The sequence below is a fragment of the Comamonas sp. 4034 genome, from assembly GCF_050434545.1.
GTDB lineage: Bacteria > Pseudomonadota > Gammaproteobacteria > Burkholderiales > Burkholderiaceae_C > Comamonas > Comamonas odontotermitis.
On the sequence record NZ_JBNDIT010000004.1, the window covers coordinates 226,072 to 276,115 of the forward strand.

Genomic DNA, 50,044 nt, shown 5'->3' on the forward strand with positions numbered 1-50,044 from the left:
GCGCACTCACCGGCATGTCCACAACACCATCGACCTGCACCAGGGTCGCTTGCAGGGTGGTGACGGCCACTGCAGGCACCACGCGCTGGCTGACCTTGAGCGCATCAGCCGCGTCGCCATTCTTGTCCTTGGCTGCAATTTCCCACAGCAACTCGCCCTGGCGGCTTTGCGACATATCGGCAGGAGCCGTCACCGTCCACGACACCAGCTTGGCATCTCCTGCGGGGATTTCCACGGTCTGTGGCTCCAGTTGCAGCAAGGTTGCCTTGGGCGTGACGACAACCTGCATCGGCTTGGAGGTTGTGTTGCGCAGGGTAACCTGCGCGTCGTATTTGTCACCATCGCGCACCAGCGGCGGCAGGCCGCTGATGATCTGCAGTTCCTGCGAGGTGCGGATCTGCGTGCTTCCGGTACCGAACAACTCCAACCCGCTGTCGGCCACCGCAACGATCTTGAAGCTGGTGAGTGCATCATTCAGCGGCACATCGACCTCGGCCCGGCCATTGGCGTCCAGAATCACGTCGGGCTTCCACAGCAGCAAGGTGTCGAGCAGTTCGCGGGTCTGGCCGCTGCCGCCGCCGCCACCTGCCGCCACGGCCTTGCGGCCATAGTGGCGCCTGCCGATGATTTCCATCTGCGCCGTCGAAGTCTCCACGCCCCAGGCGCGCTTCTGGTACATGGCGTCGAGCAGCGCCCAGCTGTCATTGCGCTTGAGTTCCAGCAGGGCCTGATCCACCGCCGCCACAGCCACGCTCGCACCAGCCGCTGGCTTGCCATTGGGCAGCTTGGCTTCGATCGTCACCTTGGCAGTATTGCGGATGCGGTAGTTTTCCTTGTCGCTCTTGACCGTGACGGCCAACTGGCGATCGGCAATGCCCACACGGATTTCGGCCGCACCCAAGCGGTACGCAGGCTTGGACAGATCCACCAGCGCCGTCGGCGCCACGTATTCCTTGCCTTCGTACCAGAAGGCCGTCCACCATTCACGCGGCGATTTGAAGCCCCAGGTAAAGAAGCTGTACCAAGGCACATCGCGCAGGCGGCCACGCAAGGCCATCACGCTCACGTACACATTGGGGCCCCAGCCTTCCTGCACCTTCAGGTGAACGGTAGGGTCGTCACCGCGCAAGGTCATCACCTGGCTCTGGATGATGCCTTCGCGCTCCACCGTCACCAGCGCCGTTGCCTCACGGAAGGGCATGCGTACCTGGAAACGGGCGGTATCGCCCACCTTGTACGCTTTCTTTTCAGGCAGCAGATCCATGCGGTCGTTGTCATCGCCGCCAAACCACAGCTCGCCTTGCTTGGTCACCCAGACGGAGGTCGCCGCCTGCGATATGCGGCCCTTGTCGTCCTGCGCTTCTGCAATCAGCTCGACCTCGCCGTTGTCCTTGAGCTGGGTGCTGCAGTCGAGCATGCCTTTGGCGTCGCTCTTGCCGCTGCATACGGTGCCCAGGTCCTGAAAGCTCTCATGGTTTTCGTAGCTGTAGAAGCCCCCCACCATGCGCTTGCGGGTGGAGGTGACGATGCGCGCCACAGCCTTGACCTGCAGCTTGACACCCGAGACCGGTTTGCCCGAAGGTGTCAGTGTCAGCGCCTGGAAGGAGAGCTTCTTGTCCGTCGATGCCCAGTTCTCGGCCTTGATGCCTGCCACCACGGCAGCGGGCCAGATCACGCTGCTGTGGCTCAGGGTCTGTACCTCGCCATTGGGGTCTGAAAAGCTGGCTTCCAGCAGCAGATCCTGCGGTGCTTTCGATGTTGGAATCTTATCGATGACTGCCGTACCCGTGCCGTTCGCATCCAGAGTCAGCGGCAGCTTGTCGGCGATCACCCGGCGATCACTGCTGTAGTCCTCGCTGTCAGCGCCGGGCAGCCTGCCGCTGAGATGAGGACGGCCAAACGAGAAGCTGTCGTAATCCTCAAATCCCGTATAGTGCAAGCCCACTGCAGCCGATACCGTAACGGCCTGACGCGCTGCTGCGCCGCCCGACAGGTACGCCAGTTGCACCTGCGCACCCAGTTTGTCCGGTTGCACGACAGGGGCTGCCACGTTGGGCGTCACACTGCCCTTGAGCACAGGAAGACGGAACTCTTCGACACGGAACGAGCCCGTGCCGAGCTCTTGCGAACCCCATTTGCCCTTTCCACCCTTGAGGCTGATGTTGTAGGTTCCCAGCTTGGCCGATTTGGGAATCTTGAACTCCGAGCTGGCAGACAGGCCACTGCCCGGACGGCTCCATTGCAGCGGCAGCTCAAACTCATCGTTGCTGCCCTGGTGCGTGATCACCACGGTGCCAGGCAGTTGCTCCTTGTCCACCAGACCCAGACCATTCAAGGTCTGGGTACGGATGATGTGCTTCATCGACACGGTCTCGCCCGCGCGCAGCAGGCTGCGGTCGAGGATGGTGTGGGCCACGACATCCTTGAGCGGGCTGGTGTCGGTTTCCAGGTTGTAGCGCCAGCTCTCGATGCCACGCTGCCAGTCGGTCCAGACAAAGGCCATGTCGGGGTTGCCATCGACCGTGGCACGCGCACTCACAAAATAGGCGGAACTGGTGTCGTCCTGCGGCCCCAGGCATTGAACCGAGCGCTGGGTCTGCAGCTTCTCAAAGCGCGCAATGCCATCCTTGTCGGTGGTGGCCATCTCCAGCGTCTTGCCATCGCAGCTGGATACGCGCACCTGTGCGCCCGGCACGGGCTTGCCTTTGTCCAGGCTCGTGACCCAGGCCATCGAGTTCTCCCGACCCAGCTTGAAATGCACACCCAGATTGGTGACCAGGGCCGAGGTGCGCACATACATCACGCGTCTGGCGGCTTCGTAGCCTGTATTCAGCAGCGCATCGCCCAGCATCGGCGAGGCGATCTCGACCACATGGAAACCCGTGGGCAGCGGAATGCCCACCACCTCAAATGGCCGGGGATCCTTGCTGTCGGACTTGGGCAGCGCCAGCTTCTTGCTGCCGCCCTGCCCCTCCAGCAACGAGAGCATGCGAGCCTCCACATCGTCCTTGCTGCCATCTGGCAGGGGCTTGGGCAGTGGCGTTTTCGAATCCTTGGCAGCGTCGGTGCGGCGGACCGATTTCCAGCCGTCGTAATACTGCACCTTGTAGTACCAGCGGATGATGTCCACATCGCTTTGCAACTGCAAGGTACTGACCGTGCCCTTGTCTTCAATGGCAACATTGCTGAGGTTGAGATCCTGCTCCACATTGCGCAAGGTCACCGGCAGGATGGCCGGTCCCTTGTCGCCCTCGGCAAAGCGCTCCACCACGCCAAAAGGTGCGGCAGCGAACTTGGCGAGCGGCGGCATCAACCCGATCTGCACCTTCAGGGGAAAGAGATTGGCGTTGCTCAGCTTGCGGTCGTGCACATCCTTGAAGCCCGAGGGCAGCACGATGCGCAACTGGTCTTTCTCGGCAAACGGGGGCGCAAAATCGACGCGAGAGACTTCGGTGTCGTCGTCGCCGTCTTCCACATCGGGCTTGAGCGGGCCCTTGGAGGTCTCCAGCCGGATGTCCCTGGCCAGCTTGCGGCTGATTGGTGCGCTGAACATCATCGCCAGCGGACGAATCGGCAGGCAGCCCGATTGCGCATTGGCGCGTTCGCAGGTGAATTCCGCAGTGAATGGCGGCCGCACGCGATAGTTGAAGCGGCGTTCACGCTTTTGCAAGACCCCATTGTGCGTACTGACGCCAGGGCCGATCACCAGGCTCATTTCCGCGCCGTCGGGAAGTGCACGCTGGCATTGCAGCGCCACAAAACGCTGCGGGTACCGCGCCAGTTCGTGCTTGCCAAACTCATGCACCATGAAGGCCTGCGACTGCGCAGCGCTGAGCAATTTGACAGGGATGCGCTCACCAATGCCCTTGACGGCGCACCAGCTGCTGCTCTCGACCGTCTTGTCGATCACGTCGGCATTGAACTGCAGGCCAAAATACTGCTGCGTATCCAGATCCTGGTAGCTGCTCGGTGCGTTGCGCACCACCGACGGCCCGCCGGTGCCAAAACGGTACTGTGCTGCACCCTTGACCGGCTCGCCGGCTGCGTCCTTGAGACCCGCGACCTTGTCCACCGTGCAGTTCACACCAGGCGGAAGATCATCGGCCAGATCCAGCACCCATTCCTTGGGTCCTGTCCAGCGGCCAGTGGCCTGGCTGATTACCTGTTTGTTGTCGCAATCGATCTTGACCGGAGCGGTCGCGCGCAGGTCGCCCATGGGCACCACAGGCGCATCGAATTTGACGACGACCTGGCGCACCCGCGCCACCTCACCCTGTGGCGATACCGCCGTGATCGTGGTGGCATGCGCGCCTGCCGCCAGCGCCGCCCATCCCAGGCCAGCCAGCCAGTGTTGTATTCGTTGATTCACAAAGCTCTCCCCTTGGATGGCGAGAGCGTACCAAAATTCCCCCTGGCAACGGGCCTCTTTTCAGGGGGAGCGCTGAACACGATCAATGCGTTGCATTTAGCAACATATATGGCAACATTGCCATCAACAACAAAAAGCCCTGCTATTACATAACAGCAGGGCGCATTCAGCTATCAAAAAATGAGTGCTACTGCGGCTTGAACCCGCTGTCGTGGATGATGCGCTGCCACACCCCGGTATAGGCCTTCTCACGCGCCAGCAATTGCTCGGGCGTCATGTAGCCCACGGACAGGCCCATGGCCACCAACTGCGCATGCACATCGTGCGCGGCCACAGCCTTGGCCACGGCCTGCGAGACTTCGTTCACCATTTCCGCCGGAGTTCCAGCAGGGGCGTACATGCCGTAGTAAGGCATGTCTTCCAGGCCATTGAGGCCCAGCTCGCCAAAGGTGGGCACATCGGGCAGCAGTGCCTGGCGCTTGCCGCCCAGCACGGCCAGCACGCGAATCTTGCCCGCCTTCTGGCTTTCGATGAAATCCTGCACCGAGCCGATGCCAGCCGGAATCTGGTTACCCATCATGTCAGCCAGCATGGGCGCGCTACCACGGTATGGTGCCGATACCAGATCGGTCTGAAAGCGCTTGTTGATGACCTGCACCAGAAACTCAGGCGTGGATGCAGGCGCGGGAATGCCCACGGCGCTTTTTCCGCCCTGCTTCCTGACCCATTGCAGGTACTCGTCAAACGACTTGACGCCCAGACCCGAGGGTACGGCCAATGCATTCACAAAACTGGCAAAGCCCGCCACAGGCACAAAATCCGCATGCGGATCAAAGCCCGGGTTCCTGACGACCTGGGGCAGGATGGAGATCGTGTGGTCGTGCGTGACAAAGAAGGTGGAGCCGTCTGCAGGCGACGCCTTGAGCAGCTGCGCCGCAATCTGACCACCTGCACCGGGCTTGTTCTCCACCACCACCGAAGTGCCCAGGCTGTCCTTCATCTTCTCGGCCAGCAGGCGGGCAATGGCATCGGTTCCGCCACCGGGCGGAAAACCCACCAGCAGACGCACCGGTTTGCCCTTGTTGTAGGCAGCAGCCCAGCCAGGCTGGGCGGACAGGCCTGCGGCGGCTGCGCCTGCAGCCAGCAAGCGCGCAGAGAAGTGGCGGCGATTCAGTGTCATACAGGCTTTCGGGCTTTCAGGCTTTGCAGGTGCAAGCGGAAGTGGCAGTGGGTTCGGGCGCGGTCAACCCAGGCGTGCCTGGTGCTTGGCCAGTTGGGCTCGCACCTGCACAGGCGCGGTACCACCCAGCGTGTTGCGTGCATTCAGCGAACCTTCCAGGCTCAGAGCGTCGAACACATCGGCCTCGATATTGGGATTGAAGGCCTGCAGCTCGGCCAGCGGCAGTTCGGTCAGATCTACGCCCTTTTGCGTGGCCAGCTTGACGGCATGGGCCACGGTTTCGTGTGCGTCGCGGAAAGGCAGGCCCTTCTTGACCAGGTAGTCGGCCAGGTCGGTGGCCGTGGCGTAACCCTTGAGTGCCGCAGCGCGCATGTTGCCTGCATTGACCGTGATGCCACCGTCCTTGGCGCCCGTGACCGGGTTCACCTGGCCGCCGATCATCTCTGCGAAGATGCGCAGCGTGTCCTTCAAGGTGTCCACGGTGTCGAACAGCGGCTCCTTGTCTTCCTGGTTGTCCTTGTTGTAGGCCAGGGGCTGGCCCTTCATCAGGGTGATCAGGCCCATCAGGTGGCCGACCACGCGGCCAGTCTTGCCGCGTGCGAGCTCAGGCACGTCGGGGTTCTTCTTCTGGGGCATGATCGACGAGCCGGTGGTAAAGCGGTCAGCAATGCGGATGAAACCGAAGTTCTGGCTCATCCAGATGATCAGCTCCTCGGACAGGCGCGAGATATGTACCATGCACAGGCTGGCGGCAGCGGTGAATTCGATAGCAAAGTCTCGGTCGCTCACGCCGTCCAGGCTATTCTGGCTCACGCCTTCCATGCCCAGGGTGCGGGCCACGCGCTCGCGGTCCAGCGGGTAGGTGGTACCCGCAAGGGCGGCGCTGCCCAGCGGCAGCACGTTCACGCGCTTGCGCACGTCCAGCATGCGTTCTGCATCACGCTTGAACATTTCCACATAGGCGAGCAGATGGTGGGCAAAGCTCACGGGCTGGGCCACCTGCAGGTGGGTGAAGCCGGGCAGGATCACATCGACATTCTTTCCCGCCACTTCGACCAGCGAACGCTGCAGCTCCATAAGCAGGCCTTCGATCAGATCGATCTCGCCACGCAGCCACAGGCGCACGTCGGTGGCCACCTGGTCGTTGCGGCTGCGGCCGGTGTGCAGCCGCTTGCCAGCATCGCCCACCAGTTGGGTCAGGCGCGCCTCGATGTTCAGGTGCACATCTTCCAGGTCCAGCTTCCAGTCGAAGCTGCCCGCCTCGATCTCGGCGGTGATCTGGGCCATGCCTTTTTGAATGGCTGCAAAATCCTCGGCAGCAATGATCTTTTGGGCCGAGAGCATTTCGGCGTGCGCCAGACTGCCCTGAATGTCGGCCTGCCACATGCGCTTGTCGAAGAACACGCTGGAGGTATAGCGTTTGACCAGATCGCTCATAGGTTCGGAGAACAGGGCCGACCAGGCTTCTGCCTTGGTGTCGAGCTGGTTGTGCGAAGAAGACGAAGCTTGTGGTGTGGACATGGAGTTCGCGATATTCCGGTTAAGCTGCCAGCTGCGCCGCTCTGCGGCACAGACCCAACACGACCCACGCCTACGGGAGAGAAGCGCCTTGCGCATACCCGTTCGCGTCGGTCCTGCCAAAAAACACTGCGCCCGACAGGCAAAAAGCCCGGGGAGCAAAACCTTTTGATTCTATAGAGTCTGCCAGGCCATGCCACCATCATCAACTACTACCGCTGCACGTGATGTCATCGTTGGCACGGCCTATGTATTTGATGCGTGCACGGCCAGCGTGATCGGGCGCACCGTACTGCTGGTCGAAGCGCTTGCCGCCATCGCCGTGGGCTTTATGTCGGCTGGCGTGAGCGAATGGTTCTTCCAGTTGGCGCTGGTCACGGCGGTGATTCTGCCCGCCTGCCTGCTGTGGCTGCTGGTGGCCTGCCAGCAGAAAAAACTGTTGCAGCGCTGCAGCATCCGCGTGCAATACCTGGCAGGTGCCACATGGGGGGCGGTTTGCGGGCTGGCTGCGGCCCTCCTCTACCAGTGGGCGACGATGGCGCCACGCATGCCATGGCTGGCCAGTGCCGCAGCCGGGGGGTTTGTTGCCGCCATGGTGGTGGTGGGCCTGCAATGGCGTGCCCAGGGCCGCACACCGGCGGCAACCACGGCGCGGCTGGCCGAGTTGCAGGCGCGCATCCGCCCGCATTTCCTCTTCAATGCGCTCAACAGCGCCATTTCACTGGTGCAAGACCATCCGCACAAGGCCGAAGCCATGCTGGAAGACCTGAGCGACCTCTTCCGCCACGCCCTCACCGAGCAGCGCGAGGCCTCGACGCTGGCCGAGGAAGTTCAGCTCGCGCAGCGCTATCTCTCGATCGAGCAGGTGCGCTTTGGCGACCGCATGGAGGTGCAATGGAATCTGGATTCGCGCACCGATACGGCCACCGTGCCGCCCCTGTTTCTGCAGCCGCTGGTAGAAAACGCCGTCAAACATGGTATCGAGCCCAGCCATGGCAACGGCCGCATCCGCATTGCCACACGCCGGCGCGGCAGCCGGGTGCATGTACAGATCATCAACACCATGCCGCGCCCGTTTGCGGCACCCCAGCCCGAGCGCCGCCCAGGCACCGGAACGGCCATTGCCAATGTGAAAAAACGCCTGCGCCTGTTGTATGACCTGGAGTGTGACTTTCAAGCCACGATCAAGGATGGCACCTATACAGTGCACATCAGTTTTCCTGCTTAAACAAGTTATGAGCGGCGTCAAACAATCGCCTATCGGCATTGGCAGTGTCTTTCAGTCCGCATAGCATGTCGCCCATGCGAATTCTGATTGTTGATGACGAAGCCCTGGCCCGCAGCCGGATGCGGCGCCTGCTGATAGAGCGTTGCCCTGCCCCGTCTGCCATCCTCGAAGCCGCCAACGCCGCTGAAGCGTTGCGCGCCATCGACAGCGCTGCCAGCATGGGCGCACCGTTTGACGTGGCCTTACTCGACATCCACATGCCTGGTCAGAGCGGGATGGAACTCGCACAGGTACTTCAGTCTTGGCCCCACGCGCCTGCCATCGTATTTGTTACCGCACACACCGAGCATGCGCTGTCGGCATTTGAAGTCAGTGCCATCGACTACCTCACCAAACCCGTACGCCGCGAACGGCTGGATGCAGCGCTACGAAAAGTAGAGCTATTAGCGCAAGCCAGATCTGTCAAAATTGCTAAAAATATCAAGGACAGCAGCGAATCCGCCGCAGACGCTGATGAAACACTGCTGATCACCAACCGTGGCAACACCGAGCGCGTGCGCCTGGCGGAGGTGGTGTATTTCAAATCCGAGTTCAAGTACGTGACCGTGCGTACCTCGGCCCATGAATACCTCTGGTCAGGCAGCCTCAATGAGCTGGAAGAGCGCTACGCCGACCGCTACCTGCGCGTGCACCGCAATGCATTGGTGGTGCCCGATGCCATCCGCAGTCTGGAAAAGGCCAGCGATCCCGACGATGTCGACGGCTGGCAATTGCGCCTCTTTGGCATTGAGGATGTGCTGCGCGTATCGCGCCGTCAACTGCCGCTGGTGCGCGCCCTGCTGGCCAGAAGCCGCTAGCCCTGCGGGCACGGTGGGATAGCCCCGTCGCGGCAGGGCACGCGCAGCTGGGCGACAATACCGGCGATCATCCTCCTTGCATACGCATCGCTGGTGCGCATGTTCGCGGTGTTTCACTGCTATATGTGCATAGGGCTTGCCGGCAACGGCATCCCTGAGACGCATGGGTGTGGATGTCGCTTTTCAGGGCTGGGGCAGACAGCAGTGCGCAAAGTGCACCCTGGGCACTCCACTGGGGCCATGCCCCGGGGAGGCTTGACCCGTGCCAGCCATCCCTTCATTCGTGCCATGCAATCCACTCCCTCAGACGGCAACCGGGCTTCACCCACTTCCACTGCAGCACCCGGCCCGCTGCACCTTTCGCCAGCCACCAATATTCCGCGCGGGGTGGCCTACGCCGCCGTTGCCGGGGCCTGCTGGGGCTCGATGCTGCTGGTGCCCGCGCTGCTGCCGGACTTCAACCCTCTGGCCATCACCAGCGCACGCTTCATGCTGTACGGACTGATGTCGGTCTTCATTCTTGCACCGCTGGTACGCAGGCTGCGGCCACGGGTCACGCGAGCCGATATGGGTGCACTGATGTACCTGGGCCTGACCGGCAGCATTCTGTATCTGGTGCTGATGGCCACCGGCGTGCAGTGGGCAGGCATGGCCATCACCACCCTCATCATCGGCATGGTGCCGCTGGCCATGCCCATCATGAACCGCAAGCAGGCGGGCGCCCTGCCCCTGCGTCGCCTGCTGGGGCCCATGCTGACCGTGTGCGCCGGCATTGTGCTGATCAATGCCCATGAGTTGCTGGCCGCAGACGAGGCCGCACGCCCGGTCTGGCGCGTGCTCGGCGGTGTGGCAGCGGCGTTTGCCGCACTCGTCATCTGGTCTCACTACGCCATTCGCAATGCGCATTACCTGCAATCGGGCCGCTTCACGGCACTGGAATGGTCGTCGATGAGCGGCGTGGCCGTCGGTATCTGGAGCGTGCTGCTGTGGCCCCTGGCGCTGTGGTGGCAGGCCCGCAGCGGTCAGCAGCTGGATGCCGGGCGCTGGCAGATGTTCTGGCTGGTGAACCTGGCGGTCTCCATCCTCGCATCGCTGTTTGGCAACTGGATGTGGAACGCTGCCACGCGATTGCTGCCTATTTCGCTGTCAGGCCAGATGATCGTGTTCGAAACCCTGTTTGCGCTCTCCTACAGCTTCATCTACCTGCAACGCGGCCCCAACTGGCAGGAGCTGACCGCCGCGGCGCTGATGATCGGCGGCGTGTGCTGGGCCGTGCAGCGCCACCAGCCGGAGAATCATTGAATTTCTGGCATCTATCGCTTGATGGATAAGCGCCATAAGCTATCAAAATGAAAGCAAAGGCCTGCTGCATTACGCAGCAGGCCTTTTTGATTCAACGCTCGCCACAGCGCGAAAGCTCCTTCAGTGTGCGTGCCCTTCATGTCCATCGTGCGCCTCGTGGCCGCCATGGCCCTCATGCTGCTCGGTATGGTCGTGGCCGGCATGACCGTGCGAGCCATGGGCCCAGGTGCTCACGGCGCTGACCACCACCATCCCCACCGCCAGCCAGGCGACCTGCTGCACGGTTTGACGAGCGGTCAACTGCCGCTGCAACTGCGGGATCAGATCTGCCAGCGCCACATAGATGAAGCTGCTCGAAGCGATGGCCAGAAAGTACGGCAGAAAGCCATCCAGCGAGCTGACCAGAAAATAGCCCACCACACCGCCCAATGCCGTCACCGCCCCCGCCAGCGACAGCTTGAGCAAGGCCACTCCGCGCTGGCTGCGGTTGTCATTGCCGGCCAATACCACCAGATCACCCATATGGTGCGGCACCTCATGCGCCAGCACCGAGATGGCGGCAACGATGCCCAGGCGCATATCGGCCATGAAGGCGGACGCGATCAGGATGCCGTCGCCAAAACAGTGCACGCTGTCACCCGTCAGCAGCGACCAGCCGCCCGCCGTGTTGTGGTGGTGCGCATGCCCATGGCCTTGCGAGGCCGGAGCATGATCGTGGTGCCCATCACCATGGCTGTGGCCACGCTCCTGGGGCGGCGCGTGGCGGTGTTCATGACCATGGTGCCAAAGCTCGGCCTTGTCCAGCAGAAAGAAGAAGACCAGCCCCAGCAGCAAGGTCACGAACAGCGCCTTGGGGTTGATCTGGCTCTCGAACGCCTCGGGCAGCAAATGCACAAAGGCCGTGGCCAGCAAAGCGCCCGCCGCCAGGCTGAGCAGGTGCTGCGCACCAAAACGACTGTCTTCGCGGCCGATGCCACTGCGCATCAACGCGGCCGCAATCCATACGCTGCCCAGGCCGGCGGCAAGCGTCGCAAGCACGATTGCTATCAAAGTCATTGCAAACTATCCAATAAATAAAAGTGCGAATGGCAAAACTACCGCCAAACCCATTTTGAAGCTGCAAATGGTAGCACCTTATTGCGACTCTGTTGCAATAATAAAAATAACCCTGGCAGAAAAAGGCAAGGCTGTGCAGGCTCAGGCGTTTGCACATCGTTTCCGACCATGACACTCGCCGTACCGACCGCCATGACTCCCAAACCATGTGCGGTACACGGGGCTCTGGTCGAGCTTGTCCTGAGTGGGCTTGCCCGGGTGCAACCAGGCACCCGGGCACTACCCGTCAATGGGCTTTTTCCCAGTTCGGCCCAAAGCCGATTTCTGCCAGCAATGGCACCTTCAGCTCTGCCACACCGGCCATGAGGGCCGGGATCTCGGCCTTGACCCAATCCTGCTCGGCGGCAGGCAGCTCGAAAACCAGTTCGTCATGCACCTGCATGATGACCAGGACACCGGGCTTTTCCACGTCCAGCTTGGCCTGCACCGCCACCATGGCCTTCTTGATCAGATCAGCCGCCGTGCCCTGCATGGGCGCATTGATGGCGGCACGCTCGGCTGCTTTCTTGCGCGGACCATTGCCGCCGTTGATCTCGGGCAGCACCAGACGGCGTCCGAACACGGTTTCCACATAGCCTTGCGCATGCGCCAGCTCCACGGTCTGGTCCATGTAGCGCTTCACGCCAGGGTAGCGCTGGAAGTATTTGTCGATGTAGGCAGCTGCAGCCTTGGTTTCGATGCCCAGGTTCTTGGCAAGACCAAAGCTGCTCATGCCATAGATCAGCCCGAAATTGATGACCTTGGCATAGCGGCGCTGCTCACTGCTGACCTGATCGACCGGCACGCCAAACACCTCGGACGCGGTGGCCCGGTGCACGTCAAGCCCGTCGCGGAACGCGTTGAGCAAGGCCTCGTCACCCGAGAGGTGGGCCATGATGCGCAGCTCGATCTGCGAATAGTCGGCACTGGCAATGAGCTTGCCCTCGGGCGCAACAAAGGCTTCGCGGATGCGGCGCCCTTCGGGGGTGCGCACGGGAATGTTCTGCAGATTCGGGTCGTTGCTGGACAGGCGACCCGTTACCGCCACGGCCTGCGCATAGTGGGTATGCACCCGGCCATCGCTTGGCAAGGCCATCTGGGCCAGCTTGTCGGTATAGGTGCCCTTGAGCTTGGAGAGCGAACGGTGCTCCAGGATCTTGGCGGGCAGCGGATAGTCTTCGGCCAGCTTTTCCAGCACTTCTTCGTCGGTACTGCGCGCGCCGGTGGCGGTTTTCTTGACCACGGGCAAGCCCAGCTTGTCAAAAAAGATCTCGCCCAGCTGCTTGGGGCTGCTCAGGTTGAACTGCTGGCCGGCGATGTCGTAGGCCTCGTTTTCCAGTTGCAGAATGCGCGTGCCCAACTCGTTGCTCTGCCGCGCCAGCTCGCCCGCGTCAATGCTCACGCCATTGCGCTCGATGCGGAACAGCGCTTCGCTGGTCTGCATCTCCAACTCGTAGATGTGCAGCAGGCCGGCGTTGGCCTGGATGCGCGGCCACAGCACCTCGTGCACGTTCAGGGTCTGGTCGGAATCCTCGCAGCTGTACGCAGCCGCCTTGTCGACAGCCACCTGGGCGAAGGGAATCTGACTTTTGCCCTTTCCGCACAGGTCTTCGTAGCTGATGCCGGTGCGCCCTGTGTGACGCAGCGCAAGGCTGGTCAGGTTGTGGGGCCGGTCCGCCTCCAGCACATAGCTTTGCAGCATGGTGTCGTGGGCATAGCCTCGCACCGTGATGCCGTGGTTGGCAAACACATGCTGGTCGTATTTGACGTGCTGGCCCAGCTTCTTCCTGCTGGCATCCTCCAGCCAGGGCTTGAGCTTGGTCAATACCGCATCCAACGGCAGTTGCTCAGGCACATCCAGCCCTTCGTGGCGCAGCGGAATATAGGCGGCCTCGCCAATGGCGACGCTGAAGCTGATGCCCACGATCCGGGCCACCATTTCATCGAGCGAATCGGTTTCGGTATCGATTGCGGTCAGTTCGGCTGCCTGAATTTTGGCGATCCAGGCATCCAGGTCCGTCTCGGTCAGGATCGTGTGGTAGACCACATCGCGTTGCTGGGCGTTGATGGCGATCTCGGTGGTTTCGGCATCGTTGGCATCAAAAAGGCCGCTCTGGGCATTTTCCGTTTTGGACGAAGACGTGCCAGCGGCCGCCGCGCCGAGCGCGCGCGCCAGGCCCTTGAAACCGTATTTTTCGTAGAAAGGTGCAAGCCCTGCACTGTCTGGCTCGGCGAGGGTGATGCCGTCGAGTTGCGGCAAACCCACAATGTGCGCGGCCAGGTCGCAGTCGGTCTTCATGGTCACCAACTGGCGGCTCAGCGCCAACTGGCCCGAGGCGATGGCGTCTCGCAGGTTCTGCCCTGCAACGCCCTTGATGCTGGCGGCATTGGCAATGAGGTTGTCCAGCGAGCCGTGCTCTTCCAGCCACTTGGCGGCCGTCTTGGGGCCGACCTTGGCCACACCGGGCACGTTGTCCACGGTATCGCCCACCAGCGCCTGGTAATCGACCATCAGGGATGGCGGCACCCCGAATTCTGCGATCACGCCTGCCACGTCGCGCTTCTTGCCGTTCATCGTGTCGATGATGGTGACATGCTCATTCACCAGCTGGCTCAGATCCTTGTCGCCGCTGGAGACAATCACCTGGATGCCTTGCGCGGCGGCTGTCTGCGCCAGCGTGGCGATCACATCGTCGGCCTCCACGCCCGGCACGGCCACCACCTTCCAGCCCAGCAGCTTCACCACTTCGTGGATCGGCTCGATCTGGCTGCGCAGGTCGTCCGGCATCGGCGAGCGCGTGGCCTTGTACTCGGTATACAGATGATCCCGGAAGGTCGGGCCGCTCGTGTCGAACACGCAGACGGCATAGTCCGCCTGCACATCCTTGCGCAGGGCCTGCATCATGTTGACCATGCCACGAATGGCGCCCGTTGCCGGGCTGGCAGGGTCGCCGGGCACGGCACGCAGATCGGGCATGGCGTGGTAGGCACGGTACAGGTAGCTGGAACCGTCCACCAGCACTAAAGTAGGAGGATTACTCATATTGACATTGTGCCCGCTACGCAAAGGCCGGGTGACAAATTACAATCCTGTTATGCGCGCTATAACCACTTCTTTGATCGCCTCTGCACTGGCCCTGGTGCTGGCAACGGCCCATGCCCAGACACCGCCTCCTGCCCAAGAGCCCGCCCCTGCGGCCGCCAACCAGAGCGAATCCGGGAAAAAGACCGAGTCCAACGACAAATACAACCAGAAGGCCGAGTACATCCACGTCGAAGACGCTGGCAGCCGCATTGACGAAGTGCGTATTGGGGGCCAGACGCAAAGCATCCATGTGCAACCCAAGGTAGGCAACATGCCGGCTTACGAGGTCAAGCCCACGGATGGTGCCCGCAGCCGTCCCGATGGCTTTGGCGACACGCAAAACAAGAAGCGCGTCTGGAACATCGGCAATTTCTGAGTGCCGCACTGCATCAAATCAGGCACCTGACCCAGACTTGCGATAATCAGCCCCTTGTGACTTGCCGCCCCTGGCGGCAAGCAGCACAGCCAGCCAGGCAACGGCGCCGGCTGGCTTTGTTTTTGTTGTGCCCCCTTTCATCGCCTTCTCTCTGACCCGACATGGCTGTTTTCACCGAAGTATCCGACAAGGCTGCCAAAGCCCTGCTCAAACGCGTGCCCCTGGGCGAATTCGTGTCGCTGCGCGGCATTGAAGGCGGCATTGAAAACACCAATTACTTCCTGACCACCAGCGAAGGCGAGTACGTGCTGACGCTGTTCGAACGCCTGCGCGCCGACCAGCTGCCGTTCTACCTGTACCTGATGAAGCACCTGGCACAAGCCGGTATTCCGGTGCCCGATCCACAGGCCGAAAGCAAGACCGGCGACATTCTGCTGCAGGTGGAAGGCAAGCCCGCCGCCATCGTCAACAAGCTGCGTGGCAAGAGCCAGCTGGCGCCGCAGGCGGTGCACTGCCAGTCGCTGGGCGGCATGCTGGCCCGCATGCATCTGGCAGGCCAGGATTTTCCGCGCCAGCAGCCCAATCTGCGCGGCCTGCCCTGGTGGAACGAAACCGTGCCGGTGGTGTTGCCGCATCTGGAGCAACCCGCCGCCGAACTGCTCACGAGCGAGCTGGCCTACCAGAACCACATTGCCGCCTCGTCCGCCTACACGGCACTGCCGCGTGGCCCGGTGCATGCCGATCTGTTCCGCGACAACGCCATGTTTGACGGCGACGAGATGACCGGCATCTTCGATTTCTACTTTGCTGGTGTCGACACCTTGCTGTTCGACATTGCCGTTGTGATGAACGACTGGTGTGTCGACCTTGCCACTGGTGTCATCGACCAGGCGCGCGCAGACGCCCTGCTTGCGGCCTACCAGGCGGTGCGCCCCTTTACCGCGCCAGAGCGCCAACTGCTGCCTGCCATGCTGCGCGCCGGCGCCTTGCGCTTCTGGATCTCACGCCTGTGGGATTTCTACCTGCCCCGTGAGGCCTCGATGCTCAAGCCCCACGACCCCACGCACTTTGAGCGCGTGCTGCGTGCCCGCCTGGCCTCACCATTCGTGCTGAACACGCCAGTCGCCACAAAATGATAGCTGGCAGCGCTCTTCGTTATTGATTTTTGAACATAAACATTATCAAAATTCAACAGCACTGCACGCTAACCGCTCTCTTTTTGATAGGGACCAGCCATGCACCCCGGTGTAGCCAGGCCTGCCCGGCCCACTGCCCATGGCATGCCAATTCCTCACGCGCCCCCGCCCATCCGGGCATGGGTTACAGTGAACCATCCCCTTTTTGATTGATGTGCTGCGGCCACACGCTGCAGCCTGCTTTGTGCATGAAACTTCGTATCGCAACGGCCGCCCAGGGCGTTCATTGGGTGCGTGATGGATTTGCGGCCTTTCGCCAGCAACCCATAGCGCTCATCTCGCTGTTCTTCTTCTGCTTTCTGGTGCTGGGCATTGTGGGCGCGGTGCCCGTGATCGGCTTTGTACTGACTTTCGGCCTGGTACCCCTGTTTTCACTGTGCATGATGCTGGGCGCAGCATTGACCATGCAGGGCCAGAAACCAACGCTGCCGGTGGTGCTGCAGGCCATGCGCATGGAGCCAGCCCAGCGCAAGTCCTTCGTCATCCTGGGCGCCTTGTTTGTGCTTGGCCTGCTGCTGGCCGTGGGGCTTTCCACCCTGTTTGACGGCGGGGAGTTCGCGCGCATGTTCATTCTGGGAGAGCAGATCAAGCAGGAGGCACTGACCCAATCCGGCGTGCAATTGGCTGCCCTCACGATGACGGTGATGTATCTGGCCCTGACTGCTGTTTTCTGGCACGCTCCGGGCCTCGTGTACTGGCACCGCGTGCCTGCTGTGAAGGCACTGTTTTTCAGTGTGGTGGCCTGCATGCGCAACATCGGCGCATTTGCCACCTATGGCCTGGTGTGGCTGGCGGTGAACGTGGGCGCACTCATTGCCCTGAGCCTGCTGGGCGGAATAGTGGCCTCGGTCGCTGGCGTTGCGGGCGGTGCAATTGTGCTGATTGCAGGCTCGCTGGTACTGTCGGTGGTGTACTTTGTCTCGGTGGTCTTCAGCTTTCGAGACTGCTTTGATGCACCCGAGCAGCCAGCAGCACTGCCCACTACCCCGGCGGAATAAGGCAGAGTTGCAACGCAAGTTTCAATAGAATTTTCACGCAGGCGCGCTTCCCGAGCGCGCCTTTTGCTATTGTTTTTGATGCATCTTGCGCAAATGCGCCCGGTCGTCCATCGACGAGAAAACCACGGCAAAGACGATCCCCAGCGCCGCGCCCAAAATCGTGTCCATCACCCGCTCCTGCGGCATGCCGACGCTGGCCGCTGGTGAGGCCAGATGGGTCATCAACAGCGCCATCGGCGTGACCGTGATCTGGCCGAGCGCGTAGTTGTAGCCAATGATGATCTCGGTGACAAACTGAAAAGCAACGACGCAAACCGCAACCCACCAGAACGACGGCTCCTGCGCCAGGATGAGCCCCACCACGACTGCGCCAACCACAGTGCCAGCCATGCGTTGCAGCGCGCGGTTCATGGTGATGTGCAGGTGAGCCCCTTGCATGACCGCCGTGGCGCCGATGGCAGCCCACGCCGGGTGGTGCCACCCCAAGGCATGGGCAATGGCCGCCGACAGCCCTGCACCAGCGGTGATGCGGCCTGCCGCCATCCACCCCGCCCGTAGCGATGGCACAGCGGCAGCGGGCATCTGGATACGTGGCAGCTCGGCACGGCGCATCCAGTCTGTGGCCCCGCACACGAGACAGGCCACGATCCCTCCAGCTACAGTGCCCAGGGTGCGCCCGCCCAGCGCCCCCCAGGTAGCAACGGGCGCCAGCGAAGCACCTGCCGCAAACACAAGAATGACCGCGCCCGGACCGCCTAGCTGCCAGCGGCTGACAACCAGGGTCGAGCCCCCCGCAATCAGCGCCAGCACCACCATCATCGCCCATGGTGGCGCACCCGCCAGCGACGCAAGCGATGGAATCAATACGGCCAACGCCAATAGCGCGGCACACACCACGACAATGCGCATGCGCTTTTCGACAGGCGCAAAGCGGCCGAACAAGGCCGCCAACGCACCCAGCGCCGGATAGCCTACCAGTTGCGGCCATGGTGACAAGCGCGCCACTGCCAGTGCCACCAGCACCGCCAATGCTGCCTGCAGCGCCGCTACGAGGGCAATGCGCAGCGAAGGCTGAGGCGCCAGGCTCAGGCTGTCGCGCAGCTGGCGGTGCGAAAACAGTTGCAGCAGGGCCTGGTGGCGGCGAACGCTGGTGGAAGAAGACATGTGCAAGATTCCTTGTCGGCCAGGAAATCGTCCCCCAAAGGCCTGCAAGGCGGCTTGGCCATGGCCGCAGGCGGGCTGGAAGTGCTCCGGGAATCCCGGGCAGCAATTTCAGGCAGCTTGCGGTGATCGCCTGCTGACCCGGCAAGGCACAGCTTGCTGCGCGACTCACGCAGATGTGAGCCGTTACTGCCTTGGGATACCCATATAGTATCCCAGGCAACCATTTTCTGCGCCCGCAAGGACTTTCGGCAATGCGCCCAGGCACTACCGACGCGCAGCAGCATGCGCAAACAATATGCAAGCGCACACTACCGCAGATGATCGCAGCGGCAGCTGGAAAGAGACGCTATTTATTCAATACCGTCAGTGGTGCAGCCAGCCTACACCACCGTGAGCTTGGCAACCGACAGCGCCAGCCACTTGGTGCCATGGCGCGGAAAATGCACCTGCGCGCGCGCATCGTCGCCTGTGCCTTCCACCGCCAACACCTTGCCTTCGCCGAACTTGTTGTGAAACACCTGAATGCCCACCTTGATGCCATGCGCGGGCTCGGCCTTTTGGGCAGGGATCGGTGTCTTGCCCCACATGCTCATCGATGACTCTGCATTCCAGCTGCCAGTACCCGCCCCGCGTGCGCTGCCCGATCCGGAGCCAAAGGCAAGGCTGCCCATGCCGCTGCCAAACCCCGAGTGCCTGGGCGTGAGCCATTTGAGCGCTTCTTCGGGCAGTTCGTCCAGAAAGCGGCTGCGCACGTTGTAGCGCGTGGTGCCGTGCAGCATGCGCGTCTGCGATGTGGAGAGGTAGAGGCGCTTGCGCGCACGGGTGATCGCCACATACATCAGGCGGCGCTCTTCCTCCAGCCCGCCCATGTCGCTCATCGCGTTTTCATGGGGAAACAGGCCCTCTTCCAGGCCTGCGATGAACACAGCGTCAAACTCCAGCCCCTTGCTGGCGTGTACGGTCATCAGTTGCACGGCGTCCTGCCCGGCCTGTGCCTGGTTGTCGCCCGCCTCCAGTGCAGCGTGCGTCAAAAAGGCCACCAACGGCGACAAGGTCTCGCCGGTGTCAGGGTTGATCATCTGCGCATTGCCCGCATCGGGCCGCGCATTCGGCAGTGGCGTGTCCAGTACCGGCGCATCCGGGTTCAGGCCCTGGCTCACCGGGCTCTGGCCCGCACCCGGAATGCCCATGGCCTCCTGCTCGTCGAGCGGAATCGCGACGGCATCCTTGCCAAAACCTTCCTGCGTGACAAAGCTCTCGGCAGCGGTCACCAGTTCACCCAGGTTGTCGATGCGGTCGGCACCTTCCTTTTCCGTCTGGTAGTGCTCGATCAGGCCACTGGCCTGCAGCATCTTCTCGATCGTCTCACGCAAGGTCTTGCCCTGGGTTTCTTCGCGCAGTACATCGATCAGCGCCACAAAAGCCTGCAGCTTGGTGCCCGCCTTGCCCGCCACGGCTGTCACCGCGTCGTACAGCGAGCAGCCTGCCGCCTGCGCGCCTTCCTGCAACTGCTCGGTGGTGCGCGCACCAATGCCGCGTGGCGGAAAATTCACCACCCGCATGAAGCTGGTGTCATCGTGCGGGTTTTCCAAAAGTCGCAGATAGGCCAGCGCGTGCTTGATTTCGGCCCGTTCGAAAAAGCGCAGGCCCCCATACACCCGGTAAGGCACGCCTGCATTGAACAGGCTGGTTTCCAGAATCCGGCTTTGCGCATTGCTGCGGTAGAGCACGGCAATCTCGCTGCGCGCCACATCGTCGCTTTTGACCAGTGACTTGATCTCGTCCACCATCCACTGCGCCTCGGCCAGATCGGTCACGCTCTCCGACACCCGCACCGGCTCGCCCGGCCCCTGATCGGTGCGCAGGTTCTTGCCCAGGCGGTGGCTGTTGTGGCTGATGAGGGCGTTGGCCGAATCGAGGATGTTGCTGTAGCTGCGGTAGTTCTGCTCCAGCTTGATCTGCTGGCGCACATCGAATTCGCGCACGAAATCCTGCATATTGCCCACGCGCGCACCACGGAAGGCATAGATGCTCTGGTCGTCGTCGCCCACGGCAATCACGCTGCTACTTGACTCAAAGCGCCCACCCACCACATCGCCAGCCAGTTGCTTGAGCCACAGGTACTGCAGCCGGTTCGTATCCTGGAACTCGTCCACCAGGATATGGCGGAAACGGTGCTGGTAATGCTGGCGGATCGGTGCGTTGTCGCGCAGCAGCTCATAGCTGCGCAGCATCAACTCGCCAAAATCAACCACGCCTTCGCGCTGGCACTGCTCTTCGTACAACTGGTACAGCTCCACCTTCTTGCGCTCTGCCATGTCGCGCGCCTGCACATCGGCCGGGCGCAGGCCCTCTTCCTTGCAGCCACTGATGAAATACTGCAGTTGCTTGGGCGGCAGCGATTCCTCGTCGACATTGAACTGCTTGCACAAGCGCTTGACCGCCGAGAGCTGATCCTGCGTGTCGAGAATCTGAAAGGTTTGCGGCAGGTTGGCCGATTTATGGTGCGCACGCAGCATGCGGTTGCACAGGCCGTGGAATGTGCCAATCCACATGCCGCGCACATTGATCGGCAGCATGGCAGACAGGCGCGTGAGCATTTCCTTGGCCGCCTTATTGGTAAAGGTGACAGCCAGAATGCCACCCGGCGTGGCGCGGCCTGTCTGCAGCAGCCAGGCAATGCGGGTAGTGAGCACGCGCGTCTTGCCGGAGCCGGCGCCAGCCAGGATCAGCGCGTGGCCGGCAGGCAGGGTGACGGCGGCGAGCTGCTCTTCATTGAGCCCATTGAGCAGTGGCAGGTGTGCGGAAGTGGGCGCAGGCGGGGCGGCAAACAAATCATTCGAATCCATGCCGCTATTGTAGGGAGCCGGCACCAGGCAACGCCCAGGCCGGCAAACCCCTTAAATATGGCTGGCAAGTACCGCACTCACCACCAAGGCTTTTGCCCCAGCGACGCTTGCTGTTAGAATCAATCACCGGGCCCAAGATTCTTGTGACCCGGTTTTTTTGTGCCTGCGCCAGCAGGAATGGTGCATCCCCTCGTGCGAGATGCACCCGCAAAACCGGTTTCCAAGCCAAGCGCCTTTTGCTATGCAATCGCTGCGAAACAGTTCGCGGCAACCTCTCATGGAGCTTGGAATCAAATGGAAATCTTCGACTACGACAATATCCTTCTGCTGCCCCGCAAGTGCCGCGTGGAAAGCCGCTCGGAATGCGACACCAGCGTGGAACTGGGCAATCGCAGCTTCAAGCTGCCGGTCGTGCCCGCCAACATGAAGACCGTGGTGGACGAGAAAATCTGCACCTTCCTGGCGCAGAACGGCTTCTTCTACGTGATGCACCGCTTCGACATCGACAACGTGGCCTTCACCAAGGACATGCAAGGCAAGGGCCTGTTCGCATCGATCTCGCTGGGCGTGAAGCAACCCGACTACGACACGGTGGACCGCTTCGTGGCCGAAGGCATCTGCCCCGAATACATCACCATCGACATCGCGCACGGCCATGCCGACAGCGTGAAGAACATGATCCAGTACCTGAAGGCCAAGATTCCTGCCGCCTTCGTGATCGCCGGCAACGTGGGCACGCCCGAAGCCGTGATCGACCTGGAAAACTGGGGCGCTGACGCCACCAAGGTCGGCATCGGCCCTGGCAAGGTCTGCATCACCAAGCTCAAAACGGGTTTTGGCACAGGTGGCTGGCAGCTGTCGGCCCTCAAGTGGTGTGCCCGCGTTGCCACCAAGCCCATCATCGCCGACGGCGGTATCCGCAGCCATGGCGACATTGCAAAGAGTGTGCGTTTCGGCGCCACCATGGTCATGGTTGGCTCGCTGTTTGCCGGCCATGAAGAGTCACCCGGAAAGACGGTCGAAGTCGATGGCGAACTGTTCAAGGAGTACTACGGCTCGGCATCGGACTTCAACAAGGGCGAGTACAAGCACGTGGAAGGCAAGCGCATTCTGGAGCCCGTCAAAGGCAAGCTGGCAGACACCCTGACCGAGATGCAGCAGGATGTGCAATCATCCATCAGCTACTCGGGCGGCAAGAAGCTCATGGATATCCGCAAGGTCAACTACGTCATTCTGGGCGGCGACAACGCAGGCGAGCACCTGCTGATGTAACCCTGATGGGCGCAGGGGTGCCTTGTTCGCCGGGTCCCGTCAAGTACCGAAAAAACAAGGCACCAGCGCTGTACCGAAAAGCGCAGATAGCTATCCTATCGATAGCATTCTCTGCCATAGCCACTCCTGGGTGATCGCAAAAAACAAAAGCCAATGACCACGTTTTCCCTGACAAGCGTAAAAATTGGTGCATAATACAAGGCTTGCTGCAGCACACAGCTGCAAGCAAACAAATGTGGGCTCTTAGCTCAGTTGGTAGAGCAGCGGACTCTTAATCCGTTGGTCGAGTGTTCGAATCACTCAGGGCCCACCACATTTTTCAGCGATTGGCTTCTTGCCGGTTGCAACCGGATCAGACACCTCACGGTGCATGGTTACGGGCTCTTAGCTCAGTTGGTAGAGCAGCGGACTCTTAATCCGTTGGTCGAGTGTTCGAATCACTCAGGGCCCACCAGACACGGCCTAGGCTTCTTGCCTAGGCCGTTTTCTTTTGCCTGCTCCACACCAACACCCTCACCCGCATGCGTGATGGAAGCCAGACTTGTAGAATGGGCCTGATCAGCTTCCCGCAGTGCGGGCACCTTGCCTGCCCTGCATCCTCTCCCTCCTCTTCACTCTATAGCCGCCATGCCTCGCCTGCTACGCCCCTTGCTCGCCACCATTGCATTTGCTGCCGCCAGCAGCGCATTCGCTCACGTCTCCGTCAGCAACGCCTGGGCGCGCGCGTCGGTGGCCGGGCAACAAGCCACGGGGGTGTTCATGGATCTGCGCTCCGGCCATGACAATGCCAAACTGGTTGGAGTCAAGACCGAGGCAGCGGCATCTGCCGAAATCCACGAAATGAGCATGCAGGACAACGTCATGAAGATGCGTGCCGTACAGAGCGTGGACCTGCCCAACGGCCAGACCGTCAACCTCAAGCCGGGCGCTTTCCACATCATGCTGATGGGCCTGAAACAACCGCTGAATGCTGGCGACAACGTGCAGCTCACGCTGGAGGTGGTGCACGAAGACGGCCTCAAGGAGAGCATCGCGGTGACGGCACCGGCACGCGCCCTCAACAGCGGCGCACCCGCTGCCAAGTCGGGCGGCGGCGACGCACACCAGCACGGCGCGCACCAGCACTGATTGCTGCCAACTGCAACACACCCCATCTCCTGCCAGCCGCTGCAATCCAGCGGCTTTTCTTTTGCCCGGACTGCCAAAGGCCATGAACCGCAGTGCGACATATGGATTTTCGCGCCATCGCAGTGTTACCTTTAAACACAGGTTACATTTGTCTTGTAATCAGGGTTTCCACTAATTCTCACAGGGGAAATTCGATAAATTCAATAATCAATTTGTTCTCCATTGATTTGAATTATTGACATTCATTTACAACCTCTGAAAATGTATTTACCTGCAAGCGGAGAGCAAGAAATAGCAGGCACAGTAATGCCTGTCATTTCCGAGATTGAACATGTTGCTGCATGGGAGAGTATGAATGTCTGACCTGATTTTGCATGCCGCCCATTTGAGTGAAGCACATCAACTGCGCTTTAGTTATTTGTTTGACGTGGCCGCCAAGCGCTGGCGCGATAGCCAGGCCACAGGCTCTGCCAAGCCTGCCACCGAGCTCTGGGTAGTGGACGCACAGAGTGCGTCCGAAGCCATCAGCAAGCGCCCTGATAACGCGTGCGTCCTGTTGATTGCCAGCGACGACCAGGCCGATGCCCTGCGTGCGCAATGGCCACACCAGATCGATGGCCAGCTGCCACCTGATTACAGCGTGGGCCGCCTCACGCAGATGCTTGAGCAGATGAGCCTGCAGGCCCACAGCAAACGTCTGCGCGAAACGGTAAAGAATCGCCGCATGCAAGGCATGACCACATCGCACAACGTGCAGATCAAGAACGCGGATGCTGCCTTCCTGAAGGCGACAGAGCTGGACATGGCTCCTGCGCCAGTCTCTGCTGCCATGACCGATGTACCGACGGTCTCCACCTATACGGCATCAGACACCGAGCCTGTGACCGGCACCCGCTTTCGCATCAGACGCTGGACGCAATTGACCGGCAGCATGGCCGGACAGGCGCACCGCCAGATTCTGGCGGCCTTGATTTCCGGTGAACGCACCCTGGAGGAACTGGGCGAGCGCGCGCCACTGGACCGCGCCGAGCTGCTGCGCCTGCTGCAGGTCCTGCGCGGCAAGGGTGTCCTGGTGGAATTGCATCCACTGGCGCCCCTGCCTCCTGCATTTGCCGAAACGGTACAGGCATCGGCAGTGCCAGAGGCTGCAACTGCAGCCACCCTGCAAAGCCAGGGTATTGCACGGGGCCTGTTCCGCCAGCTCAGCCGCTGGATCGGCCAGAACCGCAATGCCAACGATTCCGGCACGACCTCCACCTAAAGTCAGACTCGTATGCAACACCTCATCAAACGCATCGTACTGGTCGGCCCCATGGGCATTGGCAAGACCACGGCCATTCGCAGCCTCTGCGGGAGTCTGGCCATCGAGTGCGAAGTGCCCAACCTCGACAAACAGGCCCACGCCAAGGAAACCACGACCGTGGGCCTGGATTTTGGCGAGATCAAGCTGGACGACAATGACACCTTGCAGGTGTATGGCTGCCCCGGCCAGGAACGCTACGATTTCGTGCGCGAGTGGGCGCTGTCACTGGCCTTTGGTGCGATTGTCATGGTCGATATCCATGAGCCCAATGCCCTGGAGCACACCGCAACCCTGATCCAGCAGTGCTTCCGCTCCCCCAAACTGCAGGTGGTGGTGGTATTGATCTCGCGCCCTGCATCGGCGGCGCAGCAGGAAATGTTCACCGTACGCCTGTCCAACTATCCGCAATGTGCGGTGCCGGTGCTCAGTGCCGACCCTCGCAACCCGGCGCAGATGCTCGACACCCTCGACATCATCGCCGCCATGCTGCCAGACGAAACCCCGGCCTGACCCGCCACCTGCGGGGCGCGACATACCAGAGCGACTGCACAGACCCGTGGCTTCGGGTAAGCTGCAGCGCTGTCCCTGAGAACCTGCGCTGATGCCTGTGCGGCAATGGCGGCTGGCGCCTCTCCTCCCTCTTTTTCTGCCTTTGACACCGGCGCCACCCGCTGCAAGCGCGTGGCGCGCTTCCCATGAACGATCTCCGCTCTGCTACCGCCCCATCCAAACCCACACCCCAATGGGTTCTGGCGGTCATGCTGGCGCTTCTGGGCATGCTGGGACCGTTCTCCATCGACACCTACCTGCCCGCATTCGACGGTATTGCGGCATCCTTGCAGGCCTCTCCGCTGCAGATGCAGCAGACGCTGTCAGCGTATCTGTTCGGCTTCGCCTTCATGAACCTGTTCCACGGCGCGCTGTCCGACAGTCTGGGCCGCCGCCCCGTGGTGCTGTGGGGGCTTGCAGCGTTTGCGCTGACCTCCGCAGGCTGCGCGCTCGCCCGGACACCCGAGCAGCTGATCCTGTTCCGCGCCCTGCAAGGCTGCACCACCGGCGCCGGCATCGTGGTGTCGCGCGCCGTGGTGCGCGACCTGTTTCCACCTGCACAAGCACAGCGGGTGATGAGCCAGATCACCATCTACTTCGGCATTGCCCCGGCCATTGCGCCCATGATTGGTGGCGCTTTCATTGCCTACGCCAGTTGGCAGTCCATCTTCTGGCTGCTGACGGTGATCGGCGTGCTGTTGTGGGCGTACAACTGGCGCCTGCTACCCGAGAGCCTGCCTCCCGCCAAGCGCCAGCCCTTTGACCTGAAGAACCTGATGCGTGGCTACTGGCAGTTGTGCACCAGCCCACGTTTTCTGCTGTTGGCCGCAGCCAGCGGCGTGCCTTTCAATGGCATGTTCATCTATATCCTGTCGGCGCCTACGTTCCTGGGTACGCACATGAAGATGCAGCCCACCCAGTTCTTCTGGTTCTTCCTGTGCACCATCGGCGGCATCATGGCGGGCGCCTGGGTGAGTGGCCGTCTGGCGGGCAAGATACCTCCCAAGCGCCAGGTGCGCCACGGGTTCCTGATCATGTTCGTGACCTCCAGCATCTATCTGCTGCTGAACCTGGTACTGCCGCCCCACCCCGCCTGGGCGCTCGTACCGCTGGGCATTTATTCGTTTGGCTGGGCCTTGATGACCCCCGTAGTGACCTTGCTGGTGCTCGATCTGCATCCTGAACGCCGTGGCCTCGCCTCTTCGCTGCAGGCCGTGGTGTCTTCGGTTGCCAATGGACTGGTAGCCGGTGTACTGGCGCCACTGGTGATGGATTCCACCATCGCGCTGGCGGTTGCCTCAATGTGCCTGATGGCGGCCGGTCTCATCAGCTGGGTCTACTTTCACCACCGCTGGCCCGACATTGGCCGGCATTCTTCCAAGCATTGATCCTGAGAACCTGTTTACGAGCTGAAATCGGCAGATAGCGCTTATCCACAAAGCGCTTCTTGCTCCTAAAAAAAGAGCTTCCCGAAGGAAGCTCTTTTTGTTGTGCGATCAATGATCAGCGGTTGCGCTCGGTGCGCTTGCGGTCACCCGCTGGTGCGTAAGGGCGGCCGCCACGGTCGCCAAAGCGGTTCTCACCGGCACCACCTGGGCGGCGCGGCGCAAAATCGCCGCCGCCATGGCGCGGGCCTGCACTGCGCGGGCCACGGCTGTCACCGCCGCCACCAAAGCGATCACTGCGCTCAGGGCGGTCACCACGTTCAAAGCGGCGGTCGGCAGGTGCACGGTCAAAGCTGCGGCCTTCGGGACGCGGTGCGCGATCCTGGAAGCGGTCGCCGCCACGGTCGTTGAAACGGTCGCCGCCGCGATCAGCACGCTGCTCAAAGCGTGGCGCGCGGTCGTCACGGTCAAAACGCGGACGGCTGTCGCCACCACGGTTGGCACCAAAGCCTTCACCAAAGCCAGGCTTGCGCGGTGCACCGCCAAAACCGCCCGAACGGGAGCCGCCGCCGCTGTCGCCAAACCCTGACTTGCGGCCATAGCCGTCGCCGTCGCGGCGGCCACCAAAGCCACGGTCACCACCACCACCAAAGCCGCCACGGCCTGGACGGCCACGGTCGCCACCACGGCCACCGCGCGGACCTTCGCTGCGGGCAGGGAAGCGCTGGACTGGCTCCAGGCCAGGAATCACTTCGGGCTTGAACTGCTGCTTGGTATAACCTTCAATGTCGAACACGCGACGACGGTCACGGAACTCTGCAAAGGTCACCGCCAGACCGGAGCGGCCCGCGCGACCGGTACGGCCGATGCGGTGGGTATAGTCTTCCGCCTTCATAGGCAGGCCATAGTTGAAAACGTGGGTGATGGTGGGCACGTCGATACCGCGTGCCGCCACATCGGTAGCCACCAGAATCTGCACCTGGCCGTTGCGCAGCGCCATCAGGCGGCGGTTGCGCAGGCCCTGGCTCAATGCACCGTGCAGTGCCACCGCAGAAAAACCTTCCTGTTGCAGGTCATTGGCGAGGCCATCGCACTCCACTTGCGTGGATGCAAACACGATCGCCTGGTTGATCGAGGCATCACGCAGCCAGTGATCCAGCATCTTGCGCTTGTGGTCGGAGTTGTCGGCCCAGAACAGCACCTGCTTGATATTGGCGTGCTTTTCCTGCGGCGAATCAATGGTCAGCTTCTTCACACCCGCGCCGTTGTCGTGCATCACGCGCATGGCCAGTTGCTGGATGCGCGGTGCGAACGTGGCACTGAACATCATGGTCTGCTTGCGCTGGATGGTCAGTTGGTTGATTTCAGCCAGGTCGTCGGAGAAGCCCAGATCCAGCATGCGGTCGGCTTCGTCAACCACCAGGAACTGCACCTTGTCGAGCTTGATCTGCAGCGAACGCTGCAGGTCGAGCAGACGGCCAGGCGTTGCCACCACCAGGTCGGCGTTCTGCAGTTTTGCGATCTGCAGTTGGTAAGGCATGCCGCCCACCACGTTGGCGATGCGCAGGCCCTTGCAATGGCGCACCAGCTCGATGGCGTCATGCGCCACCTGCTGTGCCAGCTCGCGCGTTGGGCACAGAATCAGGGCGCCGGGCTGCGCTGCCTTGAAGTTGCGTGGGCTCAGCGGGTTCTTGCGCTTGGCGCGCTTGGGGGGCTGCTCGCCACGGGCCACCGCTTCGGCCGCCAGACGGTCGTGCTCCGCGCGCTCTGCCGCAGCGGCAGCAGCTTGCTGCTGGATCAAGGTGTGCAGCACGGGCAGCAGGAAGGCAGCGGTCTTGCCCGAGCCGGTCTGGCTCGACACCATCAGATCGGTGAAATGGTCAGACTCTTCGCCTTCGCCGTACATGGCCAAGGGAATGGCGCGCTCTTGCACCGCGGTGGGCTGGGTGTAGCCCAGGTCCTTGACGGCTTGCACCAGCTCGGGCGCCAGGCCCAGCTCGACAAAGCCGTTGGGCTCGTCGGCCTGTGCTTCTACGGTTTCCGATTCGGTGGAATCAACGGAATCGGTGGATTCCATGTTTTCGACGTGATTTTCAGCGTCGGTAAAGTTTTGTGCAGGCGCGGCTTCGCCCTGCAGATGGAGGTCTTGCGTCATTTTGAAAAATAGCAATGGCGGGCCTCTGCGCGGTTCGCAACGCAGTTCCGGTCCGTTCATGGTTGTAAATACATCAACCATCAAACGGTATCGGCCAGAGTGTGTGCCGTGGGCTTGCTTCAAAACGGCCATGCTGCGAATCGCATGGCCTGGACGCCCAGAGAATGAAGGGAGATGTGCGTATCACCGCCGTAAGTGGCGGAAGGAAGCGTGGATTATCGCACGTTTCGGGTTTTCCCGCATCATGCCAAGGACATCTGTGATTCAAGGCGTCCATCTGCAAGCTCCAGAAGCCCATGGCTTTGAAAAACCCGGTGACCCAGGTCATTCTTGTCGGGCCAAGGCAAAGCTTCCACTACGATGTCTCCACACGCATCACAATCAGGAGACCGGCATGACCATGTGTTCACGACCTTTCATGGCTATCACTGGCCTGCTCGGGGCCGCCCTGCTGGCAGCTTGCGGCGGTGGCAGCGATAGCTCAGAAGAAGCCAGGGATTCCAGCGATTGTTTCAACACCGGTTTTTATCGCCAGGACACCCAGATCAATGTTACGCAGAGTAGCCGCTTGAACGACGCGCCCGCAATGGAGTCTCGCTTTCTGCACTGGGTAACCAGCCAGAAAGAAGAGAATGGCATCAACACCATTTATGTCTCGCCAGACACCGGACGAGCCAGCATTCACTACTCCATCGAAGGTGGAGCGCTGCTGTACCACGGCTATAACGCGTTCAATATCGGTGCCACCAGCCGACAGAGCCTGACGCCGGCCCAACAGTCGGTGATCGCTATGGCGCCCGGCCAGACCACTTCGCAGACCATCGTACAAACCGATAGCCGCTCGACAGCCGATCAGGAAATCAAGACCGTGACCACCCTGGCCTACACAAGAACTTACGAGGGCAGAGAGGCCATCAGCACCGCCCTCGGTCAGTTCGAGGCCTGCCGTTTCCTCACCACCATTGCTGCCAGCCCGGAAGGCAACCCCGACGCCAACAGCAATGCACAAACCACCTCCTGGGTGGCATCTGCAGGCACTTACCGTGGACTCACGCTCAAAGAGCGCACCATCACCCGCCAGGCCGGCAAAACCGATACCCTGGTGACCGAGGCAAGCCGGGTCAATCAGTTCGACATCAGGTAGCCGACTCGGGCGCCAGCTGTAAAAAATGCGTCCGGTAGTACACCAGCTCGTCGATCGATTCATGCACATCGGCCAGCGCCGTGTGCTTTTGCGCCTTCTTGAAGCCAGTCACCACAGCTGGCTTCCAGCGCCGAGCCAGCTCCTTGAGAGTGCTGACATCGACATTGCGGTAGTGGAAATAGGCCTCCAGCTCCGGCATGTAGCGTGCAAGAAACCGGCGGTCCTGCCCGATGCTGTTGCCGCACATCGGCACCTTGCCCTTGGGCACGTAACGCTTCATGAAGCGCAGCGCCTCCTTTTGCGCATCTTCCTCGGTCACGGTTGAGGCCTTGACACGCTCGGTCAGCCCACTTCTTCCGTGGGTGCCCCGGTTCCAGGCGTCCATCTTGCCCAACTCCTCATCGCTTTGGTGGATGGCAATCACCGGGCCTTCGATGCGCACGCTCAGGTCGGCATTGGTCACCACCAGCGCGATCTCGATCACACGGTGTTCTTCAGGGTTCAGTCCCGTCATCTCGCAGTCCAGCCAGACCAGGTTCAGGTCCGATTTGTCCAGCTGCGGCGCAGACTCTGGCGCGACGGCAGGGGTGTTCTTGTCTTGCATGCGGGTGATTGTCGCCGATGCCCTACACTTGATCGCTTTCCGTTTTTCAACAGCCCCACTCGTGACTTTATCGCTGTCGTTCACCCTGATCTTTGCTGCCGCGCTGGCGCTGGGCGTCCTGGTCAAACTCTGGCTCGCTTCGCGCCAGATGCGCCATGTGGCAGCCCACCGCAATGCGGTTCCCGCATTGTTTGCAGACCGCATCAGTCTGTCTGCCCACCAGAAAGCGGCCGATTACACCATCGCCAAAACCCGCTTTGGCCTGCTGGAGCTGGCACTTGGCACCGTGGTGCTGCTGGGCTGGACCTTGTTGGGCGGCCTTGATGCCCTGAACCACTGGCTGCTGGATGCCATGGGCGGCGGCATGCTGCAGCAACTGGCGCTGGTGGCCGTTTTTGCGTTGATCGGCGGGCTGATCGACCTGCCGGGCAGCTATTACCAGACCTTTGTCATCGAGCAGCGCTTTGGTTTCAACAAGATGACCCCAGGCCTCTGGCTGGGCGATCTGTTCAAAGGCGCGGCCATGGGCGCCATCATCGGCCTGCCGATCCTGGCCGTGATCCTGTGGCTGATGGGAGCCGCCGGCCGCTGGTGGTGGCTGTGGGCCTGGGCCGTGTGGATGGGCTTCAACCTGTTGCTGATGGTGATCTACCCGGCTTTCATCGCTCCCCTCTTCAACAAGTTCCAGCCCCTGGAAGACGAATCGCTCAAAGCCCGCGTCACGGCATTGATGCAGCGCTGCGGCTTTTCCGCCAAGGGCCTGTTCGTGATGGATGGCAGCCGCCGCAGCCAGCACGCCAACGCTTACTTCACTGGTTTTGGCGCCAGCAAGCGTGTGGTGTTCTTCGATACCCTGCTACAAAAATTGAATGCCGACGAGGTGGACGCAGTGCTCGCGCACGAGCTGGGCCACTTCAAGCACAAGCACATCATCAAGCGCATGGTGGCGCTGTTTGCGCTCACCCTGCTGGGTTTTGCGCTGCTGGGCTGGCTGTCGGGCCAAGGCTGGTTCTACACCGGGCTGGGCGTCACGCCCAATTTCAACGTCCAAGGGGTGGCAGGTTCTGCCCCCAATGATGCGCTGGCGCTGCTGCTGTTCCTGCTGGCTGCGCCCGTGTTCAGCGGTTTTGTCGCGCCACTGATGGCGCATTCCTCGCGCAAGCATGAGTTTGAAGCCGATGCCTATGCGGTGCAGCAGACGCGCGCGCAGGATCTGCAATCCGCCCTGCTCAAACTGTACGAGGACAATGCCTCCACTCTGACCCCCGATCCGCTCTATGTGCGCTACTACTATTCGCACCCGCCCGCAGTGGAGCGGATCAGCCACATGCAACAATTGACACCATGACGCAATCCCATCTGCCCAAACAAGACTGGTCCGCCCAGACGCGCCGCGCCCTCACTGCCTCCGAGGTGGTGACACAACTGGGCCAGTTGCCCGGCTGGGTGCTGGCTGGTGATGGCGGCGACGTGGCAATCGAAAAAACCTTCCGTTTTGCCAATTACTACGAGACCATGGCCTTTGTGAACGGCGTGGCGCTGATCGCCCACACGCAGGATCACCATCCCGATCTGTCGGTGCACTACAACCGCTGCGTGGTGCGTTTCAATACGCACGATGTGAATGGCCTGTCTGCCACCGATTTTGAATGCGCGCGCCGAATCGAAGCGCTGCTGCAGCTGGCCTGATCCCCATGGCAAAACACGGACGGCGCCCCGGCGCCCACGCGTCAGGCCAGGGCGATACCCAGACCGGCCTGGTTGTGGCCAGCTATGGCCGCCACTGCGTGGTGGAGACTCCAGACGGCGAGCGCCGCATCTGCCACCCGCGCGGCAAGAAAAGCCAGGCCGTGGTGGGCGACCATGTGCTTTGGCTGGCGCCACCGCCCGGCCAGGGCGACGAAGGCACGATCGAGAAGGTGCAGGAGCGCCGCAACGTCTTCTACCGCCAGGACGACATCCGCACCAAGACCTTTGCCGCCAATCTCGACCAGCTCCTGATTCTGATCGCCGCAGAGCCGGTGTTCAGCGAAGTGCAGCTGGCACGCGCCCTGATTGCCGCCGAGGCCGCGCACATCACGCCCATCATCGCCCTCAACAAGATGGACCTGGGCGAGCCCTTTCTGCGTGCCTGGGAACGGCTGGAACCCTACCGAACCATGCGCGACCAGGCGGACGACCCACCGCATTACACGGTGCTGCCATTTGCACTGGAAGGCGCGGACGAGGAGGATCGCGACGCCATCTACGGCCTGCTCGAAGGCAAGACCACCCTGGTGCTGGGCCCCTCGGGCGTGGGAAAAAGCACCTTGATCAACCTGCTGATTCCCGGTGCCAACGTGGCCACCAACGAGATTTCGCAGGCCCTCAACACCGGCAAGCACACCACCACGAGCACAACGCTGTACTGGGTGGACGAGGCGCGCACCACGGCCCTCATCGATTCGCCCGGGTTTCAGGAGTTTGGCCTCTACCATATCGCGCCCACCCAGCTGGCCGCCTGCATGCCCGACATTGGCGCCCACGCCAAGGAATGCAAGTTCTACAACTGCACGCACCTGCATGAGCCCGGCTGCGGCGTGATTGACGCGGTCACGAATGGCTCGCAGACCCTGCCCATCAGCGAAAACCGCTACCGCATCTACCGCGAATTGTTTGACGAACTCAACCTGAGCGCGTATTGAAGCCAGTGCCCTGCGCCAACATTGCTATTGATTTGATAGCATACTGCGCATACTGGGCGGGCGCACTCCATTGAAAAGACCGTAAAGCGGAGAGTTGCCCCCGATCAAGGCTGCAACCACGCCGGTGGCAACTGCTCAGCGTGCGTCAAATCCACATGGGATTTCAGAAAATCCAGCACCGCCCGCGTGCGCGAAGGCAACTGGTCGGGCTTGCCCAGGTATACGGCGTGGATGGGCTCCAGCACGCCCGTGTTGAAGGGCTCCAGCACCACTTTCAATCGGCCTGCATCAATGTCGCTCCATGCATGAAAGAGTGACAATCTGGCAATGCCTGCCCCCTCCACCGCCATGTTGCGCATCACGTCTCCGTCATTGACGCGCAGCGCCTCACCGATCGGCACGTCCACTGCGCGGCCATCCACGGTAAACGGCCAATGGGGCACGGTGCGCTGGTAGTTCCAGCCGATGCGAATGTGGTGCGCCAGGTCCCCCGGATCCTGTGGCGTGCCATGGGTAGCCAGATAGGACGGCGCAGCCACGATCACCTGGCGCGTGTAGCCAAGCAGCCGAGCCACCACGTCAGACGAGGGCAACTTGCCCCAGCGGATGGCAATGTCGGCCTGGGCCTCCATCAGATCCACGACATGGTCGGTAAAGCTCAAATCCAGTACCAACTCGGGATAGGTCTGCATCAAGCGCACCACCAAGGGAACCAGCAGCTTTTGCCCGGTGGATGAGCTGGAATTGATGCGCACCACGCCTTTGGGAACGCTGCGCAGCGAGGCCGCATTTTCCACATCGTTCAAATCCGCCAGCACGCGCTGGCCGCGCTCGTACAACTGGCAGCCTTCAGGCGTCAACTGCACGCGGCGTGTGCTGCGCAGCACCAGTTGAGCCCCCAGGCGCGCTTCGAGGCGGGCCACGATCTTGCTGATGGCCGAGGGCGACACGCCCAGATGGCGGGCCGCGGCCGAGAAGCTGCCCTTTTCCGCCACCTGCACAAACACTTCCAGTTCGCCGGAGCGGTTGATTTCAAACTGCGGGGCTGCAGCAGAACGGGTGGCTTGCATGGTTTTTCCTTGGCCAGGGAGCGGTTTATTTGTGCCACAGCAGCACAAATGCGTTTCCATTATTCCATCTACACAAAGGCAGTGCCAGTCACGACAATTCCTTCTTCCGGGTACGAAGCCCTCCGCTTACCCGCACTGAAAGGAACTTCCCCATGCCCGTATCCCTACTGGCACTCGCCGCCGGCGCCTTTGGCATCGGCACCACAGAATTCATCATCATGGGCCTGCTCACCCAGGTCAGCCAGGACCTGGACATCAGCATTCCCACGGCAGGCACCCTCATTTCGGGCTACGCCTTTGGGGTGGCCGTGGGCGCGCCAGTGCTCACCCTGCTGACGCGCCACTGGCCGCGCAAGCAGTTGCTCCTGAGCCTGATGCTCATCTTCATCGCGGGCAACGTGGCGGCGGTGTTTGCGCCCAACTACGGCTCGCTGATGGCTGCACGCGTACTCACCTCGCTCACGCACGGCACTTTCTTTGGTGTGGGGGCCGTCGTTGCCACCAGCCTGGTGCCCAAGGACAAGCAGGCCTCGGCCATTGCGCTGATGTTTTCCGGCCTGACGCTGGCCACCCTGCTGGGCGTACCCGCCGGCACCTGGATCGGCCAGCATTTTGGCTGGCGCATGGCCTTTGCCGCCGTGGCCGTGGTGGGAGTCGTCGCGTTGGGCATTCTTGCGTTGTTTGTGCCACGTGACCTGAAGCAATCGGCCCCTGCCGCGCTGCGCGATGAACTGTCGGTACTGGCAAGCACCCCGCTGTGGCTGGGTCTGGGCATGACGGTGTTCGGCTTTGGCGGCGTATTTGCACTCTACACCTATGTGGAGCCACTGCTCTCGCAGATCACCCACATGGGCAACACGGGAGTGGCGATCACCCTGCTGCTGTTTGGCGCTGGCTCGGCCGTGGGCAACATCGCTGGCGGCAAGCTGGCCGACCGTGGTGTGGTGCGGGCGCTGTGGATCACGCTGGGTGGTCTGGTGGCAGTCCTGGTGCTGGGCCGTTGGGCGTTTGGCCAGTCGGGCGCCGTGGCCATGGCCTATGTTGCAGCGCTGGGCGTGGTGGCCTTTGCCACCGTGGCCCCCATGCAGATGCGCGTGATGCAAGGCGTGGGCAGCCAGGGCGCCACCTTGGCGTCCAGCCTCAATATTTCGGCCTTCAACCTGGGCAACGCACTGGGCGCCTGGGTGGGTGGCAGCCTGATTGCGGGCGCGGGCCTGCTGTCGATAGCCTGGGGGGCCGCTGCGCTGTCAGCCCTGGGCTTGGTGCTGGTGGGCATGAGCCAGCGCCGCACGGCTGGTGTGGCATGTGCCGCCAGCGCTTCTGCATAAGCTTTTCAAGAGGGTTTTGCCATGGAATACCGTTACCTCGGCCAATCCGGCCTGAAAGTACCTGCACTGGGCCTGGGCACCGGCACCTTTGGCGGGCAAGGCCCGCTGTTCTCAGCCTGGGGCCAGAGCGGCGCAGACCATGCCCGACGCATGATCGATATCTGTCTGGATGCCGGCCTCAACCTGTTCGACAGCGCCGATGTGTACTCAGACGGCGCATCGGAGGCCGTGCTGGGCGAGGCGCTCGCCGGGCGTCGCCAGCACGCCATCATCTCCACCAAGGTCGGCCTGCGCACCGGCAGTGGGCCCAATGATGCAGGCAGCTCCCGCCAGCACCTGGTGAGCGCGGTGGAGGCAAGCCTCAAGCGCCTCAAGACCGATTACATCGACCTTTTACAGTTGCACGCGTTTGACGCCCACACACCGGTCGAACAGGTGCTGCAAACCCTGGACCTGCTGGTGCAAGCAGGCAAGGTGCGGTATGTGGGCGCATCCAACTTCTCGGGCTGGCAGTTGATGAAATCGCTGGCTGCCGCCGACCGGAACGGCCTGCCGCGCTATGTGGCCAACCAGGCCTACTACTCGCTGATTGGCCGTGACATGGAGTGGGAGCTGATGCCGCTCGGCCTGGACCAGGGTATCGGCACCATGGTGTGGAGCCCACTGGGCTGGGGACGGCTCACGGGCAAGATTCGCCGTGGCCAGCCCCTGCCTGAACAGAGCCGCCTGCACCAGACCGAACAGTTTGCACCGCCCGTGGCCGCCGAGCATTTGTACAAGGTGGTCGATGCGCTGGAGGCTGTGGCGCAAGATACCGCCAAGAGCGTGGCCCAGGTCGCCATCAACTGGCTGCTGCAGCGCCCCACGGTCGCCAGCGTATTGATTGGCGCGCGCAACGAAGAGCAATTGCAGCAGAACCTGGGTGCCGTGGGCTGGCAGTTGAACGCCGAGCAGATGCGTTTGCTCGATGACGCCAGCGCCGTGATGCCGCCCTACCCCTACTACCCCTACTGGAACGGCCAGTTCAGCGAACTGGCGCCGCCTGCGGTGCGCTCCAGCGTGCAAACACTATAAAAAATAGTGCTGATGGCGCTTATTGAGTGTGCGCCACTGCCTTCAAACATCAAAAAAGCCTGCGAGGCCGGTCACCCGGTTCGCAGGCTTTGCTGCACATGCAAGCTGTTCGCCTGCCACTCAGGCAGCTATCACCCCAGCAGCCGCGCCAGGGTCAGGAGCGCCAGCAGCAGCATCCACACCACCACCGAGCGCCACACCAGGCCCACCACGCTGCGCAGGTGTGCCACTTCCGGATCGCGCCCCGGCGTGGTGGAGCCGTCGCCCTGCAGCAGGGCAGCATCGCCAGCATCGAAATCGGCCGTGCGTGCGCGCAGTGCGGCGCCGCCCAGGCGGATGTCGATGGCACCAGCGGTGGCGGCCAGGATCACGCCATCGTTGTCGTTGGGAAAGTGCTGGGTCTGAAAGCGCCAGCCATCGATGGCTTCTTCAAAATTGCCGACGATGGCAAAGCTCAGCGCGGTCAGGCGCGCGGGCAACCAATCCACCATGGCCCAGGCGCGGGCCGCCACATCCTGAAAGGCGCCGTGCGCCAACTCGCTGGCCTGGGCGGGCTTGATGGCAAAGCGCGATACATATTCCGCCATACGGTAGAACACCGCGCCCGCCGGGCCCAGGCCCAGGGCCGAGCCAATGGAATAGCAGGCCAGCACACCAAACACATGGCGGTGCGCGGCCAGCACGGAATATTCGATCACATGGCGCACGATCTCGCTGCGCGGCAGTTGGCCCACGTCCACTTGCTGCCACGCCGCCAGATACTGGCGGGCCTGCTCTTCATCGCCCGATTCCAGCGCATCGCGGATACGCGTGAAATGGTGGCTGAACTGGCGAAAACCCAGCGTGACGTACAGCACCACCACATGCCACACCATGGCGAGCGGCCAGCCCACCAGCCAGGTCAGCAGCCAGTGCATGCCCAGTGACAGCCCTGTGGGCAGCAACACCGCCACGCACCACGCCAGCCAACCGTGGCGCTGCTGGCCTGCATCCAGATTGCGGCTGATCCACTGTACCCAGGCGCGCACGGCGGCATACACCGGGTTGTCGCGCGACAAGGGCTTGGCCTGCTCCAGCAGCAAGGCGATCAGCGTGGCAAAAAAACTCATGGTCGGTGATCATACCGGCTGATCTGCAACATACAAGTAGTTACTAATCAGCGCGGCGCCTGGAAGGCCAGAAAACGGTACAGATTGCGCAGCATGCCTGCAGTGGCGCCCCAGATGAAGCGCTGGTGGCCGGACAGCGGATCCTGGTACGGCATGGATAACCAGCGCCGTGACAGCTCGGGCGTGTCCAGCTGCTGCCACTGGTGGTGCGCCGGATTCATCAAAAACGACAGCGGTACCTCGAAGATGTCGTCCACCTCGCCCGGATTGGGGGCAAGTGCGAACGGCGGCGTGACGAGCCCCACCACAGGCGTGATGTCGAAACCCGAACCCGTGGCGTAGACCGGCAGGCTACCCAATACCTCGACCCGGTCGCGCGCCAGCCCCACCTCTTCCCAGGCTTCGCGCAGGGCGGTGTCATTGGCGTTGTGGTCTTCCGGGTCCTGACGGCCTCCGGGGAAGGCAATCTGCCCCGAATGGTTGGACAGGCCTGTGCTGCGCTGGGTGAGCAGCACATGGATCTCCTGCCGCTGCACGAGCGCAACGAGCACGGCCGCCTTGGCTGGCGGCTTGCTCGTCCAGCGGTGCTCATTGCTCAGCTCCGGCTGCCAGTCGAGACTGCTGCCGCCAAACGCCTGACGCAGATGCTCGGCGCTCAGGCATGCTGGCGCCACAGCGGGCAGGCCGGTATCGACCTGCACCACCGGCACCGTGCGCGGATCCATGATGGGGACTACTTTTTTGATAGCTGTCTGCGCTTTCTGGACGGACGCGAGTGGCTGATTCTGTTCAAAACCTGCCATCGCAGGCTGGCTGCTGGAATTCTTGTTCATGCGAACCTCTTTCCCGCATCATAAGAAAACCGTGGCCCGCTTGCCGAGCAGGGTTGTCGCTTGGGCTCGGTTGTGGTCGCGACACAAGCCACTTGGCCAAGGGGGCGGCCATGAAAAAAGCCGCTACAGCTTGTACCGTAGCGGCTTTCAGCACTGGGCTGCGCAGAATTATTCTGCTGCAACAGCTGCTGCCTTGCGTGCTGGCAGCTTTTCCTTGATACGGGCAGACTTGCCGCTGCGCTCGCGCAGGTAGTACAGCTTGGCACGGCGCACATCGCCGCGACGCTTCACTTCGATGCCGGCGATCATAGGGCTGTAGGTCTGGAACGTACGTTCCACGCCTTCGCCGCTGGAGATCTTGCGCACGGTAAAGCCGCTGTTCAGACCGCGATTGCGCTTAGCAATCACCACGCCTTCGTAAGCCTGCACACGCTTGCGGGTGCCTTCAACAACGTTCACGCTCACGATCACGGTGTCGCCAGGGGCAAATTCAGGAATGGTCTTGTTCAGACGAGCAATTTCTTCTTGCTCGAGAATCTGGATCAGGTTCATGGTTTCATCCAACGATCTTGCACGCGCCATGGAATTGGCAGCTGGAGGCATAGAGTTACCAGCGTATTGCTTGGTTCACCATTGAACAAAGCGGCCGGGCAGAGGATCGGTAAACCGGCAATTATAGTGGTTTTGGCAAATTCGCCAACACCTGCTCGTCTTTGCGGGTCAATTGGCCGCGCGTGCGGGCCGCCTCCAGCAGCTCAGGGCGGTGCCCAGCAGTGATGCGCAGGCTCTGTTCGCGGCGCCAGCGCTCGATATGGGCGTGGTGGCCCGACAGCAGTTCGGCAGGCACCGGCTGGCCGTTCCACACCTCGGGCCGCGTGTAGTGGGGGCAATCGAGCAGGCCGTCCAGCGCGGGGTTGAAGCTGTCCAGCTGGTGGCTGCCCTCGTCGTGCAGCACGCCCGGTTGCAGGCGGGTTACCGCATCCATCAAGGCCATGGCCGCAATCTCGCCGCCCGAAAGCACAAAATCGCCCAGGCTCAGTTGCACGTCCACAAACTGGTCGATGAAGCGCTGGTCCACGCCTTCGTAGCGGCCACACAACAAAATAGCGCCCTGCGAATCCGACCATGCCTGCACTTCGCCATGGTTGATCGCGCGACCAATGGGCGAGAACAGCACGAGCGGCGCAGGGCCATCGCCCTCGCCTGCCTGCGCACGTTGGGCACGGATGGCAGCCAGGCAATCGGCCAGCGGCTGCGCCATCATCACCATGCCGGGGCCGCCACCAAAGGGGCGATCATCCACCCGGCGGTAGTTGCCGGGCGCGTAATCGCGCGGGTTCCAGCAATGCACTGCCACCTGGCCGCTCTGGTAGGCACGGCGCGTGACGCCTACCTCCAGAAAAGGGGCAAACAGCTCAGGGAACAGGGTAATGATGTCAAAGCGCATACAAGCAATCCTTCCCCGCGCTCAGGCAGCGCACATCCCATGAAGCGGAAGCCGCCCAGCCACGCACACCCGACCCAGGCCTGCACCGCGCGCACGGCAATACAGGAGCTGTTCCATCAGTAATCAGGCTGCCAGTCGACCGTGATGCGCTTGTTGGGCAGCGATACCTCGTCCACAAAGGCATTCACGAAGGGAATCAGGCGCTCCTGCGCCTTGCCTTCTTCCTCGTAGCCTACCACCAGCACCGTCTGCGGGCCGGTAGACATCAGATCCTTGACGGTGCCCAGCGCCAGCCCTTCGCGGTTCACCACGGCCAGCCCCATCAGATCGACCCAGTAATACTCGTCGTCATCGGTCTTGGGAAACTCGGCACGCGAGATGAAGACGCGCGCGCCCTTGAGCTTCTCGGCCTGGTCACGGTCATCAACGCCTTGCGCCCAGCCCACCATGCCGTCTCCATGGAAGCGGGCCTGCCGCATCTCCAGCGAGGCCACACCCTGAAAATGGCGGGCGCCTTTTTCCGGTGGCTGAATGAACCAGTGCTTGGCCTTGAGCAGTGCTTGCGGATCGCTGCTGAGCGCAAACACCTTGAACCAGCCCTTGACGCCCCAGGCATCGGCAATGCGTGCCACTTCAATGGCATCGTCTGGCAGGGTGGCGGGCGACAGAATGAGTTCGGTAGCAGGCATGGCAAAAATGGCAGTGCGAAAGGTGGCCTCGCGCGCCACACACAGGGTGTGACCACGGCGTCCAAAGGATTTTCTCCCTGGAAGCGGCCCGGCGATAAAAAACGGGCCGTAGTGCTTGTCGCAACTAACGGCCCGCGCGGAGGGTTGCGCATGAAGCGCAACCGATCCGGAGAGATGGCGTATTAAGCAGCCTTGGCAGCGACTTGCTTGGCCAGACGTTCCACGGTTGGAGAAGCCTGGGCGCCCACGCTCTTCCAGTAAGCCAGACGATCCAGCGCCAGGCGCAGACCTTCGGTGCCGTCCTTGGCTTGTGGGCTGTAGAAACCCAGGCGCTCGATGAAAGCACCGTCGCGACGCACGCGCTTGTCAGCAACCACAATGTTGTAGAACGGACGGGCCTTGGAGCCGCCGCGGGAGAGTCGAACTACGACCATAATAATCCTTCGGGTGGTGAAATTTTTTGCCACGTTTGAGACACGCGACTAGCCACCCGGCCAGCGACACGCAGCAAAGCTCTGCATTATACAAACTTCTGGAAAACATGCCAAGCGTTCGGATCAGCACCGCCCAAGACATTCCTGCCATCACCCGCATCTATGCCCACCATGTGCTTCACGGCACCGGCAGCTTTGAAACCGAAGCGCCAGGGGAATCCGAAATGATCCGCCGCCGCGAAGAGGTGCTGCAGCGCAAGCTGCCTTACCTGGTTGCAGTCGGAGACGATGGACAGGTGGTGGGCTATGCCTATGCCAACTGGTTTAAGGCACGGCCCGCCTACCGTTTCTCGGCGGAAGACTCGATCTACGTGGCAGACGGACAGCACGGCAAAGGCATTGGCAGGCTTCTGATGCAGGCGCTGATCGACGCATGTGAGCAGGCCGGTGTCCGCAAATTGATTGCAGTGATCGGCGATTCGGGCAACCATGGCTCCATCGGTGTGCACACCGCTGCCGGTTTCGTACCGGTGGGCACCATGCGTTCCGTCGGTTGGAAGTTCGGTCGCTGGCTGGACATTGTGATGATGGAAAAAACCCTGGGCGCTGGCGACAGCACGCCCCCTGCCCCATGAAATCTGCAAAAAACAAGACCCTCGCCACCTGGCTGGCCTTTCTGGGTGGGCCGCTAGGCCTGCACCGTTTCTACCTGCACGGCCTGGGAGACACGATCGGCTGGCTGCTGCCCATTCCCACCGCCCTGGGCCTGTACGGCATGGAGCGCATTGCTGCCAACGGCATTGACGACCAGATGAGCTGGCTGCTGGTGCCGCTCCTGGGCTTTACCATTGCAGCCTGCTCCTTGATGGCCATCATCTACGGGCTGATGGCACCCGAAAAATGGAACGCGCGCTTCAACCCCTCGCTCGATCAGGAGGCCGCACCCGGCCGCACCAACTGGATCACGGTGTTCGGCATTGCCGCTGCGCTGATGATCGGCACCGCCATCCTGATGGCCAGCTTCGCCTACAGCTTTGAGCACTATTTTCAGTACCAGATCGAAGAGGCGCGCAAGATTTCCCAGTGAAGATTGCTATTGTTTTTGCAAATGGCGGTTGAGAAAGCCAAAGACCTGCGCCTCATAGGCCTGTGGGGCAAAGCGATACAGATCGACATGCCCCGCACCAGGCACCACCCACAACTGCTTGGGCTCCGCAGCTACTGCAAACATCTGTTCGGTCTCGGCCTGCGTGGTGTAGCGGTCGTCGGCGCCACCAGCCACCAGCACGGGGGCAGCAAGCTGCGCCAGATGGTCGACAGGCCGCACCTGGTCTGCCGCCAGGCCCAGACGCAGCGGCATCTGCCCCAAAAGCAAGGGCGACACTACTGCCGATAACGGCCCCAGGCGCTCCCGCACACGGTTGTCCACCGCAGTTTCAATTCGGGTGAACACAGCTTCCAGCACCACCGCATCGGGAGGACGTCCCTGGTGCGCCAGCAACAGGCCCGCGCCACCCAGTGATGCACCGATGACGCCCAAGCGCTCCTGCGGTAGGCGGTCGCGCAGCCAGTCGAGGGCACTGCGCACGCCTGCAGCCTCTTTCGGCCCGAAGCTGATCATGTCGCCATCACTCTCGCCATGCGCGTACAGATCGATCAGCAGGACTGCGTAGCCACGTTGATTCAAGGCGCGCGCCCGGGGGAGCATGGCACGGCGGTCTGCCCGCACACCGTGCAGCAACAGCACTGCGCCATGTCCAGGCGCCCCATCCGCATACCAGCCTCTGACGAACCCTTCCGCTGAGCCAATCTCTACAGCCTGCGCATTCCAGCCCTCAGGCACGGGCCCCACAGGGTGCTGCTGCGGCTGGGCGATCCAGCTTCCCGCCGCCCAGGACACTCCTGCCACAGCCACCAACCCGGCGGCAGCTACCGCCAACCAGCGCCAACCACGAACCATCGGGCGCGCACCGCGAGAAACTGTGGAATCAGCCATACGTCAATGAAAAAAAGGTTGGCCGATCATATCTGCCAACCTTTTGCACCTGATGTGCCAATCCTTAGTACAGCTGTAGGCTGACCCAGTACGCAAACGCGGCGACAAAGGCGGCTGCTGGAATGGTCAGCACCCAGGCCCAGACGATATTGCCTGCCACGCCCCAGCGCACAGCGCTGGCACGCTGCGTGGAGCCCACGCCGACGATGGCGCCGGTGATGGTGTGCGTGGTGGATACGGGCACGCCCAGCGCAGTGGCAATGAACAGTGTCATCGCGCCACCGGTTTCAGCGCAGAAGCCGCCCACGGGCTTGAGCTTGGTGATCTTCTGGCCCATGGTCTTGACGATGCGCCAGCCACCAAACATGGTGCCCAGGCCGATGGCCGCGTAGCACGAAACAATGGTCCACAGCGGTGGCTCGGCGTCGTTGGGCGAAGCGTAGCCAGTGGACAGCAGCAGCAGCCAGATGATACCGATGGTCTTTTGCGCATCATTGCCGCCGTGGCCCAGGCTGTAGGCACCGGCAGACACCAGTTGCAGCCGGCGGAACCATTTGTCGACGCGACCGGGTGTGGCGCGGCGGAATACCCACGCAACGATCACCATCATCAAGGAGCCCAGCAAAAAGCCCAGCAGCGGCGAGACGAAGATGAAGGCAATCGTCTTCCAGATACCGCTGGCAATCAGCGAGCCCGCGCCAGCCTTGGCAATGACCGCGCCAACAATGCCGCCGATCAGCGCGTGGGACGAACTGGACGGAATGCCGTAGTACCAGGTGATGACGTTCCAGCTGATAGCACCCACCAGGGCGCCGAAGATCACGTGGGTGTCGACAATACCCGGCTGCACGATGCCTTTACCAATGGTGGCAGCCACGCTCAGGTGGAAGACAAAGATGGCAACAAAGTTGAAGAATGCCGCAAACACCACTGCCTGGGTGGGCTTGAGCACGCCGGTGGAGACAACGGTCGCAATCGAATTGGCCGCGTCGTGAAACCCGTTCATGAAGTCGAACAGTATGGCGAGCGCCACCAGCACGACAATCACCCACAGGGCGGTTTGCATCGGTTCCATGGGGCTGCCCGATCAGGAGTTTTCGAGAATGATGCCTTCGATGTGGTTGGCCACATCTTCGCACTTGTCGGTGATGGTCTCGAGCAGCTCGTAGATCGCCTTGAGCTTGATCACCTCGCGCACATCGGGCTCTTCACGGAAGAGTTTGCTCATCGCAGAGCGCATCACGCGGTCAGCATCGCTCTCGAGGCGGTCGATTTCTTCGCAGGTCTTGATGGCCGCTTCGGTCGTGGCCGGCTCGGCAATGCGGTCAAGCATCTTGACGGCATCGCGCACGCGCTCGCAGCACTTGACGCTCAGGTCGGTGAGGCGGGTGATTTCCTCGGTCATGTGGCGCACGTCGTACAGCGCCATGGTTTCGGCCGAATCCTGAATCAGGTCCGCCACATCGTCCATGGTGTTGATCAGCGCGTGGATCTGCTCGCGGTCGATCGGGGTGATGAAGGTCTTGTGCAGGGTGCGGTTGACTTCGTGGGTCACACGGTCAGCGGCACGCTCGGCGTTGTCCACATCCTGGTTGTAACGCTCGCGCAGATGCGGATCGTTGTAGTTGGCCACCAACTGTGCAAATGCATGGGCCGCTTCGACGATGCGGTCCGCATGTTGGTTGAACAGTTCGAAAAAATTACCTTCGCGCGGCAAGAGTTTGCCAAAGAGCATGGGGGCACCTATACGGTTTCAATGCGGGAGAGGGATGACGGACGGGAGATCCGCCCGGGAGGGAAACAGTTGCTGCACTGCACAATTCATCAATTTTAAATGCAGCTGTCATTATTTTGTCTCAATTCAGGCAGCACCCCGAAAAACAAAGTAGACCGCGCCCAGGAGGCACAGCCCTGCCCAGAGGTAATCGAGCTTGAGCGGCTGGTCCAGAAACCAGACCGAAAACGGCACAAACACCAACAGGGTGATGACCTCCTGCATGATCTTGAGCTGGCCCACATTGAACTGCGTGGCGCCAATGCGGTTGCCCGGAACCTGCAGCATGTACTCAAAAAACGCAATGCCCCAGCTGACGATGGCGGCGATATACCAGGGCGAAGTGGAGAGGTTCTTGAGGTGTCCGTACCAGGCAAAGGTCATGAACACGTTGCTAAGGACCAGCAGCAGCACCGTTTGCACGGGCACAGGAATGGACTGGAGGAAATTCACACAATCACCTTGAAAAAGTTGCGCCATTGTCATGCAAGTGGCCGCTTTTTGCTGCCACGTGCCGCTGCGGCAACAATTTCATCAGCAGATTTCATCGTCAGCCCTTTCCCGCAAAGCGCCAGACGCTATCAAATCATGAGCAATAAAAAAGCACCGCCATGCGGTGCTTCTGATCGACTGTCGACTGTCTGCGGGCGCTTCTGCCCGGCGCGCCCTACTCGCCCAGGTAGGCGGCGCGCACGCGCGGATCGGCCAGCAGCTCCTGGCCCGGGCCGGTCATCGTGATGATGCCCGATTCCATCACGTAGCCACGGTCGGCAATGGCCAGCGCGCGGCTTGCGTTCTGCTCCACCAGCACGATCGTCACGCCCATGGCGTACACATCGCGCACCACTTCGAAGATCTTGTCAACCATGATGGGCGACAGCCCCATGGATGGCTCATCGAGCAGCAGCAGCTTGGGCTGCGCCATCAGCGCGCGCGCCATGGCCAGCATCTGCTGCTCGCCGCCGGACATGGTGCCCGCCAGCTGGTCCTTGCGCTCGCGCAGACGCGGGAAGATGTTGAACATTTTCTCGATGTCGGCCAGGATGCCCGCCTTGTCCTTGCGCAGGTAGGCCCCGAGCATCAGATTGTCGGTAATGGTCTGGCGCGTAAAGACGCCCCGTCCTTCGGGCACCATCACCAGGCCCTTGGCCACCAGGTCCCAGGCACCCAGGCCCTTGATGTTCTGGCCCAGGAACTCGATCTGGCCGTCGTTGATCGCCTGCGTGGCGGTCACGGCCTTCATGGTCGTGGTCTTGCCCGCGCCGTTGGAGCCGATCAGCGACACCAGCTCGCCCTCGTGCACCTCAAAATCCACGCCCTTGACAGCCTGAATACCGCCATAGGCCACCTTCAGCCCGCGTACCTTCAACAACACCGGGTTGCTTGTCTTGTCCGTCATGCTCAATGTCCTCCGGTGCCCAGGTAGGCCTCAATCACTTTTTCGTCTTTCTGCACTTCGGCAGGCGTGCCCTCGGCCAGGCGCTTGCCATAGTCGAGCACGGTCACCCGGTCACACAGGCCCATCACCAGCTTCACATCGTGCTCGATCAGCAAGATCGTGCGGTTGTCTTTGCGGATGCGGTCGATCAGCTCGCGCAATTGCACCTTTTCGGTGGCATTCATGCCGGCGGCCGGCTCGTCGAGCGCGATCAGCTGCGGATCGGTTGCCAGCGCGCGGGCAATCTCCAGGCGCCGCTGGTCGCCGTAGGACAGGGTGCGCGCCTTGTAATCGGCATAGCGCTCGATGCCCACGTACGCCAGCAGTTCGCGGGCACGTTCCTTGATCGCCATTTCCTCGGCCTTGAAAGCCTGGGTGCGGAAGATGGCGCCGATCAGACCGGACTGGCTGCGCACATGGCGCCCCACCATCACGTTCTCGAGCGCCGTCATCTCGGCAAACAGACGGATGTTCTGGAACGTGCGCGCAATGCCCGCCTTGGCCACCAGGTGCACTGCCGTCGGCTGGTAGGCCGTGCCTGCCAGCTCGAAGGTGCCGCTGTCGGGCGTGTACAGGCCCGTGATCACATTGAAGAACGTGGTCTTGCCGGCCCCATTGGGGCCAATCAGGCCGTAGACCTGGCCGCGCTCAATGGTCAAACCCACATCGGACAGCGCCTGCAGACCGCCAAAGCGCTTGGAAATACCTGCCACTTTCAGTGCAGGAGCGTGTGTACTCGTCATGCTCTATTCTCCTGCTCAGTCTTTCTGGATGGCGCTCTTGCCATGTTCGGGCGCGGGCCACAGGCCACGCGGACGCAGCAGCATCACCACGATCATCGCCACGGCAATCAGCAACTGGCGCAGGATGGAGGCGTCAAGCCGCCCATCCGTCAGCTGCTGCAGCGGGCCAGCCACATAGCGCAACACCTCTGGCAGGGCCGACAGCAGCACCGCGCCCAGAATGACGCCGGGAATATGGCCCAGGCCCCCCAGCACCACCATGGCGACGATCATGATCGACTCCATCAGGCTGAACGATTCCGGAGACACAAAGCCCTGGAAGCCCGCAAACATGGCGCCGGACACGCCGCCGAACGTCGCGCCCATGCCGAATGCCATCAGTTTCAGGTTGCGGGTGTTGATGCCCATGGCCTTGGCGGCGATTTCGTCTTCGCGGATCGCCATCCAGGCGCGACCGATACGCGAGTCCTGCAGACGGTAGCAGATAGCCACGCTGGCCACCACCAGCACCAGGAACAGGTAGTAGTACAGGGTGACGGACGAGACCGTATAGCTGCCGATCTCCAGCGGCTTGGCAAAGTCAAAGCCGAAGATCTTGATCGAATCGATCTGACCCAGGCCCTTGGGGCCGTTGGTGATGTTGACAGGCTGGTCCAGGTTCAGCATGAAGATACGGATGATCTCGCCAAAACCCAGGGTCACGATGGCCAGGTAATCGCCCCGCAACTTGAGCACCGGAAAGCCCAGAATCATCCCCGCCAGCGCTGCCAGCAGCGCCGCCAGCGGAATCACCAGCCAGATCGAGGTGTGCAGCCCATTGGGGAACATGGCCTTGAAGCCTTCGAATGTCTCGGCCAGATGGGGCGAAGCCATCAGGCCCAGCATATAGGCACCTACCGCGTAGAAGGCGACATAGCCCAGGTCCAGCAGGCCGGCAAAGCCCACCACGATGTTCAGACCCAGGGCCAGCATCACATAGAGCAGCGCCAGATCGGCAATCCGTACCCAGGCATTGCCAAAGTACTGCAGGATGAGCGGTAATACCAGGAGCGCAACCGCGCCCAGAATCCATTGTGCTTTGTTGTTCTTCATGCTGTGTTCCCCTTACGCACGATCGGCCACACGCTCGCCCAGCAGGCCCGAAGGACGCAGGGTCAGCACGATGATCAGCACAATGAACGAGAAGATGTCGACATACTGGCTGCCCAGGATGCCGCCGGTGAGTTCGCCGATGTAACCGGCGCCAATGGCCTCCACCAGGCCCAGAATCATGGCGCCCACCACGGCGCCAGCCAGATTGCCGATGCCGCCGAACACTGCGGCGATGAACGCCTTCAGACCCGGCAGGAAACCCATGGTGTGCTGGGCAGTTCCATAATTCGATGCCCACAGCACGCCTGCAATCGCCGCCAGCACGGCACCGATCACGAAGGTGGCCGAAATCACCATGTCAGGCTTGATGCCCATCAAGGCCGCAACGCGGGGGTTTTCCGCCGTGGCACGCATGGCGCGGCCCAGGCGGGTGTAGTTGACCAGGTACATCAGCACCGCCAGCACAATGGCCGTCACGCCCAGCACCAGAATCTGGGTCGGCGTGATCACCGCGCCCGCCACTTCAAAGGGCTCAGCCGGCAGCAAGGTCGCATAGGGCTTGTAGTTGGGCTTCCAGATGATCATGGCCAGCGTCTGCAGCAGGATCGACATGCCGATGGCCGTGATCAGCGGCGCCAGGCGCGGGCTGTTGCGCAGCGGCCGGTAGGCCAGCTTTTCAATCGTGAAATTGAGCACTGCCGCCACCACACAGGCAATCAAGGTGGCGATCAGCAGGATGATCCAGCCGGGCGTATCGGGCATGGCGCCCTGCATCCAGCCGATGATGCTCCAACTCGTCAGTACACCGATCATCAGCACTTCGCCGTGCGCGAAGTTAATCAATTGAATAATGCCGTACACCATGGTGTAGCCCAAGGCTATCAAAGCGTACATGCTGCCCAGGACCAGACCATTAATGATCTGCTGCAGCAAAATATCCATAACCAACCCTTCACCAGTTGAACCACGATGGCAAAGACTGCATTCACCTGGTGATTACCCTGTAATACAGACCGCCTCTAACCGCGATAACAGTTTTATGCGGATCGCAGGAATTCTATCGACGGGCCGGTGTTTTCAAGCTCTTTCGCCGCTAGCGCTTTCCCTAGTCATTTGCGCCAAAAGGTCACGAAAATTGACGCTTTTGGTATCTCCTCCTAGGGAATTCACCAGTAATAAAGATATAAGCACGCTGAATACTTACAAATAACTTACACCACCCGTGATTCCTTATTGATGACGCGCAAAAGAGTGCGCGGTATCAGTGCAAATGCCATTCCCGGTATTTACACCGGCTGAAACATCGGCTGGATGCAAGGCAGTTCCTTTCGAACCCAGCAGGCGCCCTGCTCTGTTGCGAGGCCTGTGCCACCCTCTGACAAGGCTCCGTTTCCAGGCAGCGCCGGGGAATAAAAAACGCGGCCAGGCCGCGTTTTTTCCGAAAGGGCTGAAATTACAGCTTGCCCACCATCTCGGGCACCGCCTCGAACAGGTCGGCCACCAGGCCATAGTCGGCCACGCTGAAGATCGGCGCCTCCTCGTCCTTGTTGATCGCCACGATCACCTTGGAGTCCTT

At 61.7% G+C, this 50,044-nt stretch carries 43 protein-coding genes, 2 tRNA genes and 1 pseudogene (1 of these 46 cut by a window edge); 21 read left to right on the top strand and 25 right to left on the bottom strand.

The genetic code is table 11. The annotated features are described in order from the left end of the window. The 3 genes from ABIE32_RS06595 to argH form a co-directional block, all read right to left on the bottom strand. Positions 1-4,369, bottom strand: the 5' portion of a protein-coding gene (locus ABIE32_RS06595) for an MG2 domain-containing protein (protein ID WP_429014840.1). It extends 1,595 nt beyond the left edge of the window; the window shows 4,369 of its 5,964 coding nt (coding positions 1-4,369); the start codon lies at positions 4,367-4,369; its stop codon lies beyond the left edge, outside the window. A 187-nt stretch (positions 4,370-4,556) separates the two neighbouring features. Further along, the gene (locus ABIE32_RS06600; protein ID WP_224150033.1) at positions 4,557-5,549 is read right to left on the bottom strand and encodes a Bug family tripartite tricarboxylate transporter substrate binding protein; all 993 of its coding nucleotides are present in this window, start codon (positions 5,547-5,549) and stop codon (positions 4,557-4,559) included. A 63-nt stretch (positions 5,550-5,612) separates the two neighbouring features. Then, positions 5,613-7,070 carry an argininosuccinate lyase gene (argH, locus tag ABIE32_RS06605; RefSeq protein ID WP_429014842.1) on the bottom strand — a complete coding sequence of 486 codons (1,458 nt, stop codon included), beginning with the start codon at positions 7,068-7,070 and terminating at the stop codon, positions 5,613-5,615. Between the two features lie 190 nt (positions 7,071-7,260). Here argH and ABIE32_RS06610 point away from each other — a divergent pair, with 190 nt between their 5' ends. The 3 genes from ABIE32_RS06610 to ABIE32_RS06620 all read left to right on the top strand — a co-directional run bounded on the left by ABIE32_RS06610 (position 7,261) and on the right by ABIE32_RS06620 (position 10,454). Then, complete coding sequence (locus tag ABIE32_RS06610) at positions 7,261-8,295, top strand: histidine kinase (RefSeq protein ID WP_224150035.1); 1,035 nt, start codon at positions 7,261-7,263, stop codon at positions 8,293-8,295. Positions 8,296-8,369: 74 nt separating this feature from the next. Next, positions 8,370-9,152: a LytR/AlgR family response regulator transcription factor gene (locus ABIE32_RS06615; protein WP_429014843.1), complete on the top strand. Its 783-nt coding sequence runs from the start codon at positions 8,370-8,372 to the stop codon at positions 9,150-9,152. 288 nt (positions 9,153-9,440) lie between these two features. Beyond that, positions 9,441-10,454 carry a DMT family transporter gene (locus tag ABIE32_RS06620; RefSeq protein ID WP_224150037.1) on the top strand — a complete coding sequence of 338 codons (1,014 nt, stop codon included), beginning with the start codon at positions 9,441-9,443 and terminating at the stop codon, positions 10,452-10,454. Positions 10,455-10,574: 120 nt separating this feature from the next. Here the strand turns inward: ABIE32_RS06620 and ABIE32_RS06625 are convergent, their stop codons facing one another. Both ABIE32_RS06625 and polA read right to left on the bottom strand, forming a co-directional pair. Further along, positions 10,575-11,510 carry a ZIP family metal transporter gene (locus tag ABIE32_RS06625; protein WP_429014844.1) on the bottom strand — a complete coding sequence of 312 codons (936 nt, stop codon included), beginning with the start codon at positions 11,508-11,510 and terminating at the stop codon, positions 10,575-10,577. Between the two features lie 286 nt (positions 11,511-11,796). Beyond that, complete coding sequence (gene polA / locus ABIE32_RS06630) at positions 11,797-14,592, bottom strand: DNA polymerase I (RefSeq protein WP_429014845.1); 2,796 nt, start codon at positions 14,590-14,592, stop codon at positions 11,797-11,799. Between the two features lie 52 nt (positions 14,593-14,644). On the opposite strand from polA, the gene ABIE32_RS06635 reads away from it, so the two are divergent. The 3 genes from ABIE32_RS06635 (at position 14,645) to ABIE32_RS06645 (ending at position 17,204) form a co-directional block, all read left to right on the top strand. Beyond that, a complete protein-coding gene (locus ABIE32_RS06635) occupies positions 14,645-15,010 on the top strand; it encodes a hypothetical protein (protein ID WP_429014846.1) in 366 nt (121 codons plus the stop codon). A 161-nt stretch (positions 15,011-15,171) separates the two neighbouring features. Then, positions 15,172-16,146 (top strand): homoserine kinase, encoded by a 975-nt coding sequence (locus tag ABIE32_RS06640; RefSeq protein ID WP_429014847.1) that lies wholly within the window; start codon positions 15,172-15,174, stop codon positions 16,144-16,146. Positions 16,147-16,394: 248 nt separating this feature from the next. Then, positions 16,395-17,204 carry a BPSS1780 family membrane protein gene (locus ABIE32_RS06645; RefSeq protein WP_224150042.1) on the top strand — a complete coding sequence of 270 codons (810 nt, stop codon included), beginning with the start codon at positions 16,395-16,397 and terminating at the stop codon, positions 17,202-17,204. A gap of 66 nt (positions 17,205-17,270) precedes the next feature. Here ABIE32_RS06645 and ABIE32_RS06650 read toward each other — a convergent pair whose 3' ends face one another. Together ABIE32_RS06650 and ABIE32_RS06655 are read right to left on the bottom strand one after the other, a co-directional pair. Then, the gene (locus ABIE32_RS06650; RefSeq protein ID WP_429014848.1) at positions 17,271-18,368 is read right to left on the bottom strand and encodes an FUSC family protein; all 1,098 of its coding nucleotides are present in this window, start codon (positions 18,366-18,368) and stop codon (positions 17,271-17,273) included. Positions 18,369-18,748: 380 nt separating this feature from the next. Next, positions 18,749-21,217, bottom strand: coding sequence for a UvrD-helicase domain-containing protein (locus ABIE32_RS06655; RefSeq protein ID WP_429014850.1), 2,469 nt, complete (start codon positions 21,215-21,217; stop codon positions 18,749-18,751). Between the two features lie 294 nt (positions 21,218-21,511). Here ABIE32_RS06655 and ABIE32_RS06660 point away from each other — a divergent pair, with 294 nt between their 5' ends. The 7 genes from ABIE32_RS06660 (at position 21,512) to ABIE32_RS06690 (ending at position 26,857) form a co-directional block, all read left to right on the top strand. Next, a complete protein-coding gene (locus ABIE32_RS06660) occupies positions 21,512-22,489 on the top strand; it encodes a GMP reductase (protein WP_224150045.1) in 978 nt (325 codons plus the stop codon). Between the two features lie 237 nt (positions 22,490-22,726). After that, a tRNA-Lys gene (locus ABIE32_RS06665) sits at positions 22,727-22,802 on the top strand. A 65-nt stretch (positions 22,803-22,867) separates the two neighbouring features. Continuing rightward, a tRNA-Lys gene (locus ABIE32_RS06670) sits at positions 22,868-22,943 on the top strand. Positions 22,944-23,116: 173 nt separating this feature from the next. Continuing rightward, on the top strand, positions 23,117-23,617 hold the full coding sequence (locus tag ABIE32_RS06675) for a copper chaperone PCu(A)C (RefSeq protein WP_224150046.1): 501 nt from the start codon (positions 23,117-23,119) through the stop codon (positions 23,615-23,617). 355 nt (positions 23,618-23,972) lie between these two features. After that, positions 23,973-24,878, top strand: a complete 906-nt coding sequence (locus tag ABIE32_RS06680; RefSeq protein WP_429014852.1) for a hypothetical protein — start codon at positions 23,973-23,975, stop codon at positions 24,876-24,878. A gap of 12 nt (positions 24,879-24,890) precedes the next feature. Beyond that, positions 24,891-25,430: a GTP-binding protein gene (locus ABIE32_RS06685; RefSeq protein WP_395026964.1), complete on the top strand. Its 540-nt coding sequence runs from the start codon at positions 24,891-24,893 to the stop codon at positions 25,428-25,430. Between the two features lie 185 nt (positions 25,431-25,615). Continuing rightward, positions 25,616-26,857 (top strand): multidrug effflux MFS transporter, encoded by a 1,242-nt coding sequence (locus tag ABIE32_RS06690; RefSeq protein WP_224150050.1) that lies wholly within the window; start codon positions 25,616-25,618, stop codon positions 26,855-26,857. 115 nt (positions 26,858-26,972) lie between these two features. Here the strand turns inward: ABIE32_RS06690 and ABIE32_RS06695 are convergent, their stop codons facing one another. Then, positions 26,973-29,009: a DEAD/DEAH box helicase gene (locus ABIE32_RS06695; protein WP_429014853.1), complete on the bottom strand. Its 2,037-nt coding sequence runs from the start codon at positions 29,007-29,009 to the stop codon at positions 26,973-26,975. 259 nt (positions 29,010-29,268) lie between these two features. Here ABIE32_RS06695 and ABIE32_RS06700 point away from each other — a divergent pair, with 259 nt between their 5' ends. Continuing rightward, a complete protein-coding gene (locus ABIE32_RS06700) occupies positions 29,269-30,153 on the top strand; it encodes a hypothetical protein (protein WP_429014855.1) in 885 nt (294 codons plus the stop codon). On the opposite strand, the gene orn is transcribed toward ABIE32_RS06700, so the two are convergent. Continuing rightward, positions 30,146-30,757 (bottom strand): oligoribonuclease, encoded by a 612-nt coding sequence (gene orn, locus ABIE32_RS06705; RefSeq protein ID WP_224150053.1) that lies wholly within the window; start codon positions 30,755-30,757, stop codon positions 30,146-30,148. The two genes, ABIE32_RS06700 and orn, sit on opposite strands and share 8 nt — an antisense overlap. Between orn and ABIE32_RS06710 the strand changes: the two genes are divergently transcribed. The 3 genes from ABIE32_RS06710 to rsgA are packed head-to-tail and all read left to right on the top strand — an operon-like array spanning position 30,756 to position 33,441. Then, a complete protein-coding gene (locus ABIE32_RS06710) occupies positions 30,756-32,105 on the top strand; it encodes a M48 family metallopeptidase (protein ID WP_429014857.1) in 1,350 nt (449 codons plus the stop codon). The two genes, orn and ABIE32_RS06710, sit on opposite strands and share 2 nt — an antisense overlap. After that, complete coding sequence (locus ABIE32_RS06715; protein ID WP_184707684.1) at positions 32,102-32,446, top strand: 4a-hydroxytetrahydrobiopterin dehydratase; 345 nt, start codon at positions 32,102-32,104, stop codon at positions 32,444-32,446. Before ABIE32_RS06710 ends, ABIE32_RS06715 begins: the two co-directional genes overlap by 4 nt. Before the next feature lie 5 nt (positions 32,447-32,451). Continuing rightward, positions 32,452-33,441, top strand: a complete 990-nt coding sequence (gene rsgA / locus ABIE32_RS06720; protein ID WP_429014859.1) for a ribosome small subunit-dependent GTPase A — start codon at positions 32,452-32,454, stop codon at positions 33,439-33,441. Positions 33,442-33,545: 104 nt separating this feature from the next. Here rsgA and ABIE32_RS06725 read toward each other — a convergent pair whose 3' ends face one another. After that, the gene (locus ABIE32_RS06725) at positions 33,546-34,511 is read right to left on the bottom strand and encodes a LysR family transcriptional regulator (protein ID WP_429014861.1); all 966 of its coding nucleotides are present in this window, start codon (positions 34,509-34,511) and stop codon (positions 33,546-33,548) included. Positions 34,512-34,663: 152 nt separating this feature from the next. Here ABIE32_RS06725 and ABIE32_RS06730 point away from each other — a divergent pair, with 152 nt between their 5' ends. Further along, a complete protein-coding gene (locus tag ABIE32_RS06730; protein ID WP_429014862.1) occupies positions 34,664-35,839 on the top strand; it encodes an MFS transporter in 1,176 nt (391 codons plus the stop codon). Positions 35,840-35,860: 21 nt separating this feature from the next. Beyond that, positions 35,861-36,913, top strand: coding sequence for an aldo/keto reductase (locus ABIE32_RS06735; RefSeq protein ID WP_429014864.1), 1,053 nt, complete (start codon positions 35,861-35,863; stop codon positions 36,911-36,913). A gap of 131 nt (positions 36,914-37,044) precedes the next feature. On the opposite strand, the gene ABIE32_RS06740 is transcribed toward ABIE32_RS06735, so the two are convergent. The 6 genes from ABIE32_RS06740 to rpsP all read right to left on the bottom strand — a co-directional run bounded on the left by ABIE32_RS06740 (position 37,045) and on the right by rpsP (position 41,425). Next, positions 37,045-38,022 carry a CobD/CbiB family protein gene (locus ABIE32_RS06740; RefSeq protein ID WP_224150059.1) on the bottom strand — a complete coding sequence of 326 codons (978 nt, stop codon included), beginning with the start codon at positions 38,020-38,022 and terminating at the stop codon, positions 37,045-37,047. Between the two features lie 47 nt (positions 38,023-38,069). Then, positions 38,070-38,747 (bottom strand): CoA pyrophosphatase, encoded by a 678-nt coding sequence (locus tag ABIE32_RS06745; protein ID WP_224152748.1) that lies wholly within the window; start codon positions 38,745-38,747, stop codon positions 38,070-38,072. A 276-nt stretch (positions 38,748-39,023) separates the two neighbouring features. Further along, on the bottom strand, positions 39,024-39,407 hold the full coding sequence (gene rplS, locus ABIE32_RS06750) for a 50S ribosomal protein L19 (protein ID WP_224150060.1): 384 nt from the start codon (positions 39,405-39,407) through the stop codon (positions 39,024-39,026). Positions 39,408-39,528: 121 nt separating this feature from the next. Beyond that, complete coding sequence (gene trmD, locus ABIE32_RS06755; RefSeq protein ID WP_224150061.1) at positions 39,529-40,302, bottom strand: tRNA (guanosine(37)-N1)-methyltransferase TrmD; 774 nt, start codon at positions 40,300-40,302, stop codon at positions 39,529-39,531. Positions 40,303-40,418: 116 nt separating this feature from the next. After that, positions 40,419-40,991 (bottom strand): ribosome maturation factor RimM, encoded by a 573-nt coding sequence (gene rimM, locus ABIE32_RS06760; protein WP_224150062.1) that lies wholly within the window; start codon positions 40,989-40,991, stop codon positions 40,419-40,421. Positions 40,992-41,173: 182 nt separating this feature from the next. Next, positions 41,174-41,425, bottom strand: coding sequence for a 30S ribosomal protein S16 (gene rpsP, locus ABIE32_RS06765; protein WP_184707700.1), 252 nt, complete (start codon positions 41,423-41,425; stop codon positions 41,174-41,176). 107 nt (positions 41,426-41,532) lie between these two features. Here rpsP and ABIE32_RS06770 point away from each other — a divergent pair, with 107 nt between their 5' ends. Beyond that, complete coding sequence (locus tag ABIE32_RS06770) at positions 41,533-42,060, top strand: N-acetyltransferase family protein (RefSeq protein ID WP_429014867.1); 528 nt, start codon at positions 41,533-41,535, stop codon at positions 42,058-42,060. Then, positions 42,057-42,512, top strand: coding sequence for a TM2 domain-containing protein (locus tag ABIE32_RS06775; RefSeq protein WP_224150063.1), 456 nt, complete (start codon positions 42,057-42,059; stop codon positions 42,510-42,512). Before ABIE32_RS06770 ends, ABIE32_RS06775 begins: the two co-directional genes overlap by 4 nt. A gap of 6 nt (positions 42,513-42,518) precedes the next feature. Here the strand turns inward: ABIE32_RS06775 and ABIE32_RS06780 are convergent, their stop codons facing one another. The 9 genes and pseudogenes from ABIE32_RS06780 to ABIE32_RS06820 all read right to left on the bottom strand — a co-directional run. Next, entirely contained in the window at positions 42,519-43,421 is a 903-nt protein-coding gene (locus tag ABIE32_RS06780; protein WP_429014869.1) for an alpha/beta hydrolase, read from the bottom strand. A 64-nt stretch (positions 43,422-43,485) separates the two neighbouring features. Beyond that, entirely contained in the window at positions 43,486-44,496 is a 1,011-nt protein-coding gene (locus ABIE32_RS06785; protein WP_224150065.1) for an inorganic phosphate transporter, read from the bottom strand. Between the two features lie 12 nt (positions 44,497-44,508). Continuing rightward, complete coding sequence (locus ABIE32_RS06790) at positions 44,509-45,156, bottom strand: DUF47 domain-containing protein (protein WP_184707707.1); 648 nt, start codon at positions 45,154-45,156, stop codon at positions 44,509-44,511. A 126-nt stretch (positions 45,157-45,282) separates the two neighbouring features. Then, positions 45,283-45,648: a DMT family protein gene (locus ABIE32_RS06795; RefSeq protein ID WP_184707709.1), complete on the bottom strand. Its 366-nt coding sequence runs from the start codon at positions 45,646-45,648 to the stop codon at positions 45,283-45,285. 214 nt (positions 45,649-45,862) lie between these two features. Further along, positions 45,863-46,594 (bottom strand): ABC transporter ATP-binding protein, encoded by a 732-nt coding sequence (locus tag ABIE32_RS06800; protein WP_224150066.1) that lies wholly within the window; start codon positions 46,592-46,594, stop codon positions 45,863-45,865. Between the two features lie 2 nt (positions 46,595-46,596). Next, complete coding sequence (locus ABIE32_RS06805; protein WP_429014871.1) at positions 46,597-47,376, bottom strand: ABC transporter ATP-binding protein; 780 nt, start codon at positions 47,374-47,376, stop codon at positions 46,597-46,599. Between the two features lie 15 nt (positions 47,377-47,391). After that, positions 47,392-48,468, bottom strand: a complete 1,077-nt coding sequence (locus ABIE32_RS06810) for an ABC transporter permease subunit (RefSeq protein WP_224150068.1) — start codon at positions 48,466-48,468, stop codon at positions 47,392-47,394. 12 nt (positions 48,469-48,480) lie between these two features. Further along, entirely contained in the window at positions 48,481-49,410 is a 930-nt protein-coding gene (locus tag ABIE32_RS06815) for a branched-chain amino acid ABC transporter permease (protein ID WP_184707717.1), read from the bottom strand. Between the two features lie 511 nt (positions 49,411-49,921). After that, positions 49,922-50,044: pseudogene (locus ABIE32_RS06820) on the bottom strand (electron transfer flavoprotein subunit alpha/FixB family protein); the annotation flags it as partial.

What these genes read in the sequence shown, in the direction of transcription:
- ABIE32_RS06735 (WP_429014864.1), top strand. Translation starts at nt 35,861, where the DNA reads ATGGAATACCGTTACCTCGGCCAATCCGGCCTGAAAGTACCTGCACTG.
- argH (WP_429014842.1), bottom strand. Translation starts at nt 7,070, where the DNA reads ATGTCCACACCACAAGCTTCGTCTTCTTCGCACAACCAGCTCGACACC.
- ABIE32_RS06655 (WP_429014850.1), bottom strand. Translation starts at nt 21,217, where the DNA reads ATGGATTCGAATGATTTGTTTGCCGCCCCGCCTGCGCCCACTTCCGCA.
- ABIE32_RS06745 (WP_224152748.1), bottom strand. Translation starts at nt 38,747, where the DNA reads ATGGATCCGCGCACGGTGCCGGTGGTGCAGGTCGATACCGGCCTGCCC.
- ABIE32_RS06685 (WP_395026964.1), top strand. Translation starts at nt 24,891, where the DNA reads ATGCAACACCTCATCAAACGCATCGTACTGGTCGGCCCCATGGGCATT.
- ABIE32_RS06710 (WP_429014857.1), top strand. Translation starts at nt 30,756, where the DNA reads ATGCGGGTGATTGTCGCCGATGCCCTACACTTGATCGCTTTCCGTTTT.
- ABIE32_RS06785 (WP_224150065.1), bottom strand. Translation starts at nt 44,496, where the DNA reads ATGGAACCGATGCAAACCGCCCTGTGGGTGATTGTCGTGCTGGTGGCG.
- ABIE32_RS06780 (WP_429014869.1), bottom strand. Translation starts at nt 43,421, where the DNA reads ATGGCTGATTCCACAGTTTCTCGCGGTGCGCGCCCGATGGTTCGTGGT.
- ABIE32_RS06660 (WP_224150045.1), top strand. Translation starts at nt 21,512, where the DNA reads ATGGAAATCTTCGACTACGACAATATCCTTCTGCTGCCCCGCAAGTGC.
- ABIE32_RS06790 (WP_184707707.1), bottom strand. Translation starts at nt 45,156, where the DNA reads ATGCTCTTTGGCAAACTCTTGCCGCGCGAAGGTAATTTTTTCGAACTG.
- ABIE32_RS06680 (WP_429014852.1), top strand. Translation starts at nt 23,973, where the DNA reads ATGTCTGACCTGATTTTGCATGCCGCCCATTTGAGTGAAGCACATCAA.
- ABIE32_RS06800 (WP_224150066.1), bottom strand. Translation starts at nt 46,594, where the DNA reads ATGACGGACAAGACAAGCAACCCGGTGTTGTTGAAGGTACGCGGGCTG.
- rpsP (WP_184707700.1), bottom strand. Translation starts at nt 41,425, where the DNA reads ATGGTCGTAGTTCGACTCTCCCGCGGCGGCTCCAAGGCCCGTCCGTTC.
- ABIE32_RS06725 (WP_429014861.1), bottom strand. Translation starts at nt 34,511, where the DNA reads ATGCAAGCCACCCGTTCTGCTGCAGCCCCGCAGTTTGAAATCAACCGC.
- rimM (WP_224150062.1), bottom strand. Translation starts at nt 40,991, where the DNA reads ATGCCTGCTACCGAACTCATTCTGTCGCCCGCCACCCTGCCAGACGAT.
- ABIE32_RS06695 (WP_429014853.1), bottom strand. Translation starts at nt 29,009, where the DNA reads ATGACGCAAGACCTCCATCTGCAGGGCGAAGCCGCGCCTGCACAAAAC.
- ABIE32_RS06640 (WP_429014847.1), top strand. Translation starts at nt 15,172, where the DNA reads ATGGCTGTTTTCACCGAAGTATCCGACAAGGCTGCCAAAGCCCTGCTC.
- polA (WP_429014845.1), bottom strand. Translation starts at nt 14,592, where the DNA reads ATGAGTAATCCTCCTACTTTAGTGCTGGTGGACGGTTCCAGCTACCTG.
- ABIE32_RS06635 (WP_429014846.1), top strand. Translation starts at nt 14,645, where the DNA reads ATGCGCGCTATAACCACTTCTTTGATCGCCTCTGCACTGGCCCTGGTG.
- orn (WP_224150053.1), bottom strand. Translation starts at nt 30,757, where the DNA reads ATGCAAGACAAGAACACCCCTGCCGTCGCGCCAGAGTCTGCGCCGCAG.
- ABIE32_RS06625 (WP_429014844.1), bottom strand. Translation starts at nt 11,510, where the DNA reads ATGACTTTGATAGCAATCGTGCTTGCGACGCTTGCCGCCGGCCTGGGC.
- ABIE32_RS06610 (WP_224150035.1), top strand. Translation starts at nt 7,261, where the DNA reads ATGCCACCATCATCAACTACTACCGCTGCACGTGATGTCATCGTTGGC.
- ABIE32_RS06775 (WP_224150063.1), top strand. Translation starts at nt 42,057, where the DNA reads ATGAAATCTGCAAAAAACAAGACCCTCGCCACCTGGCTGGCCTTTCTG.
- ABIE32_RS06810 (WP_224150068.1), bottom strand. Translation starts at nt 48,468, where the DNA reads ATGAAGAACAACAAAGCACAATGGATTCTGGGCGCGGTTGCGCTCCTG.
- ABIE32_RS06675 (WP_224150046.1), top strand. Translation starts at nt 23,117, where the DNA reads ATGCCTCGCCTGCTACGCCCCTTGCTCGCCACCATTGCATTTGCTGCC.
- rsgA (WP_429014859.1), top strand. Translation starts at nt 32,452, where the DNA reads ATGGCAAAACACGGACGGCGCCCCGGCGCCCACGCGTCAGGCCAGGGC.
- ABIE32_RS06805 (WP_429014871.1), bottom strand. Translation starts at nt 47,376, where the DNA reads ATGACGAGTACACACGCTCCTGCACTGAAAGTGGCAGGTATTTCCAAG.
- ABIE32_RS06600 (WP_224150033.1), bottom strand. Translation starts at nt 5,549, where the DNA reads ATGACACTGAATCGCCGCCACTTCTCTGCGCGCTTGCTGGCTGCAGGC.
- trmD (WP_224150061.1), bottom strand. Translation starts at nt 40,302, where the DNA reads ATGCGCTTTGACATCATTACCCTGTTCCCTGAGCTGTTTGCCCCTTTT.
- ABIE32_RS06690 (WP_224150050.1), top strand. Translation starts at nt 25,616, where the DNA reads ATGAACGATCTCCGCTCTGCTACCGCCCCATCCAAACCCACACCCCAA.
- ABIE32_RS06740 (WP_224150059.1), bottom strand. Translation starts at nt 38,022, where the DNA reads ATGAGTTTTTTTGCCACGCTGATCGCCTTGCTGCTGGAGCAGGCCAAG.
- ABIE32_RS06770 (WP_429014867.1), top strand. Translation starts at nt 41,533, where the DNA reads ATGCCAAGCGTTCGGATCAGCACCGCCCAAGACATTCCTGCCATCACC.
- ABIE32_RS06650 (WP_429014848.1), bottom strand. Translation starts at nt 18,368, where the DNA reads ATGTCTTCTTCCACCAGCGTTCGCCGCCACCAGGCCCTGCTGCAACTG.
- rplS (WP_224150060.1), bottom strand. Translation starts at nt 39,407, where the DNA reads ATGAACCTGATCCAGATTCTCGAGCAAGAAGAAATTGCTCGTCTGAAC.
- ABIE32_RS06645 (WP_224150042.1), top strand. Translation starts at nt 16,395, where the DNA reads ATGAAACTTCGTATCGCAACGGCCGCCCAGGGCGTTCATTGGGTGCGT.
- ABIE32_RS06615 (WP_429014843.1), top strand. Translation starts at nt 8,370, where the DNA reads ATGCGAATTCTGATTGTTGATGACGAAGCCCTGGCCCGCAGCCGGATG.
- ABIE32_RS06620 (WP_224150037.1), top strand. Translation starts at nt 9,441, where the DNA reads ATGCAATCCACTCCCTCAGACGGCAACCGGGCTTCACCCACTTCCACT.
- ABIE32_RS06815 (WP_184707717.1), bottom strand. Translation starts at nt 49,410, where the DNA reads ATGGATATTTTGCTGCAGCAGATCATTAATGGTCTGGTCCTGGGCAGC.
- ABIE32_RS06715 (WP_184707684.1), top strand. Translation starts at nt 32,102, where the DNA reads ATGACGCAATCCCATCTGCCCAAACAAGACTGGTCCGCCCAGACGCGC.
- ABIE32_RS06730 (WP_429014862.1), top strand. Translation starts at nt 34,664, where the DNA reads ATGCCCGTATCCCTACTGGCACTCGCCGCCGGCGCCTTTGGCATCGGC.